We start from the raw sequence: 53,332 nt of genomic DNA on the forward strand, positions 1-53,332 counted from the left end.
CCACCCCCCGGGCCATGCGTTCGACAGGGGGACACAGTCATGCCAGCTCCAGAGGCCGGGAGCCCCGTTGCGGGGCCACGAAAAAGGTAATGGGGATTATGCCGCTGAGCTATCAAGATGTGGTGGGTGCCGACCTCTCGTCTCTGGAGGATGTGGCAGAGGCGTGGCACAGCATGGGGAAGCGCTTCGGTGAGCTGAAGGGCAACTACACGAAGCACGTGCCCAGCGCGCTGGGCAACGGCAATTGGCAGGGGGAGGCGTTCGGTGCGCACCAGAAGGCAGCCCAGGGCACAGCTTTCGAGTTTGCCGCCGCCAAGACAGAAGCCCTTGCTGTGGCTGAGCTCCTTCGGAAGGCACACACCGAGCTGCACCGGCTGAGGAAGGCCGTGAAGGACCTCGTCGGGGATGCTGAGGACCAAGGGTTCAAGATCAGTAGCTCGGGTGTTGCTACCTATGTCGGCTCCGACAAGCACGAGAAGCAGGCCCTCCGCAATGACCCCGACCACGCTGCGGCTCAGGCGAAGGCGGCGCAGACATGGACCGACAAAATCACCAAGGCTGTTGAAGCCGTCGACGAAGCCGATCAGAAGGCAAAGCGGGCGCTGACGCGTGCGGTGAGCGACACCTCACCGGACGGCATTGGCATCGCGGGATTCAATGCGCACGCCGAGGGCGATCTGGACAAGGCTGGCGCGCCGGAAAACACCCCTCATACCAAGACCGACGGATGGACTGCCAAGGGGAATTTCAAAGCCAACGGGCCCGCCGCCGGCGGTTCCCTCCTCGGTCCCGGCTACGGTCGGCAGGGTATGGCCAAGGGGTATGTCGATGCCTTCCACGTGACGGGGCAAGGGTCCGTCAGCAAGGGGGACATGAAGCTCTCTGGGATCGCCGATGCCTACGGTGGCATCAGGGGTACGGCGAGCGGCGGGTTCACCGAGCAAGGCCTTGATGGGACCGCCGAAGGGTCCGCCGGGTTGCGGGCACTGGCTGAGGGACGCGTCGAGTCCGACATCGCCGGTGCCTACGGACGAGGTACCGGCTTCGCCGGGGGAGAGGTGGGAGTGAACGTCAATGTGGGTCCGGACGGCTTCAGTTCAGGAGGGAAGGCGTTCGCTGGGGCTAAAGCCACCGCTGCCGGTGGTGCGGAAGCTGGAGGGATCAGCATTGGTGGCACTGCGGAGGCGTGGGCCGGGCCAGGGCTGGAAGGGAACTTCATCTTCGGAGAGAAGGACGGCGACGGGAAGTTCCACATAGGCGTCACAGGTGGGGCCTCCCCCATCATCGGAGGCAAAGCGGGAGGGGAACTGGTCATCGACCCGGGCAAGGTGGCCGACACTGCGGGTGATGCAGCGGACGCAGTGGGAGAGGCGGCGGGAGCCGTGAAGGACACCGCCGCTGACCTCTTCTAGTACCAGCCCCCCAACTCTTTTGAGAACGGAGACTTCCAGATGGCCGCGACTCTGCCGGTGCCCATCACGTTCAAGCTGCCGGATGGGTGGCGCTCGGCTCACCCGGACAGCGTTGGAGCCCCTGGTGTCTCGTTCGTCGCCGTGGATTCGCAGTCCGATGCCAACTTCACGGCCAATATTTCCATCGCTGGGGAGCTTCGACCGGACGAGGTCTCGCTGTCGGTGATCGCTGACGAATCGGTACACCGCATGCGTGCCGTAGCTGAGTCGGTCGAGGTGGCAGATCGCAGAGAGGTCGGGTCAGCCGATGCGCCCGGTTTGACACAGACGATGCGTTTCTCTGCTGTGGCTGCAGGTACCCGACGCGACCTCGTCCAGTCACAGGTCTATCTGTCTTTGCGGGGCGCCGACGACCCTGACGAGCGGGCAGTTCTCCAGCTGACGCTTACCGCGACCGCTTCTCAGCACGAGTCCGTTGTCCAGGACTTCCAGGACTTCGTGCGTAGTGTGCGCCCGGAGACCGAGGGCACCACCTCGTAGGAGCCGTTGTTCCCGGACGGGCTCCGTTGCTGCACAGCACGGCACTCAATAGGTTGGTCCGATGGGTCTTTTCGACAAGCTGAACGGCACGAAGCATCCCTGCGGGGATGTTCCTCCTCAGCCCGCTGAGGATGTGAAGAGCGTGCTGCTCGGCCTCAACGGGCCGGACGTGCCCTATGTGGTGCGCTATGGCGCCGATGAGGGCGCCCATTTGGTGGCTGAGTGGCGGCTGATGGAGCCGGCCTGGCAGTCGTTCTTCGCCAGCACCCAGATGAGCCGCCGTATCCGGATCCGAATGCGTCTGTATCCAGGGAACCACGAGGTCCGCGCTCTCGAGGAGCAGTGGAAGATCCAGTGGGTCGAAGGCGTGCCGGTCTCGACGGAATACGGGCGTGGGCCTGTGAACCAGAAGTCGGTCCGGTGGACGATCGGACGCAAGGAAGGGGGCAGAGGGCTTGAGGTGACGGAGACGTTCCGCTTCGATAGCGCGGAACTTAAGGAACCTCTCCGAAACACGGTACTCAAGGCTGGCTGGACCTGGCGCGGAGTGTCGCTCGGCAAACTGTGAGGGAAGCTGCGCATCAGGCGGCGGTGAGCTGCGCGCAGCAGATTCCGCAGCGGACGCGGGGCTGCTCCCGGGTGGGTGCTTACCGGGTAAGCACCCACCCGGGAGCAGCCACCCACGCCACTGGGACGGAGATGGGGCGAACTGGGACGGCTCACCGCTCGGTGGTGGTCCCCTGACGGGCCCAGTGCCAGCTGTCGAGCACGTAGCCGTCCAGGACGGTGACGGGCCGCCATGCGCGCTGCGCCCATTCGTCCTCGACAAGGACGGTGGCGCCGCGGCGCTGGGCCACATACAGCTCGGCAGCGAGCAGGCCGTCACGTTCCTGGCTGGGTTCGTCGTGGGGGATCCAGGTCTGGCCGGGGTCGGCCAGCGTCCAGGGGTCGCCTGCGAGGACAGCGGTGCACACCATGTCCACGGCACGGGCCTCGGGGATGCAGTCGGCGGTGACCAGCTGCTGCACGCGTTCCCGGATGTACTGCCCAGCACGGTGGGGGCCGATGATGAGGTCGAGCGGCAGAGCGTTCATGGGGTGGCTCCAGGGGGTCAGGCCGCTGGGGTGTCGCTGCCGGGGTTGGCGCACCGGGGGCAGGTGCCCAGGGTGCGCAGGGGGAGGCAGTAGGGGGAGCGGACGCGGCAGTCGGGGCAGGTCTGGCGGGCGGCCATGGCCCGCTCCAGTGCTGCGGCGCGGGCGGTGTCATCGGCCGGACCGGCAGGGCGGTGGCGATGTCGTAGAGGTAGGCGGCGCGTTGTCCGTTGCGGCACAGGATCTGTGCCACCGGGTCGCGGCCTCCGGGCCGTAGTCCGCGGGCGCGGAGCTGGCGGCGGGTGGCCAGGGCGGGCGGTGCCTGGCGCCATGGGTAGGTGGGCATGCCGCCGTGGTCTTCGCCCGCAGGGTCGTAGTCACGCTCCCGCACGGTCAGGCCCGGCGGGAGTGGCTGCGGCGTGTGTGCACGGCCTGTGCCAGCTCCTGCCGGTTGCGGTCCTGCTCGGCAGGGCTGAGCGACTGGCAGCCGGTGGACTGCGGGCTCTTGCCCCACGCGGAACAGGCCGGGGGTTCGGGGTAGGCGGCCGCCTGGGCCGGGTCGTTGGTGCGGGGCCGGGTGGAGGTCATACTGGTCCTCCCTCTCGTCTCGTACGGGATGGGTGGACCCCGGGGCGGGCGAACTGGACTGGACACCCTTGGGTGCCCGCCCCGGGGGGCGCGTTCCGTCGGCGTGGGGCCGGTTCAGAAGCCGATGTAGGTGGCGGGGACGGCCTGCGGGTCATCGGCGATGGTGGCGTCCCACAGGTAGTCGGGGTCCTCGGCCTCGGCGCGCAGCCACGTGGTCAGCACCGTGAGCTCCTCGACGGGGCACTGGAAGTCGGCCCAGTAGTCACGTGTGTTGGCGCGGCATGCTTCGCGGTGGAAGCGGTTGAGTGCTGCCCAGGCCCGGCGGAGGTCGTGTGTGAGGAGCCACTCGCCGTCCTCGCCGAGGACGAGGGGCACTCCGTAGTAGCTGTCGGCGTACAGGTCCCGGCTGACGGTCGGGTTCGGCATCACGCGGACTCCTTCGTGGCGGCCGGGAGCGGCCCGGCGGTGGGGAACTCGTTCCAGGTGCGGCCGTCCAGGTCGCGGCCGGCGGACTTCTTGCCGACGCGGCGCATCTCCCAGCGGTGGCCCAGGTCATCGATCGGGTGGCCGACGAGAACGTTGCGCGGGTCGATGGGGCTTCCGATGACCATCCAGCCGGTGGGCTGATAGGCGCCCCACTGCTTGAACAGGAACGGCACCTCGGCCGCCGTGCACTCGTCCCGAAGGGAGCGGGCCCAGTCAGGGCTCATGGGCCGGGCGCCGGGGCCGGATTCGCCACCGGCAATCACCCAGTCGATACCGTGGAACTTGCGGCAGCAGCCGCCGGCGTGGACGAAAGAGGTGGTGAGGCCGTGACCGCGCTCGCTGCCCATCGCCCGCACCGCGCGCTTGAGGTCGATCGGCCCGAGAAGCGGCTCACAGGACAGGAAGCGGACGGCGGCCGGGGTGTCCAGCAGCGCGGGCACCCGGAGGTCGGCACGCTTCTGGTCCTCGACGCTCACCCCGAGCCACACGCTCGGCACCGGCCACGGGCTCGGCGAGTTCCAGTGGGCCACACGCTGGCGCACGTCGTTGCGCACGAGCCTGGCAAGCGGAGCAGACTCGTCGGCCGAGAGCCGCTCCATCTCGCCCCAGACGGCGTCCACGAACGATTGGGAGCCCAGCAGGGACCGCATGCGGCCGTGCCGCTTGGTGAGGACCTGATAGGTGTGGTGCGGGGTCAGCGCCATCACCGCCCACACGCGGGCGATGTACTCGTCGGGCACGTCTTGGTGGAACAGGTCCGACATGGAGTTCACGAAGATCCGCCGCGGCTTGCGCCAGCGCAGCGGCGCCGTCAGCGCGCCCGGACGCAGCGTCAGGTCGAAGCCAGTCTCGAAGTGATGGCCGGCGGTGCCGCGCCACCGCTCGGCGAACGTCTCGGCGTAGCAGCGGTCGCAGCCGGGCGACACCTTCGTGCAGCCAGTCACGGGATTCCACGTCGCGTCACACCATTCGATGCTGGACTGCTGCGCCATCACGCCACCCCCGCCTTCGCGTCGGGGTCGACGTCGGGGTGGGTGAACCGCACCGGCTTGCCCAACTCACGGGCGTAGTCGATCTCGGCGCGGGTGGAGTCACCGATGTAGTCGCCGACGACGAGAATTTCGTCCGCGAGGCGGATCTTCGCACGGTGGAGACGGTCGAGCCGGGCCTTGCTCTCCTCCGCCCGGCCCTCTTCGGGCCAGAGCGGGTGTGACTGCTTCATGTCGCAGCCAGGCTTGACGACGATACGGCCAGCGAAGGTAAGGGCCAGGTCCGCTTCGCCCATCTCCGGCATGAAGCGTGTGGAGCCGCAGATGCACACGATCGTCGGGATGCCGAGCCGTTCCTTGGCGTCGGTCAGCTCCTCCTCCGGCGTCGGGGATTCGCGGTAGGTCATGTCGCTGCTGGTGGTGCTGCTCATCAGGGGCCTCCGGGTGCGGGTCGCGGCTGCAGGTCGGGCAGTTGCTGGAGCACCTGGGCGGTCAGCTCTGCGGTGGGCTTCCAAGGGCCGAGATGTCCGCGGGCGGGGATCGGCAGGGCGAGCTGATGGACGTCGGCCAACTCCAGGTGCCAGCGGCCGGGTTCCGACCACGGCCCGCAGGGCGGTGCGCCGTCGGGGTCCTGGTGGCAGCCGGTCAGCCGGGCGACCCCGATCACCGCGCCGGTCGGCAGGTCGCAGCCGCGGATCGTGCGGGCGACCAGTGGCAGGCGCAGGGCGGCCCGGTCGGTCTGCTGACTCGCGTGCAGCAGGACCCAGCCACGCCAGGACCAGGGTTTGGGCCTGTTCTCGACCGTCTTGGCCCCGAGAGCGATGGCGGTGGCCCATGGCTGCCGGATGCTGATCCCGCGAATCCAGTCACCCGCCACAGCGGTGAGGGACATGAACTGCTCCTTGTCCGATGTGAGGCGCCGGGCCGCCGCTGTAGCGGCCCGGCGGGTGCAGATGCCTGTGCTCATCCGGCGGCGGCCAGGATCACGGCCGCCAGGAGGAGAACGAGGGCGGTCAGGAGCACATCGACCGCGGCGGCCAGGCGCCGGTACTTGGCGACCGCGATGACGGACAGGGCCCGGATCTGCCGCACACGGTGGTCCTCGCGCAGCTTGGTGTGCAGCGCGTCTTCGTCCAGCTCGGCCCAGCAGGGGAAGCCCTCACGCACGGTCCGGTGGCGGCCTCCGAGGTTGGGCCGCACGACCAGGAGCAGCAGCACGGCGGCCGCGGCGAGCGCGAGCCCGGCCGCGGCACCGGCGAGTTGGGCCGGGAGTGGGTGGCCGGAGTCGGTGAGGGTGGCGAGTCCGGCGAGGGCTGCTCCGTCGAAGGCCAGTAAGAGGGAGGCTTTGGTGTCGGTGCGGGCCAGTTCGGTGGTGACGTTGGCACACGCCGCGTCCACGGCCTTGTCCTGTGCTGCGGGGTCCTGTGTTGCGGACTCGGTGAGGTTCATGGTCGACGTTCCCTTTCGACGGGGGATGGTTGTTCTGGTCTGCCGCTCCGGGCAGCGGCTCGGGGCGGTGGTGATTCAGTGGCGGGCGGCCTGGTCGGTGTCGTCGGGGCCGCCGTGGAGGGTGCACGCGGTGTCGGGGTGCGGCCGGTCGCTGGTGTGCGCGATCAGCAGGTCAGTGACCGAATGCACGGCCTGCCAGGCGGGCGCGTCGCAGTCGTCGTCGTACGAGCAGCGCACGAGCAGGGCGAAGCCGAACTTGGATTTGGCGGAGTGGGCTGTCGAAGATCTCAGCCAGTGGGCCGCTTGGGTCGCTCTCTGCCCGATCAGCGAAGCCGAGTGCTCGACAGCGAAGGCTGACCGTCAACTCGAGGCCCGGATGGATCAACGCACCCGTGAACGTCTTCCTGCGCTGCCCACGCTGGTGAAGACAGCTGCCCGCCTTCTGAAGGAGGCCAAACTTCGGCTCGATGCGCTCAACGCGGCACCGCTCAGCTCGACCTTCACCGTGCAGGGGCGAGACGTTCACCGTTCCGCGTTCCAGCAAGCGCGCTGACGGGCGCCCGATCCATGCCTGGGACAGCACGGGCCGCCGACGCTCGTTCGCGGGCGAGGAGCGGAGCGCGTTCTGGGCGTGGGCTGCGATCGAGGTCTTGCGGCACACCGGCATCCGCATCGAGGAACTCCTCGAGCTGGGGCACCACAGCATCATCAGCTGCGAGCTGCCCACCACCGGCCAGGTCGTCCCCCTCTTGCAGATCACCCCTTCGAATACGGACCGGGAACGGCTTGTCCTGGTCTTACCGGAACTGGCCGACGTCCTGAGCACCGTTGTCTCCCGGGTCCGCGGCCCTGACGGTCGCGTTCCCCTGGTTCGAAGCTACGACCACTACGAACGCGTCTGGAACCCGCCGATGCCGCTGTTGCTTCAAGATCGCGCCAGTGGCTCTCCCCGTCCGCTGTCTGCAGCGACGGTCCGCCAGGGGACTCGACGTGACCCTGATGGCATCCGGTCTGGTGGACAGCGCGGGCGGCCCTCTCATCTTCCAGCCCCACGACTTCCGTCGAACCTTCATCACGGACTCCATCCTCAACGGCCTGCCGCCCCACATCGCCCAGGTCATCACTGGGCATGATCACATCGGGACCACGATGGGATACGCCGCGATCTATCCGACGGACGCCATCGAGGCGCATCGAGCGTTCATCTCACGGCGCCGGGCCCTGCGTCCTGTCGAGGAGTACCGCACCGTCACCCCGGAGGAATGGGACGACTTCCTCGGCCATTTCGAGCGCCGCAAGCTGGCCCTGGGCGACTGCGGCCGCGTATACGGAACCGCCTTTGCTCATGGGCACGCCTGTGTCCGTTGTCTCGTCCTCATCGTTCATGCGACGGAGCGTCCCCGGCTCGTTGAGATCCGCGACAACCTCCTCGTACGCATCCTGGAGGCCGAACGCGAGGGTTGGTTAGGAGAGATCGAAGGCTTGCAGAGCAGCCTGGGGCCACGCTGACGAGAAGCTCGCCCAACTCGACGTGCAGACCTTCCGGCAGAAGCAGTCCGTTGACCTGGGCATTCCTTCCTTCCGGGAGATCGTTGCTCGCACCACTTTGGTAGCCACCCCGCCGGGGCCTTCGTGACCTGGACGGTTGTCACCTCCGGCGAGGCTTCGTGGACGTCGGTACAGACCTCGGTGCTTGGACGAGCTTCATCCACGTGGATGATCTACGAGCCGAACCACGGACCAAGCTCTACGGGCGGCGGGCCAGCAGAACACCCGCGTCGTTCGCCGCCGCTCTCCGGCCCCATTCGGCTCCTTCCCCGCAGGACTGATCGTCCTGTCACCTGACCTCAGGGCGCCTCCGTAGTTCGGAGAAGCCCAGGGTCACTCAAGGGCTCACCTTGCGGGCACTTTGCGTGCCAACGTAGGGCGGCAACTGGTTCACTTCCCTTGTGATTATTCTCGCGGCTGGAGATTTCTACGAGTCTGGCACTTTTTGGGCTGCAATTGGCGTATTTGTGGCACTTTTGGTTGGTTTGGGGGCTATGTGGGCAACACTCAGGGCGAGCACGCCGCGTCGTCGTCGACTGCTATATGCAATGAGCGACACATCCTTGCTGCAGGAGCAGGCCAACGGGAGGATTGAGGTTCGTCATACCGGAAATCTGCTCACAGATCCGCGATTGATTCAAGTTCGCCTTACAAACGTGAGTCGCCTAGACGTCTCCAGCGCATCATTCGATCGAAATGAACCAATCAAAATAAAGGTTGGGCGCCCGATCCTTGAATTGCTCAGCGTTGAGACGAGGCCCCATGGTGCTGCAGCCCCGCCTGTGACAGTTCAAGGCGATGAACTACACGTAGGCCCGGGGAGGCTCGGGCGGCGAGAGTCCGTCACGTTCTTCGTGCTCGTAGAGGGTGCCCCCAGTTACACGCACTGGCACGCCCTCATTGACGTTGGGTTCGACGAGGAGCCCGAGATTTCTATTTCAACAAGAGAGTTGAAGCATACGATACTGCGCGTTTTCCTGTCGGTAGTGGTCCTGCTTGCACTACTGCTGTCCATCCTGGGCAGGAGTAAATGAACCGCCGATAGTAGCGGATTAGGTCAGGCCTACACGTGTCTGCGGCGCAGTTCGGCAGTTCGGAGAAGGCAGGAGCCGAGGGTCTTGAGCGGGAGGCAATGCACGTAGCATCGGCGGCAGAGGGGGGGCAGGTCTGGCGCGCGGCCATCGCCTTGTCGAGCGCGGCTTCCTTCGCGAGGGTCATCGGGCGCTTCGGCTGCGCCAGGTCGATCCGGTACAGCCACGCGAAGCGCTTGCCGTCCCGGCATTCGATCCGGGCGACGGGTTCCTGGCCGCCGGGGCGCAGTCCCATCTCCCGCAGCTGGCGGCGGGTGGCGAGGTTGTTGCGCCCGGCCTGTTTCCACCGGAAGACCGGCACGGAGCCGTCGCCGAGGTCGTATGGGTCGACGTCGACCAGGTCCTGGTCCTGGTCGGCCATCACCTGTTCCGGCCGCCGGGGAGCCGGTGCTGGGGGAGTGGACCGCAGGGTCCGGGGTGCTGCGGGCGGGGCCGGCCGTTTCGGCGGGGCGGGGCGGTGGATGAGCACGAGCGGTCTCCTGCAGTTGTCGCGTGGACAGCGCCGCGGGCCCCGCCGACGTTGTGCTGGTGTCGGCGGGGCGCGCAGGGGCGGGGCGGAGTTCAGAACGGTGGGAGGACGTGGTGCCGTCGGGCCGCGGCACTGCTCAGGCGGGATCACCCACTCGGTGAGCACTCATGTCGAGGACACGTTGGCGATGCGGTGCACGCCAGTCCGGTTGGTCTGCCCGTGTCACCGGAGCCGCGCCCGGCGGAGCGGGGAGCGGGGCCGGTGACCAGGCAGAGCGACCGCACCAAGGAGCCCGCCCCCGGTCAGGGTGCGGGCTTCGGCTGTCGGAGTGTTCTGGGCTACGTAGAGATCAGAACAGGCGTGAGTAGTGCTGCTTGAGCTTCTTCCCGGTCTTGGTGTCGACGGCTGTGCGGTCCGAGCGGAACTCGACTGTGCGGTGCCGGACTTGATGGCCTCGCAGCGGTCCTCTGGCTGCCAGCTCCATCCGGACCGGGTGGTAGCGGTCCTTGATGGGGACGGTCATCTCCAAGGTGATCGGCATAGGGATTCCCGGCTCGCGGGGCTGGGGTTCTTCCTTTGCTGTCCGATTGCCTGATGCGATTCGGACCAGGCGCGGCTCCTCGTGGGAGTCGACCCACACGGACAGGACCGCGGACTGACCGTCCTTGTCCCACTTCGCTGCTGCCTGGATCTTGACTCCGTCGATTGTCAGGTTCGTGGCCGATACGCCCTTGTAGGCGGCGGCTTTCTCCTTGCGCTCCTGCTGGCGCTGATCATCGGCTGCGCTGCTCCATACGCCAGCAAGGGCGATCCCCAGGACGGTGATCACGGCGATCAGGGGCAACGTCCGCCGCCGCGCTCGCGTCGGCGCCCGCCCGGGTGGCGGCGAGACTCCCCGCGATAGTTCCGGGGTGGGCGATTCCGTCACATGCCAGGCCGCTGACTTGCTGCTTTCCTCGGCCCACCAGTCCCGGTTACCCATGGGATGCCTCCTTTCGCATATGGGTGACGGTAGCGCGCAGCTGCGCTGCCTGGCTGGTACTTCCGGACAGATCCGCCACTCGCGCTCGGGTGAGGATCCAGGCGGCGGCCTGGGGAGAGTAGATGCCGTGGGCGCTGATGTCGCAGCGCTCTCCCATGGCTGCAAGCTGGGCCGCTTCCGTGATGCGTCCCTCCCTCGCGATCCGGAGAACGGTGTCGTGCCGGTGGTCGACGTCGTTCCCGGCGTCGGTCCCGGCGTTGAGGTCGGTGACGTTGGGTGGCATCTCCCAGTCCCAGTCGCTGCTTTCGGGGCGGTCGTCGCTCTCCTGCTCGGGGGCGCTCTCGTCGGGGACCGGCAGGCGGCTCGGCCCGTCGGTCTCCACGGCCTCTACGGGTGCTGGCTTTATCAGCTCCACCAGGGGGCTGTACTCGGTCTCCTCGTGTGCGTGGTCTTCCTGCCCGATGTCCTCGGGCGTCTCTTCCTGCTCGGTTGCCGGTGCCGGTTGCTGTGCCTCCTGGGCCTGGCGGCGTCGGGAGGAGGTGTCGGTCAGCGCGGTCTCCTCCGGGTCGAGGAGGGTCTGGATGACGTCGGTGTAGTCGGGGCCGACCTTCCACACGGCCTCGCCCTGGCCCAGGGTGGGGATGCGGTCGATCGCCCAGGCGGGCAGGCCCAGCAGCGCCCCGACGAGTGCGGCTTCTTCGGGGCCGAGGCGGCCGACGTGGACGACCTCGCACAGCCGGGCCAGGTCGGTGGCGCGTCCCTGTCCGAGGTCGGAGAGGGTGTGCATCACCACGTCCAGCGAGAGCGCCGCCTTGCGGCTGTTCTTCAGCAGTCGCTGGATCAGGTCGGCGGTTGCGGGGGAGAGGAGGATCTGCCATGCCTCTTCCAGGACCAGGTGCCGGTGCACGGCGGTGGACTGGGGCAGCCAGACATGCTCGGCCCAGCAGGCGACTGCGGCCATCAGCGAGGGGATCGCGGGGGAGTTGCGGTCCAGCCGGGAGAAGTCGAAGGAGATGATCGGCAGGTCGGTCTCGGGGAGGCTTGCCTCCTGGCCGTCGAACAGGCCGCGCAGGGAGCCCTCGGTGTAGCGGGAGAGGGCGATGGCCGCGCTCTCGCCCCATTCGGTCAGCTTGGCCGCCGGCCACCGGCCGTCCTCGGGGCTGACCAGGACGTCGACCAGGCCGCCCAGTGCGGTGGCTTTGGGGTGGTTGAGGGCGTGCTGGAGTGCGTGGGCGGCCTGGTGGGTGAGTGCGCCCGGCTCGACGGCGGCGATCAGGGAGCGGACCAGCTGCTCGCGGACCTCTGCCGGGAACAGGGGCGAGCAGGGGTTGAGGGTGAAGGCTCCGGCTTCGATGACCCGGCCGCCCAGGGAGCGGACCAGCGGTGCCCATTCTCCGCTGGTGCTGTCCTCGCCGAAGGAGTCGATGACCACGGCCTGGTGGCCGTGCTGGAGGACCTCTCGGCGGATGCGGGTCTTGGCCGTGGTGCTCTTGCCCGAGCCGAGGCCGCCGAGGGCGAGACTGCTGGTGGCGGGCAGCACCGCGGCCGGGGCCAGGACGGGGGAGAGGTGGAAGGGGCGTCCGTCCAGCAGTGAGCGGCCGATCGGGATGCCGGGGAAGCGGCTGTCGGAGGCGACGAGGGGGGCGGTGATCGCGGCATGGGCGGTGGGCAGACGGATCATCAGAGGATGGTTCCCTTCCTGGTGGAGGCTCCGTGCGGGCTGGTCATCACGTAGGCGCGGTGCTGCTGGCCGGCCAGCCAGTCCAGCCGCAGGCGGTGCCGGTCAGCGGCCAGGGATGCCTCCCAGCGCGCGTCGAGCACTTCCTCGGGGCTCTGCCCCCACACCGTCAGGTAGGCATCGAGGTCCACCAGCGCGCCGCCCTGCACGAGGGAGGCCTGCGCGGTGCTGCTGGCCACCTCGTGGGCTGCCTGCTTGACCTTGTCGGTGGTGAACGCCTCGGATGCGGCTGCCTGCCATTTCGCCGAGCGCCGGGACTGGAGCGCGGGCAGCGGCCGGTAGAGCACGGACAGCGACCGCTGCGCCGCGCCCTGGCCCAGCAGCAGCTTCGGCATGAGGTCGCCCTCGGTCTCCTCGGGCCAGCCGGTGATCCGCGCCGTGGTGGCGTACCGGCCATCCTCCAGCGCCACCCAGCCCGGCCCCCGCCCGGTCACCGCGGGCACCGGGTCGGGGCTGTAGGTGGCCAGCGCGCCCAGGGAGGCGAACTCGCCCTCCATCGTGTCCAGAACGCGCGTGCCACCGCCCAGGGCCTTGGGGACGTGGACGGAGACGGTCTGGGTGTGGGCGGTGTGCTCGCCCGTGGTGGCGTGGTGGGTGACGTGCACCTGGACTCCGGCGCTGCGGGCCTGGCCGCCCGCGAACGTCAGCGCGCGGGAGAAGGCGGCGTGGAACTCAGCGCGGCGGTGGGCGTCCTGCATGGTGCCGTGCTCGGGATACAGGGCCCAGGTGACCGTCGACCCGGGCTGGGTGAACGCCCTGGCCGGTGCGGTGCGCTCGCGCAGCCGCCGGTAGCCGACCGCTGCCCAGCGGGTGAGTGAGCGCGGGCCGGGGGCGAGGTTCAGGAGGGCCGCGGCCGCGCCGACCGCGCCGAAGGCCCACACCGGGGGCGGGGTGATCGCCGCCGACATCAGCACAGCGGCTCCCGCACCGGCGTTCGTCTTCGTCGCCAGGGTCTCGATGGGGCTCAGGCCGCGCTGAAGGCCCGGGACGCGGTAGCCGGGAGTCAGGGAGTACACGGGAAGTCTCCTCAAAGAGTTGGGGTGGGAACCGCCGCGGCCCCGGGCACGCCCGCCACGAAGGACGAGGCGCAGGCCCGGGGCCGGGGGCGGTTCAGGGGCGGCGCGAGCCGTCCGGCGCCGACGGGGCGGCGGAGGCCGGGTCGTTGCCCGACGGTGCCGCGTTCCGCTGGCTATGCCGCGGGTTGGGGGCGGCGGTGCCGCCCGTCGCGGCCCGCATCTGGCGGCGGGCCGTCATAAGCCGGTTGCGGCGGTCGGCGTCCTCGTTGATCTGGGAAATGGCCGACTGCGTCGTCAGCCGACCCGGCCTGGTGCGCTGCTGGAGCCCGTACGCGGCGAAGAGCACGCCCCGGTCCCGGGTCAGGCCGCGGCCCGGGGTGTCCACGGTGTGAGGATGCCGCGGGGCGTTCTCCTGCTCCCTCACACCCGGAGCGCCCGCCCGCACGACCGCGCGGGCCGCGGGGATGCTGGTCCGGCTCTCCACGAAGCCGCGGGCCGCGCCGGCCACCCTCGGCCCGAAGTAGGGCACGCCGTGGAAGATCATGCGCAGCATCAGGGCGTCCGCGGCGACCAGGAGCACGGAGTCCACCACCAGCGACCCCTTCGCCATCTCCACGAACGGGGAGACCAGCAGCAGGGCGAAGGGAGCGAGGAGCAGCCCCAGCAGCCTCTGCGCCCAGGCTTTGACCGCGGAGGTGTCCCCGGCACGGGCCAGGGAGGCCAGCACCAGCGGTGCCATGCACACGAACGCCAGGATCCCCAGCTGCCGCGTCATGAACACCAACGCAGCGAAGCCCAGGGCGACCACGAGCGCGGAGATGAGCACCAGGATCGCCAGCGGGTTACCCGAATCAGCTCCGTGGTCCAGATCGTCACCGATGACCGTGAACAGCGTGGACTCGTTGCTGTCGAACATGGTGGAGAAGGCATTGCTCACGGCCTTGTTCAGCAGCATGACCGCTCCGGGGATGGAGGCCATGCCGGCCACGGCCGCCAGGGACCATCCCGTCGAGGCGCCCATATGCTTGAGCCGGGGTGTGCCCTGCCAGGCGGTCAGGGCACACACGACGATCACGCAGATGAAGATTGCCGCGGTCAGGTGCTGGCCCAGCCACAGGAACTGCTGGTAGAGCCAGCTGTCGGCCTTCTCCGGTGCCCAGGTCTCGCCCGGCGCCACCAGGTCTTTGAGGGTCTTCAGGAGGCTGTCGGCGAGGTCCTTGACGTGGTCGGAGGCGCCGTCGGTGAGACCGTCGCCTCCCACACCGGGCGGGCCGTCCCCGCCCTTGTCCCCGCCGTCCTGGCCGTCCTCGCACCACTCCCTTGTCGGCTCGGGTGCGCTGTCGCACGGGCTCAGGATGCGCACGCCGCTCAGCCCTTCGCTTCGGTCACGGTGCCGAAGAGCGTGTCGCCGTAGAGCGCGAGGATCACGGCGACGAACAGCGTGCCCACGGCCATCGACCCCTTGCGCAGCGCGCCCTTGGGGTCGCCGGACAGCTGCAGCAGCATCCGCACCGCGATCACGGCGACCACCGCGGCAACGCCCTTGGTGACCAGACCGCCGCCGGTCATGCCGATGGTGTCGAAGAAGTCGGTGAAGCCCTTGGACATGTCGACCGGCTTGGCCAGAGAGGTGAACTTGCTCATGATCAGATCTCCTTCGTGGGGTGAGCGGTGGGGCGGGCGACAGCGATCAGGTCGTCCATGAAGAACATCGAGTCGTAGCGGACTTTCGCCCCCGGGCGGGGCGCGTTGATAATCCACCCGTCGCCGACATACATGCCGACGTGATGGATTTCAGCGGTGGTCGGCCCGTAGAAAACCAGGTCCCCCGGCTTCTGCTGGCCCGGCTTCACCGGCTCGGAAGCCGTGTACTGCTGAGCGGCCGTGCGCGGCAGCGTGATACCCGCCTTCGCGTAGGCGTAGAGCGTCAGGCCGGAGCAGTCGAATCCGAAAATCGACTTCCCCGACCGGCCCTTCGGCGAGCAGCAGATCCCGGTACTGGGCCCTGCTGCTGTCCCGCCGCCCCACGAATAGGGCTTGCCGAGCATCTTCCGCGCCGCGTGAAGCGCCACCGCCGCCTGGTCTCCGCTCGCGGCCTTCTTTCCGATGCTGGCCATCGCGGTGATCGACTTCACGTAGTTGCGGGTTTCCTTGTAGGGCGGGATTCCGCCGTGCTCGCGGACAGCCCCGGTTCCCGCGTTGTAGGCGGCGAGCATGTTCTTCTGCTTGTCGCCGGGGACGTCCTCGACGTCTTCCGCTATGTCGCACAGGTAGCGTGCGGCCGCGGGGATCGCATCCTCCGGATCCTGGACGTTTTTTCGTCCGTCGCCGTTTCCGTCGACCCCGTGGCTTTTCCATGTGGCGGGCATGAACTGGGCGATGCCGTCCGCACCCACCGGGCTGCGCGCTTTCGGATTGAATCCCGACTCCTGCGTCAAGAGCGCGGCCAGCAGGTTCGGCGTCACTTCCGGGCAGGTGCCTGCCGCGTTCTCGACCAGTGACTTGTATTGGGACGGGACGGCCAGGCTCAGACCGGCTTTGAGCGGATCGTCGCCGGCGGCCTGCACGAGGGCCGCCACGAGGACGGCCGCGGTGGCTCCGGCCCCGAGAGCGACGGTTGTGGAGGTGCGCAGCACTGATGGCCTCCTTCCTGGGTTGTGGGTTGTCTGTGCTGGTCAGCACCGCCACCCGGCACCGCCCACGCACCGCCTGGCCACCGCCACCCGGGGCGGTGGGACCGCCACCCGGCCGGGCCGGGTGGCGGTGTGTGGGCGGTGCCGGGGCGGTGCCGGTGGCGGTCAAGCATCGGCCAGTGCGGCGGCGGTGAGGTCCTCCAGCCGGTAGCCGCGCACCCCTTTCGCGCCCTTGCCGGACGGCACGCCAAGGAGCTTGTTCACCCGTTTTCCGCGCTCGGTCGGATCCGTGACATCGACCCCGAGCACCGAGGCCAACTCAGAGGCGGGAACGAATTCCGAACCCTGCTCCTGCATGAAGGAGATCGCCTGCACCAGCGGCGTTTCCGGCGGCTTCTCCGCGATGGCCCGCTGCTGCCGCTCGTGCACGTCGTCCACAACTGCCCACATGAACTCGTCCGGGAAATTGAACCCCCGAATGAGAGTGGAAACGCCGTGTGCGAACAGCACACCCTGACCCTTGATCTCCGAATCGAGGAGAACCGGGTTGATCGGGGCCACCGTCTCGAAATAGGTGTCCCCGAGAGCGACCTTCGCCGTCCCTTCCGACGCCACATACATGCACATGCGGTAGAGGAACTGGTCCCGCACCATCACCGGAATCGCGTTCTGAGAGGGCCGCTGGGTGAGCATCACGGTGGAGATCCCCGATTCCAGGCACTTAGCGACCAAGGAGCGGGTCTTCTCCGCGATCCGGCGCGCATTCTCCTTCCCTGCGGTCGTCCCGTCGTCGGAGAAGAAGTCGGCCGCCTCGTCCACGATGAAGAAGACCGGACGGAACACCGGTGCAGGCTGCCTGGTGCGGATGGCTTCCTGGATCTTCTCGTAGCGCCGGTCCGAGCGGCCATTCAGCTCATCGACCATCGACTCGAAAACGGCCGGGTCATCGGACGCCTCATAGCGGGTCGCGACTTTCTGGTACCTGGTCAGGCCGCAGAACTTGCCGTCCAGCAGATACAGGTCGAATTCGCCGTACGCGATGAGCAGACACGTGATCAGCCCGTTGACCAGGGTGGTCTTGCCCATCTGGGTCATGCCGCCGATCAGCAGCGAGGCCCGCTCGAACGTGGGCACACCCGCCAGCCGGCCGACGACATCGTGCCCGAACGGAACCCCCTCGAACGCCAGGATCTCCTCCCGGCTCGGCACGGTGAACGCCCTGGTGAACGGCGGGTCGTCCAGGACCAGCAGATCGACCTCACGCTCGTTGCGGCGGCTGCGCTCCAGCTTGGTGTGCAGCCGCGTGACACCGAAGGTGCCGGCGACGTTCCCGAGGCGCTTGTCCACGTCCTTGGAGGTACGCCCGGCAGGCAGCAGGAAGTTGTAGCGCTTCCCGACGCCGGGCATCGGCGTGATGTCGACCTCGTCGGCCCGGACCACTTCATCCCGGCTCAGCACACCGGCCGCGCGCAGGTCGGAGGTCAGCTGCGGATGCGCCGCAACCGCCTCCTCCGCCCCCGCAGCGGCCTCCTCGACCACCTTCCCGGCTTCCTGCTTCAGGGCTGTGGCGGACTGCGGGCCGCGGGCCCATCCACGGGAGAGGGCCGTGCGGATGTGCCAGGCCAGGTAGCCCAGCGCGACCAGCCCACCAGCGGTGAGCAGCACGGTGGCCGGCCAGGACAGGCCGAGCTTGTCCTTGATCGCGGCCAGGATGCCGAAGACCACGGCCAGGCCGCCGATCGCACCGGCGGCCTCGGCCCACAGGTCCTCACCACCCCCCTGAGCTGCTTTTTTCTTCCTTGCCACACCTCCTCCTTCCGATCACGTAACGCGGCTTGTTGTGCCTTTCCGGGGTGCGCGCCGGGTCTGCTTCCTGGGTCTGCGGGGCCGCTCGCCAGGTCACTCACCGGGTCTGCACTCGACTGCGGTGTGCTTGGTGCTTCCGGCAGTCGCAGCAACGGCCAGCCCGCGGGTGCGGGCTGGCCGTCACTGGTGTGTGCCGGACGCGGAGGTCAGGGCCGGTGCGGCTCCTGCTCCTCGTCCTCGCTCTCCTCCTCCTCGCTCTGGTCGCCGTCCTGGCCCTCGTCACCGACGGCGGCCCTCTCCTCCTCCTTGACCTGCGCCCAGGCCCGGCGCATCCGCTCCGCGCTGCCGACGAACCCCTGTGCACGGCACGCGGGTTCGGCCTTCCGGTAGGAGAGGGGCGGGTCCTCGCTGTGCCGCATGTGCCGCATGACGACCAGCAGCTGCTCGTTGCTCAGCTCGATGCCGGGCCGCGGTGTCGGCACACCCGCCACGCTCGCCAGCTCGGCGAGCCGCTCGGCACGCCGGGCCCGTGTCGCCTCCGTGTCGGCGGCACGCTGCCCCGCGCCGGATGTGCCGCTGGCCTGCGTGTCTCCCGACTCCCTGCCCGCACCGTGGGCCGTGTCGGGTGTGCCGGTGGTCAGCTGCGGCGTGCCGGGAGTCCACGTGCCCAGCTCCGGCAGCCGGATCGCGCCCACGGCCGACGGGAGCGTCTTCTCCGCGAGCGTCTTGTCCGCGGCCTCCGCCGTCTTGTGCAGTTCCTCGGTCGTGGACTTCTGCGTCTCGAGCACCGACTTGCGGTAGTCGGCCTCCGCCCGCGCCACCTTCCCGTCCAGCCGCGCAGCCAGCTGGAGGAGCTCGATCCGGTGCGACGCCTCGGCTTCCATCTCCTCCAGCCGGTCGGCGACCTCCCGCCGCTTGGCCAGCAGCGTCTGCCGGGTACCGGGCGAGATTGGCCGCCCCAGCGACGGCAGGGTGATCCACCAGGCGGTCTTGGTCACCACGATCGCGATGGGCGTCAGCACCACCGCCAGGTCGAAGCCCCCGCCCCCGGACCGGATCAGCTCGGCGGTGGGGATCGCGGCGTTGACCAGGGTGAGCGCCAGACCGGCGACCTGCACCCGGCGGGCGCGCCGCCGGTTGTTGCCCGAGAGGATCTCCGTGAGCTGGAAGACCACCCACAGCGTGTCCAGGGCACCGACCGTGGGCGACGCCCAGGCCCCGAAACGCGGGTTGAGGATCTGGTAGCTGACATACATCGACAGCACCGCCACCCCGAAGGTGACAGCGCCCAGGATGCCCAGGACCAGGCCCCGCGGCGTCATGCCCCGAAGCCCGCGACCCAACTTGCTGCTCATACTGTTCTCTCCCTCCAGGAGGCGTGCCGTCCACGGCCGCCGGTTCATGCCGCCACGCCCAAACGAGTGGTGGTCAGCAGCCGCGCCGGAGAGGCGACCGGTTGCGGAGCCAGGCGGCGGGCCGCCAGATGACGGCGGACCATCACCTGCCGCACCACATGAGCCAGAGCCCCGAACTCCTCCCCGTCGGTGCTCGCCTCCCTGTCGGTGCTCGCCTTGATGAGGCCCGGGGAGGCGCGGACCACCTCCCACACCTGGTCGCTCACCGCCTCGGCCTGCCGGTAGCGGCTGGCACCGAGACGAGCGGCGATGTAGGCGGACAGGCGCCGGCGGTAGCGCAACTCGAGCTCGCCGGTGCGATCCCGGCCGCGGACGTCGCTGGACATTGCTGTTCCTTCCGGTAGTCGGGGTGCAGGGCTGCAACGGGATAACCCGCCCTCCAAACCGCCGCCGCCAGCAGCGCGGCGCGATGCAGCAGGCGGCGGGTATGGACGGTGAGCCCGTGTGCGCGCAGGGCCCGCGCCGCGTGGTGCTGTGCGGTGCGGGCCCTGCGTATGAGGTCATCGGTCACGTGCGGGCTACAGCTCCCAGTCCGGGGCCGGGTCCTCCAGGTCGCGGTTGAGGCTGCGGTCCTCGTCGGTCTCGCCCATCAGGCGTTCTCCGCCGTCTCTCGCAGCCTGTCGGCGGCCTCGTTCGCGCGCTGCAGGTCCTCGGCGGCCTGTCGGCGTGCCTCCTCCAACTCCTCGAACGTGGCCATCAGATCGCCTCCCGACTTGCGAGGCGGGCGCGCATCTCCGCGACGGTGCGCGGGGCGCGCCGCTCGGCGGGGATGCGCTCGTCCTGGGCGCGGACGACGTCCAGGAGGTGCCGGCCGATTCGACGGTTGGCGTCGTCCGGCGGGGTGAAGGGGTGTGCGATGCTGGCGTCGGCCATCTGGATCTCCATTTCAGGTCCAGGTGCGTCGGCTCCCGGGGAGGGCCATCCCCGGGAGCCACTGGCTGACTGCCGTACGGTCCGTACGAGCAGCCACGGCCCCCGCCACCCCGGTCAGTCGGGTGGCGGGGGCCGTGGTTGTTCGTCCAGGGCGGGTCAGCTCGCGCGGTGCTCGGGGTGCAACGTCTTGAGCGGCACCGGCGGCGCGCCCAGCGGCGCGTCACCGTCGGGCAGCTGCGCGCGGCGAGTGTCGGCGTCGCGCACCGCGGAATCGGTCGACGCCCACTTCATCTCGCGAAGCAGCCACAGGGGCCGACCGCCGCCGGGCTCGTCATCCGCTGACGCCTGCTTCTGCGCGGCGATCTGGCTGACGGCCGGGGCGACCGCGGTCTTCGGCTTGCGCCGCACGGTGGTCCGCCGGCGGTGGCCGGTCTCCGCGTGGCCGTCCTCCAGGCGCTCCTGCCACGTCTTGACCGTGACGTCGATCAGGACCAGGCGGTTGCTGCCCAGGCGGCAGCGGGCGGCGGCGTCCTTGCCCGCACGGCCGGTGTCGTGCGGCACGGCCTTCGGCGTCTTGGTCCCGAGGCCGGTGATCGGTACCCACGTTTTGCAGTCGGGGCAGACCAGCGAAGCGCAGGCGGGATGCAAGTCGTATTGGTGGGGCTTGAGAGTGGAGAGGGCCAGCGCCGGGCGGGCGGTGACGGTGCGGGAGCGGGTCCGGCTCCGGCGGGGGCGGGCGGTGCGCTCAAGGGTCGAAGCAGACATCTGAACTCCTACGGAGTGGCGGGGCGGGGGTCGCGATGCTCTCTCCGCCCTCCGGGTCGCACGGCGCAAGGCCGGCGTCCCGCAGGACAGACAGCGCACAGCGCTGCGACGTGCATGCATTCGTCGCGGCCGTCAGGCTCCGGAGGAGTTCGATGGTGCTCTCGCGTCCTCAGCGAGCTGAGGACTACTCCGGCCGCCCCGAAGGGCGGACGACTACTGCGGTCGAGCGAAGACGGGCGATCCGAACCTCGCTAACGAGGTAACTGTGAATCATCATCGTTAACGATGTCAAGTAGCTCGTTAACGATGTAAAATGATCCTCCTCCATCCGGCCAGGCGATCGGAACCTCGATAGCCCGCGGTCGTAGGATCGCTAACGAGGTAAGGAGTCCTGCATGACCAGTGAGGAGAAGGGCGCGAGAGAGCGGCCCAAGTACCGGCGCATCGCGGACGACTTGAAAGCCGCGATCGAATCCGGTGAGTACGGACCCGGTGATCGGCTTCCAGGGGAAAGCGCGCTTGCCGCCCAGTACGACGTCGCAGTCCTCACCGCCCGCCAGGCCCTGAAGATCCTCCGGACTGAGGGCTTGGTAGAGACGAAGAAGGGCGCTGGTGCGCGCGTGGTCTCGTTCCGCGCGATCCGTCGGCATGGCATCCAACGGCTGTCCCGCAGTCAGTGGGGGGCTGGTAAATCCATCTGGTCCGCTGACGAAGAACGCCCGGTCACGATCGATGTCCGCGTCGACACCGTGGCCGCGCCGCAGCATGTCGCCCGAATGCTGGAGGTAGACGAAAACGAGATGGTTTGCGCTCGGTCCCGGCGCTTCGTGCTGGACGACAGGCCAGTCATGCTCGCGACTTCGTACCTGCCTCTCGGCCTGGCCGAAGGTACCGCGATCACGCACGTGGACACCGGTGAAGGCGGCACCTACGCCCGACTCGCTGAGATCGGGCACGCGCCCGCTCACTTCCGCGAAGAGATCCGATGCCGACTGCCCGTGGCTGAAGAGGCCGAAGGGCTGGCGATGCCCCTGGAGCGTCCTGTCGTCAAGCTGTGCCGCACAGCCTTCGACGCCGAACTCCGGGCCGTGGAGGTGAACGAGATGACCATGGACAGCGCGGCGTACGTGCTTGAGTACGCGTTCGATGCCTGAGCACACCAACTCGTTCACTTCGAGGCCCTCCACCGACTGGTCGTCTCGTGGTGCCCATCACACTCGGGCCGGACAGGATGAACCATCACGGGGGCTTGCCCAAGCTCGTACGCACCGCCATTCACGCGTTTTCAACATCCGCGTATACATGCGATTTGCAGCCCGAGCCCTACGCTCGCGGCCATGACGATGACGGAGGGGCAGAGGGTGGGGAAGCAGCGCGCTGGGTGGAGGCCGGACCGGCTGCGGGAGCAGCGCGAGGCCCACGGCCTGACCCTGGAGAGGGCTGGCGAGCGGCTCCGAGAAGTCGCTGAGCGAGCCAAGCTCAAGGGCATTCCCGCTGCAAATCCGCAGACCTTGTGGCAGCACGAGCAGGGGGAGGTCTACCCCGGTCCGCACTACCGGCGCGCCTACTGCCTGCTGTACCGAGCGACCGAACCGGACCTCGGTTTCCGTGCCGCACTGCCGGGGGAGGAGACGTCCTTCAAGCTCACGCCGATGGATGACCGCTTCAACGGCTCGCATGTCTTGGCTGTTGAGCGCGCCATTCACCGCATCGCGCCAGGCTCCGACGAATCCGACCACTTCGATTTGCAGCAGCGGATCATTGACGCGTGGAAGCGCCGTCACACAGGGGGCGACCCTCACCGTCCCGTGCTCATCCTGGTCGGCGGCTTCGCGGGCAGCGGTAAGACCGAGCTCGCCCGCTTCTTCGTTCAGCTCACAGGCTGGCCGCTGCTCGACAAGGACCCGCTCACTCGCCCGCTCGTGGAACGTCTCCTGGTCGCGCTGGGCGGCGACGCGAACGACCGGCACACCAAGCTCTACCGCGAGAAGGTCCGGCCCGTGGAGTACGACTGCCTGATGCAGTCGGCAATGGCCAACATCAAGTGCGGCATCTCCACGGTGTTGACCGCGCCGTTCATTTCCGAGATGACCGACTCGGACTGGATGCAGCGCCTGGCCAACCGCGCGGGCTCGATGGGGGTCGACGTCTTCCCGGTGTGGGTTCGCTGCGACGAAGAGTCGATGCGCGAGTACATCGGATTCCGCTCAGCGGCCCGGGACGCGTGGAAGCTCCAGCGGTGGGACGAGTACATGGCCACGATCGACCTCGACCTGCGCCCGGCGATGCCCCACCTTGTCGTCGACAACCGGCTGGGGACCGCAGTGACGCTCGCGGACCAGGCCCGGCATGCAATGGGGATGATGTACACGTGAGCCCGAAGCAGGGTGTGATCCTGTACGGCCCGCCGGCCTCGGGCAAGGACACCGTCACCACCGCGCTCAGCGAGCTGGGCTCCAGGTACGCGCAGTTCGCGCGGCTCAAGGTCGGGACGGGGAAGTCGGTCGGCTACCGGATGGGCACGACGGAACAGCTGCGCGAGCTGGAGGCTGCGGGCGACGTCGTCTACGCGAATCACCGGTACGGCAACACGTACGCCATCGACGCGCCTGGCCTGGACGCCGCGTTCGCAGCCGGGGTACCGGTGGTGCACCTCGGGCAGGTCGACGGCATCCGAGCGTTGGTCGGCGGCTATCCGGCCGACTGGTCGGTGGTGCTGCTGTGGTGCCCGCGCGAGGTGACCGAGCAGCGGTCTGCGGGGCGCGGCGACAGCGATACCGCGGCGCGGCTGGCGGCGTGGGATGCGACCCGCGAGGACCTGGACGCGCACCCGGGGAGGACCTGGGACCTGACCGTCGACACCACGGAGGCGACCCCGCAGGAAGCGGCGCGGCTCATCGACCATCTGCTGGCGCAACGGGCAGGGGCGGCGACCGGATGAGCGTGGGCTATGGCTGGGCGAGTCGGTCCAGGGCGTCGGTGAGCGTGAGCTCGCGGTCGTCCTTGGCCTCGTTCCAGCGGGCCAGTGTGGACGCGGCCGCACGCAGCATCTCCGGCGGAAGTCCGGCGGCCGCGAGCGCGTCGGCGGCCTCTTCGAGCTCGGGACCCCAGCGCCACGCGCGGGCCGCGGTCTTGGCGACGTACTGCGGCTCGGACAGGTACGAGTCGGTGCGCCGGGAAGCGACCTCAATGAGCTCCTGGTCGACGCCGTGCTCACGCGCCATGCCGACCGCGAGCGCCACCAGCACCCGGCTCGTCTTCTGGAACGCGGCGTACGCCAGCTTCAGCCCGGACGCCTTCCCCACCTCAACGCCCAGCACCGCCGCCCGGACCCCGGTGCCTGAGAACAGGGCCTCGATGCGCGCGGTCGCATCATCCGGGCCGGACAAGTACAAGGTCGGCGACTTGCCGCCTACCGGCGGGGAACCGACGACACCGCCGTCAACGACGATCGCGTCCGGTTCGAGCAGCGCGGCAATCAGATGCGTCCGCACGGGGTTGATGGCATTCGCCTCCACATACACCCCGGCGAAGCGGTACCCGGCGACCTCACGGGCCAGGTCCTCGGCCGCGGCCGGCGGGCAGAGGCTGATGACGATGTCGCTGCGGTCCAGCAGCTCGGCCAGCGTCGCCACGGACGTCAGCCCGAAGCGGGCGGCGCGCTCCACCGAAGCGGTGCTGCGCCCGGTCTCGCACCACAGGACGTCGGCCGCGTTGGTCGCGGCGCAGGCGGCGACGGCGGCGCCCATGCTGCCGGGGTGGAGGATCCCGACGGTTGGCTGGTCCACGGTGCTACTCCGTCTCTGCGAGCAGGATGGTGATGGCGTCGGCGACGTCGTCGACGACGTGGTGCGCGGCGGGGAGTCCGTCGGGCCATGGGCGGCCGCGCAGCCAGATGGTGCGCAGGCCGGCTTGGTGGCCGCCGCTGACGTCTCCGGTCGGGTTGTCGCCGACCATCCAGCCGCCGTCCGCGAGGCTGACGCCGCATCGGGTGGCCCCGAGTTCGAAGAGGCGTCGGTCGGGCTTGCGGATCTCCAGGTCGCCCGAGGCGGCGACGCCGTCGACCAGGTCGGCGAGGCCGGTCCCGGCGAGCTTGGCGCGCTGGATGTCGCCGGCCCCGTTGGTGATGACGCCGATCGTCCATGCGGCCGCCCGCAGGCGGGCCAGGCCCTCGAGGACTTCGGGACGACAGGTGACGGCGGCCGCCATGAGGTCGACGTACGCCTGCCACAGCTCGGCGGCCGGCGCTTCCAGTCCGAAGACTTCCCGCAACCGGACGAAGTCGCTGGTGGTCGCGCGGTCGAACAGCTCGGTGCGCAGCCACTGTTCAGCGTCCGGAGCGAGAGCGTAGGCGCGGCACAGTCCGGTCACGGCGTCGCTGAGGGCCGACTGCCGGTCGATCAGCGTGCCGTCCAGATCGAAAAGCGCGAGGCGGGGCACGGACATGAACCCTACCGGGCATCGCATGGTGTATCTTTCGAGGAGACATCGATCTTGAGAGGGTGTGCCGTGACCGACTCGGACCGCTTGAAGCGGGTCGACGCCCTACTGGACGACGTCCTCCCACCGCCACCTGTGCGCGCGAAGCTGCGCCGCGCGGCTGGCCTCACGCAGCAGGAAGTGGCGGAGGCCGTAGGAGTGAAGCGTCTCGCCGTGGCCCGCTGGGAGCTGGGACAGACCCACCCCCGACGTCCACACCGAGCTGTCTACATGCACCTGCTCAACCGCCTCGCGGAGCGCTTCCCCGAGGCCGCTGATGAGGGCATGCCGACGCCGGCCTCGGAATCAAGGGGGTCGGGGTGACATAGCGCCACCGGCCGCGCGCGCCAGACAAGTGGAGTGGCATCCACTGTGGCCTCGCGCGGCCCGTCTCGCCGACCAGACTCAACGTCTCGGTCGGCCGCCCAGTCTCCGGTTGGCCCCGGCCCTGGGCTTCCAGCTCATCGAGCTGGCTTTCATCCAGTAACTGCAACACCGGTCCGGAAGTCCCTGGCAGGGGACTTCGACCAGTCCGTTCCATCAGCCCTGGCAGGGGCCTTTGGAACACCCGTCCGAGTCACCAAGAGAGAGAACAGGAGGTCGCCTCTGGCTCTTCGTCCGGTCGCCCGCTCCTCCCGGAGGGGGCTACCACCCACATCCGCATCGCACATCGCACACAGAAGTTGGTGTCCCCGTCATAGTGCACGACCTGGTGTCTCCTTGTCAGCTCGACAGTGCCCGATTCACACCGGTTCAGGGCACTCGTACTTCCCGCGTGACGGGATTCGCACGCCGTGTTTGCCCTGTTCACGGCATTAGTCGCGAAGTTCCGTCCTGTTCCGAGGGGCGCGTGCAGGGTCTCGCCGTTCCTCGGGGACTGTCCGCGAATCTGTCCACAGGCGACCTGATCCACGGTCGCCGATTCGAGGTGGTCCGGTGAGCGGGGCGTCGGCCGTGGTGACGGTGCCGGCTCCGCGTTCGTCGGCTGAGGGAATGCCGGTGCGTCGGCAGCGGGTGAAGGTGCCGCTGCGCCTGGTGACGTCGCCGTTCTACGCCGATGTCGCGTTGTCGGTGTATGTGAAGGTGGCGGCGCTCGCTGCGCGGCCGGAGGGCTGTGAGGCGAAGGCGGAGACGGTCGCTTCGTATCTGGGGTTGTCGAAGGGAACGGTGGAACGCGGTCTGGCGCTGCTGGCGCGGCCGGGGCCTGACGGTGTGGTGGAGATGGTCTCGGAGCGCCGGACGCGGCCGGGCGGGCGGGGGCTGTCGGCGGTTCGGCGGACGCGGCCGGTGGGCCGGGGGGAGTCGTTCGTGTGGCTGCCGGTGGCGGCCGCGGAGGATCTCACGCCGCGGCAGTTGCGTGCCTTCGCGGTGATCGTGTTCGCGCAGAAGCGGGGCATCGCGCTGACGGAGGGAGAGCTGGCGGGGCATCTGCGGCACTACTCGGGGCGGAGGGCCGGGCAGTGTCTGACGGTGTCGGCGGCGGGTGAGGTCGTGGACGGGGTGGAGGCGGCGGGGTGGGTTACGGTGCGGCGACGCGCGGGTGCGCGGGGCCGGCACCAGTTCCTCGCTCACGACCTCATCCCCGCCCCCACCCCCGGGGCCACCGATGTGACGGACGCGGCTGCACCGGCCGGTCCGGTCGGTCCGGTCGGTCCGGCGGCTTCCTCGGCGTGCTCGCCGGAGAGCGCAGCGGGGGGTTCTGTGCCGTTGGGGAGTTCTGTGGTTGGTGAGGGATCGGGTTCGCCGGTTGGTGAGGGATCCCTCGCGTATAAGGAATCACCTAGGACTGACTCACCTGATGACGAGCGCGCGCCTTCCTCACCCGCCGTAGGCGAGGTAACGGTAGTAGGAGCGGTGGAGAACCCCGCTGACGCGAAGGCGCGTACGAGCGCGGCGGGTGGTCTCGCGCTTCGCGCGGAGGGGAAGACCCACTCCCCCTCGACGCCGAACAGCAAAAAGCGCAGCAACAGCGGAGCGTCGGCGCGGCCCGCGTACGGCGGGCCGCAGATGTCGATGACCGCGCAGATCTACGCGGTCCTGGAGCCGGTGCACTGGCTGCTGGCACGGGTGGGCAACCCCTTCGTGGAACGAAAGATCGCCCGGGAGGTCGGCCGCCAGCTGCGGGCCGGAATGGACGCGGAGCGGCTGCGCCATCGGCTGACCGCCCGGTTCGCCGCGGCCTCCCCCTCGCAGATCCGGGATGCGGGCCGCTGGCTGCTGGGAGTGGCGCTACCGCGCTGGGGCTGCGGGCACTGGGACTGCGAGTCCGGGGTGCTCTGGTCGAGCGGCCAGCGCTGCGCCGTGTGCCAGGACATCGTCGCCGACCGTCGTCGGGCCCGGCGCCTGGAGCAGGGCCTGTGCCCGGAGCACGGCACCAAGCCCGGCACCTCCGGAGCCTGTCCGGACTGCGAGTTGCAGGCGGCCGACGAGGACGCGGCGGCCGCGCTGTCGGGCCCGCGTGAGCTGGAGGGCCCGCCGCGTGGCTCCTGCGGCGAGTGCGGGTGCCGGATCTTCCTGACCGGCCGGGCGCTTGAGGACGGCCTGTGCAAGGCGTGCCGCCAGGAAGCCGGGACCTCGGCGGCCGTCGGCGCCGCCCAGGAGCCGCAGCACGGGAGGTGTGCGGGCCTGGACGGGGTGCCGTGCGGCCGCCCGATGCTGCCCAGCCGCCTGGTCTGCGTCCGGCACCGTGCCGCGGAACTGACCGCGGCACCATGCCGGATGTAGACGTTGTGTCAATCCCGCCGACCCGGGGATCAGTGACACGACGAAACCCCGCGAGGTGCTTCGTGGGGTCCATCCCCGCGGGTGCGAGGAGCACTCAGCGTATCTGGTCAAGGCTTCGCTTGAACCAGGACCATCCCGCTCGCGCGGGAAGCACCGACCCGCAGCCCCGCCACTCCGTCCGTGAGGAGGGACCATCCCCGCTCGCGCGGGGAGCACTGACGGATGAGGTTGCTGTTGTAGAGCCCGACGGGACCATTCCCGCTCGCGCGGGAAGCACCGGCCCGGACGGTCCACGATCCCACCGAACAGGGGACCATCCCCGCTCGCGCGGGGAGCACACTGACCTGCACAACTGGGCAGTTCGCGACGGCGGACCATCCCCGCTCGCGCGGGGAGCACGGCTCAGTGTCGAGCCGGGCACCTTCGTGGTCGGGACCATCCCCGCTCGCGCGAGGAGCACCATCAAGAGTCCCGGCCGGTGCGGTCGGGGCAGGGACCATCCCCGCTCGCGCGGGGAGCACCTGGTCGATGCGCATGTGGTGATCTTCCTCGTGGGACCATCCCCGCTCGCGCGGGGAGCACCCACGTCGCAGTTGTCGGCGGGGAGGTCGCTGGGGACCATCCCCGCTCGCGCGGGGAGCACCGGCTGCACGTCCTGCCGACGAACATCGACATGGGACCATCCCCGCTCGCGCGGGGAGCACTACCTGTTCAAGAACCAGGACGGGAAGGCCCGGGGACCATCCCCGCTCGCGCGGGGAGCACTACCTGTTCAAGAACCAGGACGGGAAGGCCCGGGGACCATCCCCGCTCGCGCGGGGAGCACACGAGGTCGCCCCACTCGCCGGTGACCATCTTGGGACCATCCCCGCTCGCGCGGGGAGCACTGGACGCAGCTTCAGTCGGACCTGCCGACGGCGGGACCATCCCCGCTCGCGCGGGGAGCACGCCTCACGAACCGCCTTCTCCGCCTCGGACTCGGGACCATCCCCGCTCGCGCGGGGAGCACAGCACCCCCGCCGCGCCGACTCTCGTCGAGCCGGGACCATCCCCGCTCGCGCGGGGAGCACCTGCAGACAGCAGCCGCTCTCGCGCTGCTCGGGGGACCATCCCCGCTCGCGCGGGGAGCACCGGTGGGTTCCGGGGCTGCCCGGCTCCCCTCGCCGGACCATCCCCGCTCGCGCGGGGAGCACCCCTGATCCGGCCGCCTGACGGGAACGTCCCCGGGACCATCCCCGCTCGCGCGGGGAGCACTCTTCCTGACCTGCGGTTCTATCCGGCGCCGGTCACGTTTTCCGCCACTTTCACAGAGTCCGGCGAATGCCGCATACGAGTCCTTCCGCTTAGATCGGGCGTATGCAGGGGCTGTGGGCTCTCATCGTATAGAGAAGCTCTGCCGACGTGCCCTTGTGCACGAAACCGCGAGCACTGCGGGGAGTAGCCGGCTCCCAGCCGCCGGGCAGGCCGTAGCTCGGGGACCGTCCCCCGTATGCACGGTGAGTGCGTCGTCCTGGGGGACGGCGGCGCGATTGAGCGGGGGAAGGCCATCTCTGCGTGTGCGAGGGCGGCGGGTGTTGCCGTGTGGTGGGGGGAGGTTTCCTTGTTTGGCTCTCGTACTGCACGTTTTAGGTGTATTCATCTGGTGTGACAGGTGTGGGGGGTGCTCGTGCTGGTCTGCGGAGCAGGCTCGGCGGGCCGGTGCTGACGGTGTGGGCGAAGTACGACCGTGATTTTGAGGGCTGGCTGCCGTTGTGGCGGCATATGGAGGACAGCGCGGCCGTGGCCGGGTTGTTGTGGGACTGGTGGCTGCCGGTGAGTGTGCGGCGTCTAATTGCCTCTGGGCTGCCCGGGGGTGAGGCCGATGCCCGGTCTCTGGTGGTGTGGCTCGCCGGGGTGCATGACATCGGGAAGGCGACGCCTGCGTTCGCCTGCCAGGTGGAGCAGTTGGCTGGGCGGATGCGGGAGCAGGGGCTGGAGATGCGTTCCCGGGAGGCGATGGGTGGGGATCGCAGGCTTGCGCCGCACGGGCTGGCGGGGCAGGTGCTGCTGGGGGAGTGGTTGGAGGAGCGGTTCGGGTGGCCGGTTCGGCAGTGTGGGCAGTTCACGGTTGCGGTGGGTGGGCATCATGGGGTGCCGCCGGAGCATGGGCAGGTCCGGGCGCTGGAGGATCGCGGGGATTTGTTGCGTGCTCCGGGTGCCGAGCGGGTGTGGCGGCGGGTGCAGGAGGAGTTGCTTGAGGCGTGTGCTGCTGAGTTCGGGGTGCTGGGGCGGCTGGAGGGCTGGCGGGGTGTGCGGCTGCCGCAGCCGGTGCAGGTGCTGCTGGGCGCGGTGGTCATCGTTTCTGACTGGATCGCGAGTAATCCGGAGTTGTTTCCCTACTTTCCTCAGGGGGCGGGCCGCAGCCATGAGGAGCGGGTGGCTGCCGCGTGGCGGGGGCTGAGTCTTCCTCGGCCGTGGAGCCCGCCCGAGCCGGCCGAGAGTGCGCAGGAGCTGCTGGCGTCTCGGTTCGGTCTGCCGGCGGGGGCGCGGGTGCGGCCGGTGCAGGAGGCCGCGGTGGAGCTGGCCCGGTCGTTGGAGGAGCCCGGGTTGATGGTCATCGAGGCGCCGATGGGGGAGGGGAAGACGGAGGCGGCGCTGGCTGCGGCGGAGATTGTGGCGGGGCGGTCGGGTGGGGGCGGGGTGCTTTTTGCGTTGCCGACGATGGCCACGGGCAATGCGATGTTCCCGCGGCTGCTTGAGTGGCTCAGGCGCCTGCCGGGGGAGGGCGGGGCGTGCTTGTCCGTGCAGTTGGTGCATGCGAAGGCGGCGCTGAATGAGGATTTGGATGATCTGGTGGAGTGGGGTGCGCGCATCGCGGCGGTCGAGTCCGATGCGGAAGAGGGGGCGGCGTGGCGGCCGTCGCGGGCGGTGTGGTCGTGCGAGGCCCGGCTTGTGGCGCATACCTGGCTGCGGGGCCGTAAGAAGGCGATGCTGTCGTCGTTCGTTGCCGGCACGATCGATCAGCTGCTGTTTGCGGGCTTGAAGAGCCGGCACCTGGCGTTGCGTCATCTGGCGGTGGCCGGGAAGGTCGTGGTGATCGATGAGGCGCACGCCTACGACACGTATATGAGTGTCTATCTCGACCGGGTGCTGTCGTGGCTGGGGGCTTATCGGGTGCCGGTGGTGGTGTTGTCGGCGACGTTGCCGGCGGGCCGGCGGCGGGAGCTGGCTGAGGCGTATGCGGGAAGCGGCGCCATTGAGGGCGGGGGCGGTTTCGATGCGGTGGGGGAGTGCGGTGAGTATCCGCTGCTGACTGCGGTGGCTCCGGGTGGCGTGCCTGTGATGCGGCGTCCCGCGGTGTCGGGCCGGGGTGCGGAGGTGGCGGTGGAGTGTCTCGAGGATGATCTGGATGCTCTGGCTGACCGGGTGGGGGCGGAGCTGGCGGATGGTGGCTGTGCTCTGGTGGTCCGTAACACCGTGGGGCGGGTCCTGGAGGCTGCCGGGGTGCTGCGGGCGAGGTTCGGTGCCGGGAGTGTCACGGTGGCGCATTCGTGTTTCCTCGACCTGGACCGGGCGGCCAATGACGCGTGGCTGCTGGAGAGGTTCGGGCCGCCGGGGAAGGCTGCGGGCCGGCCGGTGGGTCCGCATGTGGTGGTCGCCAGCCAGGTGGCTGAGCAGTCTTTGGATGTGGACTTTGATCTGCTGGTCACGGACCTGTGTCCTGTCGATCTCCTGTTGCAGCGCATAGGGCGTCTGCACCGTCATCCGCGGCCCGATGCGGGGCAGGGGCAGCGGCCGGAGCGGCTGCGGAGGGCTCGCTGCCTGATCACGGGTGCTGACTGGTCCGGGGAGGTGCCCCGCCCGGTGCGGGGTTCGGTTGCGGTGTACGGGGCGTGGGGGCTGTTGCGTTCGGCTGCTGTGTTGTGGCCGTGGCTGGTGGGCGAGCGGGCTGCGGTGCGGGTGCCTGAGGACATCAGCCCGCTGGTGCAGGCGGCCTATGGTCAGGGTCCGGTGGGGCCGGAGAGCTGGGCGCAGGATCTGGCCGAGGCGCGGGCGCGGTTTGAGGAGGTGCGTGCGCAGCAGGCCGAGGGTGCGGCGGCGTTCCGTCTCGGACCTGTTGGTCGTGCGGGCCGGCCGTTGTTCGGGTGGGTGGCGGCGGGTGTGGGAGAGGCGGACGATACGCGGGCCGGACGGGCGCAGGTGCGTGACAGCCGCGAGAGTCTCGAGGTGGTCGTGGTTCAGCGGCGGGCCGACGGGACGCTGGCGACGGTGCCGTGGCTGGGGCGGGACCGGCGGGGCCGGCAGCTGGCCGGTCTGGTTTTGCCGACGGATCAGGTTCCCTCGGCGCTGGCCGCGCGGACGGTGGCGAGTTGCGGTCTGCGGCTGCCGAGCCAGTTCTCCTTTGCCGAGGTCCTGGACCGGGCTGTCGAGGAGCTGGAGGAGCTGTACATACCGGCCTGGCAGCACAGCCGTTGGCTGGCCGGGCAGCTGGTTCTCGCGCTCGATGAGGATTGTCAGACCTCTCTGGCAGGGTTTTCGCTCCGATACAGCCCAACAGATGGCCTTGAGGTGACACGTGCCTGAATTACGCGACACGCCCGACGGCGGGGGTGCCGTCTCGTTCGATCTGACCGCCTGTGCGTGGATTCCGGTGCTGTGCGGCGACGGCATGCAGCAGGAGTTGTCGCTGAGCGAGGTGTTCGCCCGGGCCGGCCGGCTGCGGCGGATCGTGGGGGATGTGCCCACCCAGGAGTTCGCTTTGCTGCGGCTGCTGCTGGCCCTCGCCCATGACGCGGTGGACGGGCCACGCGACATCGACCACTGGGCTGAGCTGTGGGCCGATCCGGACTGTTTCGCCGTGGTGGGGCCCTATCTGGCCGAGCACCGGGACCGGTTCGATCTGCTCGATGCGCGGGCGCCGTTCCTGCAGACCGCCGGGCTGCGCACGGCCAAGGATGAGGTGTTCTCCCTCAACCGGATCGTGGCGGACGTGCCCAACGGGGAGCCGTTTTTCACCGCGCGGATGCCCACGGTGGAGCGGCTGGGTTTCGCTGAGGCCGCCCGGTGGGTTGTGCACGCGCACGCGTACGACACCTCCGGCATCAAAAGCGGTGTGGAGGGTGATGGGCGTGCCAAGGACGGCAAGGTGTATCCGCTGGGTGTCGGCTGGGCCGGGAACCTGGGCGGTGTCCTCGCCGAGGGAGCCACACTGCGCGAGACGCTGCTGTTGAACCTCGTCGCGGGGGACACCAGCGGTCTGCACACCGGTGACGGCGACCGTCCGGCCTGGCGGCGTGAGCCGTGCGGCCCCGGCGGCGGTGAGCGTACACCGACGGGCGTGCGGGACCTGTACACGTGGCAGACGCGGCGGGTGCGGCTCCACTTCGATGACCGTGGCGTGCACGGTGTGGTGCTCGGCTACGGCGATCCGCTCACCCCGCGCAACAAGCACCGGTATGAGCCGATGAGCGGCTGGCGGCGCAGCGAGGCGCAGGAGAAGAAGCACGGCCAGGCGCTGGTCTACATGCCGCGCGAGCACCGTGCGGAGCGTGCCGCCTGGCGGGGGGTCGCTGCGCTGATCGCCGACCGGGCCGAGGCCCCGCAGGGCAAGGACGCCCCGGCGGCCCTGCGGCCCGGGGTGCTGGAGTGGGTCGCGCGTCTGGTGACCGAGGGCGAGCTGGAGCGGGGATTGTTCATCCGGGCCCGCACCATCGGCGCCCAGTACGGCCCGAAGCAGTCGGTCATCGACGACATCATCGACGACCACGTGGACATGGCTGTGGTCCTGCTCCATCAGCAGGACCGTGTGTGTGCCCAGCAGGCCATCGATGCTGTCGCGGACGCGGACGCGGCGGTGGGTGCGCTGGGGAGTCTTGCCGCCAACCTGGCCCGGGCCGCCGGCACGAACCCGGATGCGGCCCGCAGCGCGGCCTGGGAGCGTGGCTATGGGCTGCTCGAGGACCCCTACCGCCGGTGGCTCGCCCGCCTGGGCACCGCGGATGACCCGTATGCGGAACGCGCCGCGTGGCAGCGGCAGGTCCACCGCGAGATCAGCCGCTGCGGTGACGTGCTGATGTCCCGGGCGGGGGACGCGGCCTGGCAGGGCCGCATCATCACGGTCAAGAACGGCACCGAGTGGCTCAACTCCGCCCTCGCCGGCAAGTGGTTCCACTCCGCCCTGCACAAATCCCTGGGCGTGCCCGCCCTTCCCCAGACGCCGGACGACGGGACGGCACCGTCGGCCCACACCACCGCAGAGGCGCACACATGACCACCCTGACCTCCCCGCCCACCGTCCGGTCCCAGGTTGCCCAGCTGGCCGGCCGCCGCATCAGCACCTGGCAGCGCGACTACCTGGCCGACACTCCCGCAGCAGTCGCCGCGCTCGCCCGGCTGCGCCGCGGCGCCGGACGCGAGGCCGGACAGCTCCCCGACCTGTGGGACCTGGTCGACACCGCGCCCCTGCACGATGTGCCGGAAGGTGCCCGGCCGCTGAGCGAGAGGCAACTGGTCTGCGCGGAGGACGCCCTGCACACCGCCATGACCCTGTGGGCCCTGCACCAGCAATCCCGCCCCGCGGGCATCCACCAGCCCGGCAACCGCAGCCACCAGCGGGGCCTGGGCGCCGCCGTGCACCGCATGATGCAGCAGAGCGAGGTCAACGAGCCTCTCCGCAAGCGTCTGGTCCGCGCGGGCACCGCCCCCGACCTGACCGCCCTTGCTCAGCGGCTGCGGGACATCGTCGTCCTGCTGCGCCGCGAGGACATCGCCCAGGACTACGCGCTGCTGGCCGGGCAGCTCTACACCTGGCAGCAGGAGGGGGGAGCCGACACCGTTCGCAGGGAATGGGGCCGCTCCTTCCACGCCTGGCACGAGCCCGCCCCCGACGAGGACACCACCGCCGGCACTGCGCCGGACACCGGCGCCGCCGGCACCTCCAGTTCTTCGACCCACGACAAGGACGCCTCGTGACCCGTCTCTTCCTCGACATCCACGCCCTGCAGACCGTCCCGCCCAGCAACCTGAACCGCGACGACACCGGCGCGCCCAAGACCGCCGTCTACGGGGGAGTGCCGCGGGCCCGTGTCTCCAGCCAGGCGTGGAAGCGGGCCACCCGCACCTGCTTCGCCGACGAACATCTGCTGGACCCCGCCGAGCTGGGTGTGCGCACCAAGAAGGTCGCTGAGGCCCTCGCCGAGCGGATCCGCGCCTCGGATCCCTCCATCGGTGAAGCGGACGCGTTGCTGCTGGCGGCCGAGGTCATCCAGACCGCCACCGGCTCCGTCATCGAGGTGCCCAAGCGCAGCAAGAAGACCGCAGACGCCGAGGAGACCGACCAGGCGCCGAGGTCGAAATATTTGATGTTCCTCAGCTCCCGGCAGCTGGACGGCCTGGCCCAGGTCGCCATCGAAGGCGCCGCCGACATCAAGAGCCACCTCAAGGACAAGAACACCAAAGCCCGCGCCAAACACATCGCCGACACCCGGCACTCGGTGGACATCGCTCTGTTCGGACGCATGGTCGCCGACTCCAGCGACATCAATGTCGACGCCGCGGTGCAGGTGGCCCACGCGTTGAGCGTCCACCGTGCGGAGACCGAGTCGGACTACTACACCGCCGTCGACGACCGGAACACCGACGCGGAGCCCGGCGCCGGCATGATCGGCACCGTCGACTTCAACTCGGCGACGCTCTACCGCTACGCCGCCCTGGGCGTCCACCAGCTCGCCGAGAACCTCGGCCAGGGGCTGCGTGAGGACGAACCGCGCACCGCCCCGGTGCGCCGCGCGGTCGAGGCGTTCCTCCACGGCTTCATCGCCTCCCTGCCCACCGGGAAGATCAACACCTTCGGACACCACACCCTGCCCGACGCAGTGATCGTCAAGCTGCGCACCACCCGGCCCGTGAGCTTCGTCGCCGCGTTCGAGGAACCGGTGCGAGGCGACCAGGGCGGCCACGTACGGGAGGCCGCCGAGCGCCTGGCCGGATACGTCCCCGACATCGAACGCGCCTACGCCGGGCAGGAGGCCACACCGGCCTGGGTGCTGCGCGTCGGACCGAACACCCACAAGCTCGCCGCGCTCGGCACCGAGTCGGAAAACCTCAGCGAACTCGTCGCAGCTGTGGGACAGGCTGTCGCGGAACGCCTGGAGAAGCCCGCATGAGCGTGCTCACTCTGCGGCTCGCCGGCCCCCTGCAGTCGTGGGGGGCCTCCGCCCGCTTCGCCCGCCGCACCACCGAGTCCGCACCGACCAAGAGCGGCGTGGTGGGCATGCTGGCCGCCGCGGCCGGTATCCAACGCGGCGATGACCAGGGCCTCACCCCGCTGGTCGCGCTGCGGTTCGCCGTACGCATCGACCAGCCCGGCACCCGCGTGCGGGACTTCCACACCGCCCACCACCAGACCACCGGCAAAGCCATGCCGCTCTCGGAGCGCTTCTACCTCGCCGACGCGGTCTTCGTCGCCGCCCTCGAAGGAGACCGCACACTGCTGACCACGCTGGACGCCGCCGTGCGGGCCCCGGTGTTCGCGCCGTTCCTCGGACGCCGCTCCTGCCCACCCGCTCTCCCCCTCGAGCTTGGCCTCCACCACGAAGCCGACCTCGACGAGGCCCTGCAGACGGAGCCGTGGCAGGCCTCGGCGTGGTACCGCCGACGCTTCCGCGACCAGGAGCACATGTCCCTGACCGTGCTGCGCGAGGCACACGCCGACGAGCAGCAGGCCGACATGCTGCGGGACCAGCCGCTCAGCTTCGCCGCTGAGCACCGCCGCCACGCCCTGCGCACTGTGGTCAGCGACTCGGTAGAGATCCCCAACCCGGACGCGCGCCGGATCCCGCCCGGGCATGACCCCTTCGATGCTCTGGAAGAGGAGAGCGCCTGATGTTCCTCACCCGCTTCCGCGTGAACTCCGCGCGCCCCGGAGCCCGCCGCATCCTGTCCTCCCCCCAGGCCATGCACGCAGCGGTGATGTCATCCTTCCCCGGCCTGCTCCCCTCCGACACCCCCGCTCCCGGGGCCCCGCGGGTGCTGTGGCGCCTCGACTGCGACGCGCGCGCCGAGGTGCTGCTGTACATCGTCAGCCCCGACCGTCCTGACCTGACCCACCTCGTCGAGCAGGCCGGCTGGCCCGCCGCGGCAGACCCGGCCTCTCCCGGCTGGCAGACCAAGCCCTACAGCCTGCTGCTCGACCGCCTCACCCAAGGCGACCGGTGGGCGTTCCGGCTGACGGCGAACCCGGTCCATCACATCCGCCGCAAGCAGGACGAGCCGAAAAAGCGCACCGCCCACCTGACCCCCGTACACCAGATGGGCTGGCTCCTTGACCGTCAGGAACACGGCGGCTTCCGCATCCTCGAGAAACCCGAAGCCAGCCGGCTGCTGCCCAGCGGAACAACCGACACAGGCCACCGGCACCACGGCGACCGGTACGAACTGAGCGTCCGCGACAAACGAGCCCTGTCCTTCAACAAGGACCGCAGTTCCACGCCCCGGGGGCGTAAGCCGCCCGTCACCCTGGTCACCGTCACCTTCGACGGCCACCTCGAAGTAACCGACCCGGAGGCTCTGCGCCGCACCCTCACCGTGGGTCTGGGCAAAGGGAAAGCCTACGGCTGCGGCCTCCTCACCCTGGCACCGCTCTCTGCCACCCAGGTCAGCCGGTGACAACAATCTCCCAGCGCACCGCGCTTTCTCCTCGCCACCTGACCCGCGTCGGCGAACGGCTGTCCTTCGTCTACCTTGAGCGCTGCCTGGTGCACCGCGACGCCAACGCCATCACTGCACAGGACGCCGACGGCACCACCCACATCCCCTCAGCGACGATCGGCACCCTCCTTCTGGGCCCTGGCACTCGCGTCACCCACCAGGCCATGAGTGTCCTGGCCGACAGCGGGGCCGCAGTCTGCTGGGTAGGTGAGCAAGGCGTCCGCTACTACGCCAGCGGCCGGGCCCTGACCCGCTCAGCCGCACTTGCCGAGGCACAAGCCCTTCAGTGGGCGAACACCCGCAGCCGGCTCGCTGTCGCCAGAGCCATGTACCAGCTGCGGTTCCCCGACGAAGACCCCTCCGGCCTCACCCGGAAGGAACTCCTGGGCCGCGAGGGACGCCGCGTCAAAGACTGCTACCGCACTCAGTCGTCCCGCACCGGCGTCCCCTGGCATGGCCGGCACTACACCCCCGGTGACTTCTCCAGCGGCGACGCCGTCAACCAGGCCATCACCGCAGCAGCCCAATGCATGTACGGCATCGCCCACGCTGTCGTCACCTCCCTCGGCTGCAGCCCAGCGCTCGGCTTCGTCCACTCCGGACACGAGCTCTCCTTCGTCCTCGATATCGCCGACCTCTACAAAACGGAACTGGGTATTCCTCTGGCGTTCGACATCGCTGCGGAGGATGAGGAGGACATCGGCCCCCGCCTCCGCCGGGCCCTACGCGACCGCATCCACGAAACCTCTCTGCTGGACCGCTGCGTCACCGACATCAAACGTCTTGTGCTGCCGCGCACGGACAACTGGCACACCGCCGACGGTGACGATGACACCGTGACTGTTCAAAGCGATGACGGCCTTCACCTCAGCGCCGGGCGCAACCACAGCCCCGAGCCTGGCAGCGCTGGCGGGGGGATGACCTGGTGACCGTCATCGTGCTGACCAACTGCCCTCCAGGTCTACGGGGCTTCCTCACCCGCTGGCTGCTCGAGATCTCCGCCGGCGTCTTCATCGGAAACCCATCCGCGAGGATTCGTGGTCTGCTGTGGGAAGAGGTCCAGCGATACGCGGGAGACGGCCGTGCCCTCCTCGCCCACACCACGAACAACGAGCAAGGCTTCTCGTTTCACACTCACGACCACAGTTGGCGCCCCGTCGACCACGAGGGGCTGACCTTGCTTCGCCGTCCCGGCGTCCAGGAGTCAGCAGGAGCGGGCGGCATGAAGAAGGGCTGGAGCAAGGTGTCCAAGCGGCGGCGTTTCGGGAAGGGCTGAAGTCGGCCTACGTAATTTCGTGCTCAGATGGTCACTTATGAACGCTTCGTCGGAATCCGTGAAAGTGGTTCAGAACGGTGCCTGCTGACGACAAAGCTGCAGGTCGCGAAGAGTGCTCCCCGCGCCCGCGGGGATGGTTCCCCGTGCACGGCCCAGAACGTCATCGAGGCATGCGTGCTCCCCGCGCCCGCGGGGATGGTCCCGACCGAGCCGCGCAAGGGGAAGGGTGTCTTCGGTGCTCCCCGCGCCCGCGGGGATGGTCCCTCGCGCGGAGCACTGAGGACGCGATCACGACTGGTGCTCCCCGCGCCCGCGGGGATGGTCCCGACAGAATCGCCGACATGATCCGCTTGGGAATGTGCTCCCCGCGCCCGCGGGGATGGTCCGGAGATCGCCCGCGCCGGCGACGACCTCAACATGTGCTCCCCGCGCCCGCGGGGATGGTCCCAGATGCGCGGCCGCGGCTATGGCGGGTTCGGCGTGCTCCCCGCGCCCGCGGGGATGGTCCCAGGCCGGTGAACCGCTGCCGCAGGTCGCTCAGGTGCTCCCGCGCCCGCGGGGATGGTCCCAGGACGGGCATCAGCCCGTGCCACACGAGCCCGTGCTCCCCGCGCCCGCGGGGATTGTCCCGCCGACGCGGCCCGCGAGCGGGCCGAGCTGATGTGCTCCCCGCGCCCGCGGGGATGATCTCCACCGGAGACCTGCCCGGCGCCGACCTGGCCCGCATCGCTCTGCGCCACGCCCGCGAAGCCGCCAAAGCCCGCGGCCAGAGCGGGATCCGGAAGGCGAAGCGGCCTGCCCGGACCGCGGCCGCGCGACGGGGCGGGCCCAGTGGTGGGTGCCGGCGACCTCCGCGTCCTGCCAGTACCTCTCGGACTGGGTGGCCACCAAAACCCGGTGGCAGCTTGCCGTCGACCAGGCGGAGAGGAACGCCCTCGATGAGCGGGCGACGGCCTGCCCGGACACGAGAGTGAAGACCAACGTCGCTCCGTAGCCGCCCCGTGAGGCCGGGGCCCGCTGTCGCAGTCCCCGGCCTCACGTTCCACTGCCGGGTGCCCACTCCCACGCACCGCCGCCGCGCCAGTCGATGAGGCCGGCGTCGTCCAGTCGCACCGTGGCCGGGTCGAGCCCGACCTCTTCGAGGAAGCTGAGCACGTCGAAGACGTTGTAAGCGGTGCCGAGGATCTGCCCGCGGGCCACGACGCGACGTCCCCCCTCGCTGTCGGGGCCATGGACCACCACCGCAGCAGCCATGCTTCCAGGGTGCGAGACCGGGAGACGACCCGCATCTCGAAGTATCGGCCCTTCGGCGCAGCTGGTTCGACGTCGAGCGAGGGGGAGCCGGCGGCTTGCCGGAAGGAGGAGCCGGCTCGTGGCGGACACGCCCGGACTCGGGACCGTTCGCTGGGTGGTAGAGCGCACGAATGCCTGGATCCACGGGTTTCGCCGCCTGCGGATCCGCTGGGATATCCGCGACGACATCCACGAGGCGTTCCTCAAACTCGCCTGCTGCGTGATCACCTACAGACGCGTCCAAGCATTCTGTTAGCTCGCTAAGGGGTGAGGTCGCCGTGTTCTTCTTGGAGCAGGTGGTGGAGGAGGGAGAGGCCGGCTGCTGCCGCGCGCTGCTGGTAGGGGCGTAGTCCGGGGGCGCCGGGTGGTGCGGGGAGGGTGGCGTTGCGCTGCCAGTGTCCGGTGAGGGCGGCCAGGAAGGCGAGGCCGGGTGCCGGGTCGGGGGCGAGGGCGTGATGGGACGTCAGCGTGCGGGCGGTGTCGCGGGGGTGGTGTCCGGCCAGGACGAGTTGGGGAGCGAGGGAGACCGCGTCGACGGCGGCGGGGCCGTGGGTGGCGTGGGCCCAGTCGACGAACACGACGCCGCGCCGGTGGGTGGCGACCATGTTGTCGGCCCGCAGGTCGCCGTGGACGATCCGGTCCCCGCCGCGGGCCAGAGCGGGCCAGGCGGCCTCCAGCTCGCGCAGACGCGGCAGCAGCAGGATCGCTTCCTGGGGCAGGGACACACGGTCGAGGACGGTCCAGCCGTGCAGGCGCGCGGTGGGTGAGTCGCCGGTGGCGGGCAGGGCGGTGAGGTAGCCGCTGGATGCGGGGCTGGAGGCCAGCTTGTCCAGCAGAGCCCACACCTCACCGGCATCGCGGCCGGGGCGCAGGTCGGGGTGTGCGCCCTCCAGGTGCTCGAAGAGCACGGCGAGCCAGCCCGCCGCTTGCGTGGTGCCCAGTAGGGCGGGGGCGGGGGCGTGCGGGGGCAGATGCTGCAACGCCGTGGCTTCGTGCAGGTTGGCCGTGGTGAGGGAGTCGCCCTCGGGAGCGGCCTTGACGAAGGCGCGGCGCCCGTCGGTGAGGGTGAGGGCTGCGGCGAGCTGGTGGCCGAAGCCGCCGGGTGGGGTGACCGCATCGGTCACCGGCGCGCCGAGTTCGTTCTCGATTGCGGTCCGCAGCTCGGCGGGCGTGGTGGTCCAGGAGAGGCGGCCGGAGGAGGGCAGGGAGCACATGAAGAAGGGGCGCTTTCCAGAAGAAGGTGGTGGGCCGGGCGGGAAGGTCACGCCGAGCCGGCAGGCAGTTGGTGCTGCGCTCAGGACGCCGATTCGGCGCAGAGTGCTCGCCTGGTCTGCACGAGGTCCTCCGGGAAGCGGGAGCGGCACCCGGGGTCGGGTGCCGCTCCACTGTAGCGGGCGGGATGGTGCCGGGCGGTTTTATTCCGGCGGGGTGAGCGTGGCCAGGGAGTCGGGGTCGGGTAGCACCTGCTGGGCTCCGGCTTCCTGGAGTGCGGCCGTGGTGCTCCAGCCCCAGGCGGCGGCCGCCGCCTGGACGCCCGCGGTGCGGGCGGCGGTCATGTCGCGGGGGCTGTCGCCCACCATGATCGCCCGGGTGGGGGCGATGCCGAGTCGGGCGAGCGCGGTGTGCAGCCCGTCTGGCCGCGGTTTCGCGGGTGCGTCCTGGCGGGTGACGGCTGTCTCGATGAGGGGGTCGAGCGCGGGCGGGATCATCAGGCGGGCCGGCAGCCGGTCTTGCGCCGTGACGATGCCCAGACGGGCGCCGGCCTCGCGCAGCCGGGCCAGCGCTGCGGGGATGCCGGGGAACAGTGCGGCCGGTGATGTTCCTGCCCATGCTCCTTCCCACCATCGTGCGACCGCCTCTTCAGGGTCCCGCACTCCGAGCTCGGCCAAGACGGTGGTGCGGGGCCGGTGCAGGGCGTCGTCGGGCAGCGCGTCGGCCTGGAGGCGGCGGCCGGTTGCGCAGGAGGCGACGGCGGCCAGGGTGGTGCGGGTAGCGGCGGCGCTGTCGATCAGGCAGCCGTCCAGGTCCAGCAGCACGGCCCACGGGAGGGCCCTGCTCATGACGTCCCCGCATCCGTGATCAGGCAGTGCAACGTCACCCGGTGCTGGCCGAGCAGGGCGGCGGCGCCGCACTGGCGGTCCACGACGGCCAGGGCGTCGTGGACGCGGGCTCCGGCCAGCCGCAGCCGCCGCACGGGAACCAGGAGGCTGGTGCCGGTGCGGGCGGTGTCATCGAGGACGACTGTGCGCAGACCTGCCGGGCCCGCCGCGGGGCCGCCTTCGATCTGCCGTCTGCTGCCATGGCCCTTGGGTACGGGCCGTAGGTAGAAGGCGGGCAGTCCGGTGTGCAGGGACAGCGCGGTTACCAGCGGCACGGCCGCGAGCGCGGGCCCGGCCAGGGCCTGCGTGCCCGGGGGCAGCAGAGCGGCGAGTGCGGCGGCGGTGCGGGCCAGCAGCGCGGGCTCGGCGCTGAGCCGGTAGGGGTCGAAGTACCGCTCCAGGCGGCGGCCGTCGGGCAGACGGTAGGGCTCCTCGCGGTAGGCGGCGGCTGCGATGGCTGCCGCCAGTGGGGCGCTCACCGGACCGTCCCCCAGTGCGCGAGGTCCCGCTCCAGCGCGGCGGCGTCGGGCAGTTCCCGAAGGAACCCCAGCGGCCGGGTGGGGGTCTCCACCAGCCAGCGGTCCGCGCGCAGCACTCGGGCCAGACCGCAGGCCCGCTGTCCCAGGAGACGGACCGGCAGGGTGCGGATGGAGGTCGCGTAGTAGAGGGCGGCGGTGATCTCGTGGAGGGTGCCGACACCGCCTCCCAGGGCCACGATCAGTTCGGCGTCATCGAGGTAGGCGTGCAGCCGCTCACCCATGGTGGAGGCGTACCGGGTGTCGGTGACGTGGCGGTTGAAGGGGCCCCAGTCACCGCGGTCGGCCAGGGTCAGGGCGGTGACCCGGGCGCCGTGGGCGGCGGCTCCCCGGGCGGCTGCTTCCATCACGCCGTTGTAGCCGCCGTGCAGAATCCGGTATCCCGCCCGGGCGAGTACCGCACCTGCCTCCTCGGCGAGTTCGAGTTCGCCGGGCTGCGGAGCGACGCCCGCGAACAGGGCCACGGCCGGGCTCATCGGGTGGCCTCCGGCCCGCTCCAGGCCCGGTATGCCTCCAGCGCGGGCTCCAGCGACTCGACGGCGGCCGGACAGATGCGGGCGGCCGCCGCCAGGACGCGCTCCAGCGAACCGTCGGCGCGGGTGCGTGTCGGCGTCCCCGGACCGTTCAGCGCCGCGTCCAGCTCGGCCAGGCACTCCCGCCCCACGGCCGTGCGGCCGATCTCATCAGGCAGGTGATACCAGCCGTGGTGCCGCGAGTGCGGCACCAGCGCGCACCGCACCAGGTCGCGGTAGGTGGCGTGCAGGTCCTGCTCGAGGCCGTAGGCGATGTAGCGCTCTCCACGAGCGAGCCGCTTGGTCAGCATGTGGTGCACCACGACGGCCTGGACCAGCAGTTCTGTGCAGGTGCGCGGTGCGTCTTGGCGGCGGGCTGCCTCGACGGCCGCCTGGGTCCGCGTCCGGCGCGCGGCCTGCCGCACGTCGGACGCCTGCCACAGCAGGCGGGCACCGGAGCGCTGCATCAGCTGCCCGGCGGCCGACTCCGGGCACAGGTACAGATCGAGCTGGAGCAGGTGGCCGGACTGCGGCAGGAGGTAGACATAGCCCAGGCCGCCAAGGTCGGGGGCGACGATGCTGTCCCGCCAGCCCGGAAGCAGCGCGCCGTGCGTCATGGCCAGCACGGCGTCCAGGTGGTCGGCCATCGCGGTCAGGTCGGTGTCGCGGACCGCGACGACGAGGTCGACGTCGGAGAGCCGGTCGGCGGTGCCGGCTGCCAGCGAGCCGCGCACCAGCAGCCGGGTGACGGCCCGGCTCGCACTGAACTGGGCGACCAATTCCTCCAGCACGGTCAGCTGCACCGGCCGGTGGGCCCGGGCGATCTCCTCCAGCGTCCGCGCGGGCGCGGGCCGGGAAACTGTGGTGGTCACGAGGTTGTCCCTTCGGTTCAACGGGCCAGGAGGTGGGTCTTGTTGTCGCGCCAGCGCTGCGCGCCTGCCGCGTCGCCGCGGCGCTCGTGCAGCTCGGCGATCAGGTCGTAGGCCCCGCCCTCGGGCAGCGCCCAGTCGTAGAAGCACCGCAGCAGCACCTGCTCGGCCGCCGCCGCGAATCCCAAGTCGGCCATCTGCTCGGCGCGCGCCAGCACCCGGCCGCGTTCCTCCTGGCTCATCGCAGGCAGGGTGCGCACGTCCTCTTCGCGCAGGCACGGAGCGGAAGCCAGGTCCTGATAGGCGTCGTCGGCGTAGACGTCCGCGATCAGGTGCAGGCGGTCAGGGCCGGTGACGTTGCGCACGCCGTGCGCGTAGGTCGGTGTCAGCCGCCACAGCGCCCCGCACGCCATGTGCACCTGTGCCCCCTGGGTGACCAGCACGGAGGACGTGTTGGTCGACAGCGGCACATGCAGGCGGTGCCGGGGCACGGCCTGCAGTTCCGCGTAATCGCGGTGCTCCCACAGATAGGAGTGACCGCTGAGCCGGGCCAGCCGCACGTACATCAGATCCAGGCCCAGCCCCCGCAGCCAGTCGGCGGTGACCGGCATCTGCGCCAGCAGGCTCGTCGCCCGGGGACGTCCGTCACCGATGACAACATCCCTTGGGTCCCCGGACTCGGAGTGGTTCATCAGCGAGGCCGTCCACCAGCCCCCGGACTGGAACTCGTTGTAGGCCAGCACGCCGCGGGTGCCCGCCCCGAGAGCCTCCGCCCGCATCCGCTCCACCAGCTCACCGTCCAGCTCGGCCAGCCGCGCCACCTGCTGCGTCAGTTCCACCGGCCGCGGCGGATCCTGCGTGACAACCACGAAGCCCTCCTTCACGCGGCCCGGGCGGGCCGCCTCGCCTCCCAGCACACCCCGCCCACCGCCACCGCGGATGCCACAGGGCGTTGCCTGCCGCTGCCGCCGGTTGCCTCGCGTTGCCTTGCTGGAAGCCGCACTGGTGCCGGCCAACGCGCGCGCGAGAGACTGCACATGCCAGGCACAACAGGAAAAAGAGGGGAAGAAGTGGTGGAGACCGATCCGTATGCGCATCCGCTGGCGCTGCTGTTAGCCCGGCACGGCGGCACGAACGCCTCCTACCTGCGGGCGGTTGCCGACACCTACCGCGCGCTCGGCTTCGGCACCTTGGCCTGTCGCAAAGAGAAGGTCTCCCGCTGGCTCGCGGGCACCATCCCCGCTTACGAAACGCAGGTGGCGATGGCCGCTCTCGAGGGCATCACTTCCCATGACGTGGTCCGGCACGGCTGGCCCGGCTGGCTGCTGCTCGCCCAGCCCGAGGACCGCCCCGTCCTGCACGCCCCGTGGACACCGGAGTCCGCGCTCACCGCCCTGAACAGTGGAGGTCCCATGGACCGGCGCACCTTCCTGATCACCACACCCGCCACCATCGGCGACGTCCTCGCCCACGCCGCCCACGCCGCCCCCGCCACCTCGCCCCCCACCGGCCGCCACATCGGCAGCGAGGTTCCCCAACGGTTCGAGCGCCGCCTGGCCGACCTGCGCCTCATGGACGACCAGATGGGATCCGCCGAGGTCTACACTGCCGCCGTCGCGGAACTCGGCCTGATCACCCGCACCCTCGCCCACTCCTCCTACAGCGAGGCAACCGCCCGCCACCTGTTCAGCTCAGCCGCCGAGGCCGCCCGGGTGGCCGGATGGACCGCCTACGACAGCGGCCACCACGCTGCCGCCGAGCGGCACTACGCCGCCGCACTCCGCGCCGCCACCAGCGCCCAGGACCAAGCCGCCACCGCCAACATCTGCGCCTTCTGGGCCATCCAGCACTACTCGACCGGCGACCCCCGCGGCGCCGTCCAGCTGCTGGAGGACGCACTCGCGCACGCTCCGGCAATCGGCTCCCCCCGAATGACGGCCATGCTCCACGCCCGGCTGAGCCGCGCCCACGCCCGTGCCGGCGACGCCCGTGCCTCCGACCGTGCGGCAGGAGCAGCCCTCGACTCCTACGCCCACGCCGGTCCCCTGAACGACGACATCCCGGCTGTCTACTGGTTCAACCTCGGCGAGGCCCATCAGCTCCTGGGCTCCTCCGCACTCAACCTCGGTCGCGCCCGCCAGGCCCTGGCCCACTTCCAGCACGCCACCGTCGCCACCAGCCCCACCGGCAAGAGTCCGACGGCCGAGCGCTACGACGGCGAAGCCTTCCCCCGCGGCAACGCCATCTACCTCGCCCGCCACGCCGAAGCCCATCTAGCCCTCGACGACGTCGACGCCGCCCTCGAGGCTGCCCACGCCGCTGTGACCTGCATGGGTGGCGTCACCTCCGCCCGCGGGAGCGCTGGTCTCACCGACCTGCGCGCCCAGCTCGCCCGCCGCAAGAACGCCGCGGGCGTCCGCGACTTCCTCGAGCTGACCACCTGATCCCCAGCCAAGCCCTGATCCGGGAGCGCACGGGGGAGTGGTCTGGATGCGGCAGACGAGGCGAGCGGTGCGGTAACCACACGCGGGCCCCGCCGGGATGCGACACCCTCCGCGGTGCTTCCCCCACAGCCGATCTCGGAAGAGCAGTCGTGCGGGGGAGAGGCCCAGGCGTACCCTGGCGGCGGAGGGAAGGAGGCCCGACCATGGACGCCACGCTCAAAACCGTCATCGGCGGCCGGCTGGTAGAGCTGCCCGGAACCATCGCCGCGGTTCGGGCGACCATGGAGAAGGACCAGGCCGCGGCCTTCGACCGGGAGATCGAGCACGTCCCTGCCCCTCTGCTGCCGGCAGAACTGGCCCGCTGGGCCCTGCACGGCACCGGAGCCGACGAAGAGGACGAAGTGCTCTTCGACCGCCTCGCCCGCGGCGAGGACGTCGGCGCCGTCAGCCCGGGCCCCGACTCGGAGGTGGCGTGAGCCGCTACGCCCTCCAGTACGCCCCACCCGCCGACGAAGCCCGCCGCTCCATGCCGCCCGCCCTGCGGGCCTCCTTCGACGTGGGGATGCGTGACCTCTCGGCCGCCCCGTACGGGCTGGGATCAGCACCGGTCAAGGACGACCCGGACCGCCGCGAGGCAACCATCAGCGACGTTGTCGTGCGCTACTACGTCAGTACCGCCGTCCTGACCGTCACGGTCGTGCGCGTCATCTACTTCTGACCTGACCCACCCGCTGGACCCCCGAACGGACGGGAACCACCACGGTTCGAAGCAGCCTGCCCGGACCGCGGTCGCGCGACGGGACGGGACGGGCGGGAGCCGACCGGGTTCGCCGCCGTGCCAGCTGGACCTGCGCCCGGACTCGCCCGCCTACGCCACCCAGCTCCGGCTGCTCAGCACCCGGGTCATCGCCGCAGCGAACGAGCGGCCGGCACCCAGGCGGTCCGCACCATCCGCGTCATGACCGTCGGCGCGACCAGCCCGGCACCTCGCGAAGCAGCCGCCGCACCGATACCCGCCCTCGCCCCGAGGCGCCGGTGAAGCCCCGGGAGGATGCCTCGCCCGGCTTCCACCAGGCACTCGCCGTCCACCAGACCGCCACACCCCCGAGCTGCGTCGACCCGTCGATCGCCGAGGCGGTGGAGCGGCAGGCCGCCGCGATGCGGGTGCTCAGCCTCCAGGCGTTCCCCGAGCCGAAGCAGGTAGCCGACGAGGCGACGCCGATCGAGCCAGCCCTCACCGAGCGGCGCCGCCAGGCCGACGCCTCCCACGCCGCGGCCCTGTGCCGGGCCCGGGCCGAGCGCGCGGCGGGGGAGACCGGAGCGGCGGCCCCGGTCCCGGCCTCGCCGCCGCTGGGTAGGACCGCGTGAGGAGGGGAGAACCCGAGGTGTCAGGGGCGGGCGAGGACGTCGTCGACGCGGGATGCGTCGGCGACCCGCGTTGCGCTATGAAGCCGAATCCTCGTCAGCGCGGAAGGATGCCAGTGCTGGGGTTCGGTGAGGCTCAAGAGAACTCACGGGACCACGTCCAGGTGGAGTCGGCCCCGGGCCGGCTCCACCTGGACGCGAACTGCTTCTCATTCAGCTGTGGAAGCGATGCTGGTCCCTGCGACCGCAACGCCGGAGTGCCTCCTCCCACGTGTACCGCCGCCGCTGTACCGACCACACACTGACAGGTGAATCCTTCGCGATCGCCGTGCTGTCCGCGGCCCGGCGAACCGTTCGGCTGCGTAGAGACGCACTCCTTGCTGCAGTTCCGGGCGTTGAGCGGCCAGCCGCCTCACTGCGAATACTGCATTCCATAGCATACCGAAATGGTGACAGGTCGTCAGTCTATGGTTGACCATCTCAGTCTCAGCAGTTCTCAGTACAACGCCCTGAGGGCCAGTACGTCTCCCTTGCCGAGGGTCCTTTGGGATGCGTCGCACTGGCTCGAGGCGGTGAACATTGTCAAGTTTTCGTGGCCGTTTCCTACGTGTCCCACCCCGAATACATGGCCACTTTCATGAGTGGCAACTCCGCGCAGGTCATACTGAGGGGGAACGCAGGTGCTGGCGTCGTTCGAGAAATCGCTGTCACCTATGTTGAACCGCACGTCGTTCTCCACGGCGAGGCCTCTCGGCTGGCCGGGAGCGTCGGTGTAGACGGTATGGCCTCTGTGATCGACCCTGAAAGACACGCTGACCTCATCAAACTCCAGCAGCATGTCCACGAGCTGTTCGATGAGCTGAATGCCTATCCCGGCGACGATGCCGAGGGAGTGCGGGAGCGGGTGCGACAGGTCGTCACCGAGAAGGAAGCTGCGCTCCACGCCTCCGGTCTGGTCGAGGAGCACGGTTACTTCCTCGCCAGCCAGGACCTGAAGAGGACCGCCCGCGCAGCGCTCGCGCCGGGCACCTCCGCCACTGCGGCGTGATCGGCTCGGCCCTCGATGGATGACTGCTGCTGGTGGAGGGCCGCCGAGCCGGGCCCGCGCTTGGAGGGCCGGGCCCGGAGCTTGGGCTGGGCGGGTCACACGGTGGTGGGGCTGGGCTCCTCGTCCGGGCCTGGGGGCTGTTCGCTGGAGTCCGGCTCGGCGTTGGTGTCCGTCGGCTCGTCGGTGGTTTCGGCGGTCTGGGTGTTCGGGGCGGGGCGGGTGCGGTCGTCGAGGGTGATGGTGACCGGCTCGCCGCTGGAGGTGAGGCCGGTCAGGCTCTTCTCGATCCGCTCGTACACAGTGGCTGCGAGTTCCTGGTCGCCGTCGCCCTCACTGGCGGTGTGCTGGATGGAGTGAAGGCTGATCAGGAGGGCGATCAGGGAGCGGCCGGAGAGCGCGGCGCGGATCCGCTCGTCTCCCTCGTCGACGACCTGTGGCGGCACCCGGAAGTGCGGATGCTGTCCGGCGCGGGCGGTGAGGAACTCCCAGATGTCGCGATGGCACAGCAGGCCGGTTGAGGAGACGCGGGCCGCAGTCCTGAGTAGGGCGCTGTGCTCCGCGCCCACCTCCGCAGCCGCAATCCCGGCGGCGGTGGTGTCGGGGCGGGGCAGCAGCTCCTCCACCACAGTGCGCAGCCCGGAGACCTGCTTCCGCACAGAGGTCAGCTCGGCCCGGGCCTCCTCCAGGACGGTGCTGAATTCCTGCCTGATCTCCCCGGCAGCTTCCTGCAGCTGCTCGGGAACATCCTGCTGCCGGTCGGCCGGGCTATCGCCGGTGCGGGGCGGGGCGAGCATGGGGGCGAGTTCCTCGGTGAGGACCTCGCGGACAGCTTGACGGACCACCTCAGCCGACAGCGCCGGCCCGGACCCGGCGTCCTTGGCGGCGGAGCGCTGCGCCGGGATCGCGCCGGTGAGGTCGGGCTTCTCCTGGGATTCGGCAGGCTCGGCGACGGCGACTGCAGCAGTGAGGCTGGTGTCGCCGCGCCCGACCCCGGATTCCTCGTGGGAATGCGGGGTCGGGGAGAGCGGACCGGTGAGCGGGGGAGGTTCGGGGGTGAGGTCCGCGAGTGCGCTGCGGACCGCGCGCAGCTCGGTGCGCAGCTGGGCTACGACGTCCTGGACGGCGGTGTTGAGCGCCTCCCCGTTGGAGTTCAGCTTGTTGTAGACCTCGCGGAAGTTTGCGCGCATCCGGCTGAGCTCGTCGACGAGTTCCTTGGCCGTCTTGCTGTGAGCGGCCTGGTTGGCCGCCTCGAGCTTCTCGACGCTCTTGTCGAGTTCATCGCGGAAGCTCTTGTCCGTGTGCATGACGGCGGTGTGCAGCATCGTCAGCGTGTTGGTCAGGTCCGGGTTCGAGCGACCAGGCATCTTCCCCCATCTCGTTGCTTTTGGTAGTCGAGCGAGTTCGCTGCGTATGTTGCCTTGGGTGCGGCGTTTCGCGCGGACAGATTGACCAACTGGCCGAAAATGGAGGGGCGTTGAGAGGTGCACTCCGGACAGATGGCATGCCTGGGTTAAGGGGCCGGCCCGCCCTGGAAGAGGGCGCCGTTATACCTCGGATATCCGTGGCCGCAACCGTGGCCCAGGAACGAAGGGAGACGTCGGCGCCCCCGCAGCTTCGCGTCAACACACCGCGCGGCGCGCCTACCGCCTTCGAGTGGTGAGGCGTCGATTTGCAGCAGTCCGGTGCGGAGGCGCGCGACGCTCTCGGCGTGACTGACACCCCCATCTTCGGCACCGCGAGAGCTTCGACGAAGAGCCCGGGGCAGGGGCCTCGGGTTCGCTTCCCGCTCGCCCGGTGGCTGCTTGGCCCGCGCACCACCTGGCGGGCTCGGCGCCTGGCCGCCACGTGCGGGATGGGCATGGACGCCCGGACCGCCTGGGTACTGGCCCGGCTGCAACGGCACCCGGAGGAGCGCAGCTACGCGATACACCACCTCGGGCAGCGGGGATGATTCAGCGCTGGACGCGGGCGCGGAGGGCCAGGACCGCCAGGGCGAGCAGCATGGGTTCGGTGAAGCGCGAGGCCCGGAACACCGCCGGTCCGAGGACCCCTCGCCCCGGCCGCGCCCATCACCTGACGGGAACCCACTTGCTACTGCACGGTCGGGTGGTTTACCACGATGAGGCGGAGACGCAGCCAGACGCCCGGCTACAACGGCAGGGTGATCACTTTGGTTCGCGGTCTGACGGCCGCTGCTCTGGTTGTGCCCCTGCTGGCTGCCGCTGTTCCCGCGGGGGCCGACCCGGCGCCCGCCCGGCGGGCTGTCGACCTGCCGGTGGCGCAGGCCATCGAGGCCTTGCCGCTCGAGAAGGAGAGCCGTGCCGGCTACAAGCGCAGCAAGTTCAAGCACTGGATCGACGCCGACCATGACGGCTGCAACACCCGCAAGGAAGTCCTCATCGAGGAAGCCACCGAAGAACCGGCCATCGGGAAACGCTGCAAGCTGACAGGGGGCAGGTGGCATTCGTACTACGACGACAAGGACACCACCACCGCGCGCGGCCTCGACATCGACCACATGGTGCCGCTCGCCGAGGCCTGGGACTCCGGCGCCTCCCAGTGGGACGCCGACCGCCGCGAGCGGTACGCCAACGACCTCGACGCGCCCCGGTCCCTGGTGGCCGTGACCGCGCGGGAGAACCGGCAGAAGGCCGACAAGGACCCCTCTGACTGGTGGGTGCCGGCCGCCTCCGCGTCCTGCCAGTACCTCTCGGACTGGGTGGCCACCAAAACCCGGTGGCAGCTGGCCATCGACCAGGCGGAGAAGAACGCCCTCGACCAGCGGGCGACCGTGTGCCCGGACACGAGGGTGAAGACCCACATCGCACCGTAGCCGCCCCGTGAGGCCGGGGCCCGCTGTCGCAGTCCCCGGCCTCACGTTCCACTGCCGGGTGCCCACTCCCACGCACCGCCGCCGCGCCAGTCGATGAGGTCCGCGTCATCCAGTCGCACCGTGGCGGGGTTGAGCCCGACCTCTTCGAGGAAGCTGAGCACGTCGAAGACGTTATAAGCGGTGCCGAGGATCCGCCCGCGGGCCACGACGCGACGTCCCCCCTCGCTGTCCGGGCCATGGACCACCACCGCAGCAGCCATGCCTCCAGGGTGCGAGACCGGGAGACGACCCGCACCTCGATGCTCGACCCTCCAGCACGGCCGGTCCACGCCGAGCGCCATCTCCGGCGCCGGCTGGTTGTCGGGCACGTGAGCCACGTCGGAGTTCAGCGACATGCCTGACGGCTGTCCGAGAGGTGTTCAGGCACGTTGGCGATATCTGGGATTCGCTGTCTGGTCCCGAGGCGCAGGCGCTTCAGTCCAAGTCATCCCAAGTCCACGAGGGAGCGGCACTCCCGTCAGGCTCACGACCGAGTCGAAATTGCTCCCCTCGGCCGAACGCGATGAACAGAACGAAGTGTCCTGCGGCAGGAAGCCGCTCTGCCAGAGCGGCTTCCTGCTCGTGCGCGCCTGCTTGCCGCAGCGCCTTCAGCAGCCGGGTGACGGCGAACTGGGCGCTGAGGGATGCGTGCTCGGCGGGTTCGCGTGTCAGCAGAACGGCGACCTGTGCATCCGCGCCGGCCTTCCGCAGGGCCTCCAGCAGTTGGGCGACGGCGAACGGGTCATCGAGAGGTGTGTGCGCGGCAGCCCGCTTGGCCACGGCTCTGACCTGTGCATCCGCGCCGACTTTCCGCAGGGCTCCAAGCAGTCGGGCGACGGCGAACGGGTCATCGAGAGGTGTGTGCGCGGCAGCCCGCTTGGCCACGGCTCTGACCTGTGCATCCGCGCCGGCCTTCCGCAGGGCCTCCAGCAGTCGGGCGACGTCAAGCGGGTCGTGGAGGGGGGTGTGCGCGGTAACCCGCTCGACCAGGGCACTGGCCTGCTCACTCGCGCCGACCTCCCGGAGAGCCTCCAGCAGTCGGGCGACGGCGGACGGGTTGCCGAGGGGTGTGTGCGCGGCAGCTTGCGTGGCCACGGCTCTGACCTGTGCATCCGCGCCGGCCTTCCGCAAGGCCTCCAGCAGTCGGGCGACGGCGAACGGGTCATCGAAAGGTGTGTGCGCGGCAACCCGCTCGACCAAGGCTCTGGCCTGCTGACTCGCGCCGACCTTCCACAGG

The 53,332-nt window shown here is 70.1% G+C and carries 57 protein-coding genes, 2 pseudogenes and 1 CRISPR repeat array; of the genes and pseudogenes, 27 read left to right on the forward strand and 32 right to left on the reverse strand.

Features of this window, described 5'->3' with window-relative positions; all coding sequences use genetic code 11:
• The first annotated feature begins 98 nt into the window (after positions 1–98).
• The 3 genes from ACFYMO_RS30610 to ACFYMO_RS30620 all read left to right on the forward strand — a co-directional run bounded on the left by ACFYMO_RS30610 (position 99) and on the right by ACFYMO_RS30620 (position 2,520).
• Positions 99–1,412, forward strand: a complete 1,314-nt coding sequence (locus ACFYMO_RS30610) for a hypothetical protein (protein WP_388550487.1) — start codon at positions 99–101, stop codon at positions 1,410–1,412.
• Positions 1,413–1,451: 39 nt separating this feature from the next.
• Complete coding sequence (locus ACFYMO_RS30615; RefSeq protein WP_388550490.1) at positions 1,452–1,952, forward strand: hypothetical protein; 501 nt, start codon at positions 1,452–1,454, stop codon at positions 1,950–1,952.
• 61 nt (positions 1,953–2,013) lie between these two features.
• Positions 2,014–2,520, forward strand: coding sequence for a hypothetical protein (locus ACFYMO_RS30620; RefSeq protein ID WP_388550493.1), 507 nt, complete (start codon positions 2,014–2,016; stop codon positions 2,518–2,520).
• 151 nt (positions 2,521–2,671) lie between these two features.
• Here the strand turns inward: ACFYMO_RS30620 and ACFYMO_RS30625 are convergent, their stop codons facing one another.
• The 9 genes and pseudogenes from ACFYMO_RS30625 to ACFYMO_RS30665 all read right to left on the reverse strand — a co-directional run bounded on the left by ACFYMO_RS30625 (position 2,672) and on the right by ACFYMO_RS30665 (position 6,792).
• Complete coding sequence (locus tag ACFYMO_RS30625; protein ID WP_388550496.1) at positions 2,672–3,046, reverse strand: hypothetical protein; 375 nt, start codon at positions 3,044–3,046, stop codon at positions 2,672–2,674.
• A 17-nt stretch (positions 3,047–3,063) separates the two neighbouring features.
• A pseudogene (locus ACFYMO_RS30630) lies at positions 3,064–3,389 on the reverse strand (RRQRL motif-containing zinc-binding protein).
• A 47-nt stretch (positions 3,390–3,436) separates the two neighbouring features.
• Entirely contained in the window at positions 3,437–3,631 is a 195-nt protein-coding gene (locus tag ACFYMO_RS30635) for a hypothetical protein (protein ID WP_388550499.1), read from the reverse strand.
• 114 nt (positions 3,632–3,745) lie between these two features.
• Positions 3,746–4,057: a hypothetical protein gene (locus ACFYMO_RS30640; protein WP_388550502.1), complete on the reverse strand. Its 312-nt coding sequence runs from the start codon at positions 4,055–4,057 to the stop codon at positions 3,746–3,748.
• Positions 4,057–5,109 (reverse strand): DUF5131 family protein, encoded by a 1,053-nt coding sequence (locus ACFYMO_RS30645; protein ID WP_388550504.1) that lies wholly within the window; start codon positions 5,107–5,109, stop codon positions 4,057–4,059. The genes ACFYMO_RS30640 and ACFYMO_RS30645 overlap by 1 nt, the downstream gene beginning before the upstream one ends.
• Positions 5,109–5,513 (reverse strand): hypothetical protein, encoded by a 405-nt coding sequence (locus ACFYMO_RS30650; protein ID WP_388550675.1) that lies wholly within the window; start codon positions 5,511–5,513, stop codon positions 5,109–5,111. Before ACFYMO_RS30650 ends, ACFYMO_RS30645 begins: the two co-directional genes overlap by 1 nt.
• A 23-nt stretch (positions 5,514–5,536) precedes the next feature.
• Positions 5,537–5,998: a hypothetical protein gene (locus tag ACFYMO_RS30655; RefSeq protein WP_388550507.1), complete on the reverse strand. Its 462-nt coding sequence runs from the start codon at positions 5,996–5,998 to the stop codon at positions 5,537–5,539.
• Positions 5,999–6,069: 71 nt separating this feature from the next.
• On the reverse strand, positions 6,070–6,555 hold the full coding sequence (locus tag ACFYMO_RS30660; RefSeq protein ID WP_388550510.1) for a Pycsar system effector family protein: 486 nt from the start codon (positions 6,553–6,555) through the stop codon (positions 6,070–6,072).
• 75 nt (positions 6,556–6,630) lie between these two features.
• Entirely contained in the window at positions 6,631–6,792 is a 162-nt protein-coding gene (locus ACFYMO_RS30665; RefSeq protein ID WP_388550513.1) for a hypothetical protein, read from the reverse strand.
• 19 nt (positions 6,793–6,811) lie between these two features.
• Here ACFYMO_RS30665 and ACFYMO_RS30670 point away from each other — a divergent pair, with 19 nt between their 5' ends.
• A complete protein-coding gene (locus ACFYMO_RS30670) occupies positions 6,812–7,108 on the forward strand; it encodes a hypothetical protein (RefSeq protein ID WP_388550516.1) in 297 nt (98 codons plus the stop codon).
• Between the two features lie 446 nt (positions 7,109–7,554).
• Complete coding sequence (locus ACFYMO_RS30675; RefSeq protein WP_388550678.1) at positions 7,555–8,064, forward strand: tyrosine-type recombinase/integrase; 510 nt, start codon at positions 7,555–7,557, stop codon at positions 8,062–8,064.
• A gap of 972 nt (positions 8,065–9,036) precedes the next feature.
• On the opposite strand, the gene ACFYMO_RS30680 is transcribed toward ACFYMO_RS30675, so the two are convergent.
• The 12 genes from ACFYMO_RS30680 to ACFYMO_RS30735 form a co-directional block, all read right to left on the reverse strand.
• Positions 9,037–9,555: an RRQRL motif-containing zinc-binding protein gene (locus tag ACFYMO_RS30680; protein WP_388550519.1), complete on the reverse strand. Its 519-nt coding sequence runs from the start codon at positions 9,553–9,555 to the stop codon at positions 9,037–9,039.
• Positions 9,556–10,012: 457 nt separating this feature from the next.
• On the reverse strand, positions 10,013–10,645 hold the full coding sequence (locus ACFYMO_RS30685) for a hypothetical protein (RefSeq protein WP_388550522.1): 633 nt from the start codon (positions 10,643–10,645) through the stop codon (positions 10,013–10,015).
• The gene (locus tag ACFYMO_RS30690; RefSeq protein ID WP_388550524.1) at positions 10,638–12,326 is read right to left on the reverse strand and encodes a hypothetical protein; all 1,689 of its coding nucleotides are present in this window, start codon (positions 12,324–12,326) and stop codon (positions 10,638–10,640) included. Before ACFYMO_RS30690 ends, ACFYMO_RS30685 begins: the two co-directional genes overlap by 8 nt.
• Complete coding sequence (locus tag ACFYMO_RS30695) at positions 12,326–13,399, reverse strand: hypothetical protein (RefSeq protein ID WP_388550526.1); 1,074 nt, start codon at positions 13,397–13,399, stop codon at positions 12,326–12,328. The genes ACFYMO_RS30690 and ACFYMO_RS30695 overlap by 1 nt, the downstream gene beginning before the upstream one ends.
• Positions 13,400–13,493: 94 nt before the next feature.
• A complete protein-coding gene (locus ACFYMO_RS30700) occupies positions 13,494–14,762 on the reverse strand; it encodes a hypothetical protein (RefSeq protein ID WP_388550528.1) in 1,269 nt (422 codons plus the stop codon).
• Between the two features lie 5 nt (positions 14,763–14,767).
• Complete coding sequence (locus tag ACFYMO_RS30705) at positions 14,768–15,043, reverse strand: hypothetical protein (protein WP_027761629.1); 276 nt, start codon at positions 15,041–15,043, stop codon at positions 14,768–14,770.
• A 2-nt stretch (positions 15,044–15,045) separates the two neighbouring features.
• Positions 15,046–16,035 (reverse strand): NlpC/P60 family protein, encoded by a 990-nt coding sequence (locus tag ACFYMO_RS30710; RefSeq protein WP_388550531.1) that lies wholly within the window; start codon positions 16,033–16,035, stop codon positions 15,046–15,048.
• Positions 16,036–16,197: 162 nt separating this feature from the next.
• Positions 16,198–17,757, reverse strand: coding sequence for an FtsK/SpoIIIE domain-containing protein (locus ACFYMO_RS30715; RefSeq protein ID WP_388550533.1), 1,560 nt, complete (start codon positions 17,755–17,757; stop codon positions 16,198–16,200).
• Between the two features lie 287 nt (positions 17,758–18,044).
• On the reverse strand, positions 18,045–19,193 hold the full coding sequence (locus ACFYMO_RS30720) for a hypothetical protein (protein ID WP_388550536.1): 1,149 nt from the start codon (positions 19,191–19,193) through the stop codon (positions 18,045–18,047).
• 44 nt (positions 19,194–19,237) lie between these two features.
• Complete coding sequence (locus ACFYMO_RS30725; RefSeq protein ID WP_388550538.1) at positions 19,238–19,579, reverse strand: hypothetical protein; 342 nt, start codon at positions 19,577–19,579, stop codon at positions 19,238–19,240.
• Between the two features lie 370 nt (positions 19,580–19,949).
• The gene (locus ACFYMO_RS30730) at positions 19,950–20,126 is read right to left on the reverse strand and encodes a hypothetical protein (RefSeq protein ID WP_388550541.1); all 177 of its coding nucleotides are present in this window, start codon (positions 20,124–20,126) and stop codon (positions 19,950–19,952) included.
• 156 nt (positions 20,127–20,282) lie between these two features.
• Positions 20,283–20,891, reverse strand: a complete 609-nt coding sequence (locus tag ACFYMO_RS30735; protein WP_388550544.1) for a hypothetical protein — start codon at positions 20,889–20,891, stop codon at positions 20,283–20,285.
• Between the two features lie 395 nt (positions 20,892–21,286).
• Here ACFYMO_RS30735 and ACFYMO_RS30740 point away from each other — a divergent pair, with 395 nt between their 5' ends.
• The 3 genes from ACFYMO_RS30740 (at position 21,287) to ACFYMO_RS30750 (ending at position 23,832) form a co-directional block, all read left to right on the forward strand.
• On the forward strand, positions 21,287–22,045 hold the full coding sequence (locus ACFYMO_RS30740; protein ID WP_388550547.1) for a GntR family transcriptional regulator: 759 nt from the start codon (positions 21,287–21,289) through the stop codon (positions 22,043–22,045).
• A 183-nt stretch (positions 22,046–22,228) separates the two neighbouring features.
• A complete protein-coding gene (locus tag ACFYMO_RS30745) occupies positions 22,229–23,266 on the forward strand; it encodes an AAA family ATPase (RefSeq protein ID WP_388550549.1) in 1,038 nt (345 codons plus the stop codon).
• The gene (locus tag ACFYMO_RS30750) at positions 23,263–23,832 is read left to right on the forward strand and encodes a guanylate kinase (RefSeq protein ID WP_388550552.1); all 570 of its coding nucleotides are present in this window, start codon (positions 23,263–23,265) and stop codon (positions 23,830–23,832) included. Before ACFYMO_RS30745 ends, ACFYMO_RS30750 begins: the two co-directional genes overlap by 4 nt.
• A gap of 7 nt (positions 23,833–23,839) precedes the next feature.
• Here the strand turns inward: ACFYMO_RS30750 and ACFYMO_RS30755 are convergent, their stop codons facing one another.
• Positions 23,840–24,679, reverse strand: a complete 840-nt coding sequence (locus ACFYMO_RS30755) for a DUF1932 domain-containing protein (protein WP_388550555.1) — start codon at positions 24,677–24,679, stop codon at positions 23,840–23,842.
• A gap of 4 nt (positions 24,680–24,683) precedes the next feature.
• A complete protein-coding gene (locus ACFYMO_RS30760; protein ID WP_388550558.1) occupies positions 24,684–25,337 on the reverse strand; it encodes an HAD family hydrolase in 654 nt (217 codons plus the stop codon).
• A gap of 129 nt (positions 25,338–25,466) precedes the next feature.
• Between ACFYMO_RS30760 and ACFYMO_RS30765 the strand changes: the two genes are divergently transcribed.
• The 10 genes from ACFYMO_RS30765 to cas2e all read left to right on the forward strand — a co-directional run bounded on the left by ACFYMO_RS30765 (position 25,467) and on the right by cas2e (position 39,057).
• Entirely contained in the window at positions 25,467–25,694 is a 228-nt protein-coding gene (locus ACFYMO_RS30765; RefSeq protein ID WP_388550680.1) for a helix-turn-helix transcriptional regulator, read from the forward strand.
• A gap of 1,530 nt (positions 25,695–27,224) precedes the next feature.
• Positions 27,225–28,094 (forward strand): hypothetical protein, encoded by an 870-nt coding sequence (locus tag ACFYMO_RS30770; RefSeq protein ID WP_388550561.1) that lies wholly within the window; start codon positions 27,225–27,227, stop codon positions 28,092–28,094.
• Positions 28,095–28,219: 125 nt separating this feature from the next.
• A CRISPR array of direct repeats spans positions 28,220–29,348; the repeat unit is 29 nt; unit sequence GGGACCATCCCCGCTCGCGCGGGGAGCAC.
• 507 nt (positions 29,349–29,855) lie between these two features.
• A complete protein-coding gene (gene cas3, locus ACFYMO_RS30775) occupies positions 29,856–32,657 on the forward strand; it encodes a CRISPR-associated helicase Cas3' (protein WP_388550683.1) in 2,802 nt (933 codons plus the stop codon).
• Positions 32,650–34,344 carry a type I-E CRISPR-associated protein Cse1/CasA gene (gene casA / locus ACFYMO_RS30780; RefSeq protein ID WP_388550564.1) on the forward strand — a complete coding sequence of 565 codons (1,695 nt, stop codon included), beginning with the start codon at positions 32,650–32,652 and terminating at the stop codon, positions 34,342–34,344. Before cas3 ends, casA begins: the two co-directional genes overlap by 8 nt.
• Positions 34,341–35,045, forward strand: a complete 705-nt coding sequence (casB, locus tag ACFYMO_RS30785) for a type I-E CRISPR-associated protein Cse2/CasB (protein ID WP_388550566.1) — start codon at positions 34,341–34,343, stop codon at positions 35,043–35,045. Before casA ends, casB begins: the two co-directional genes overlap by 4 nt.
• Complete coding sequence (cas7e, locus tag ACFYMO_RS30790; protein WP_388550569.1) at positions 35,042–36,238, forward strand: type I-E CRISPR-associated protein Cas7/Cse4/CasC; 1,197 nt, start codon at positions 35,042–35,044, stop codon at positions 36,236–36,238. Before casB ends, cas7e begins: the two co-directional genes overlap by 4 nt.
• Positions 36,235–36,957 (forward strand): type I-E CRISPR-associated protein Cas5/CasD, encoded by a 723-nt coding sequence (gene cas5e / locus ACFYMO_RS30795; protein WP_388550572.1) that lies wholly within the window; start codon positions 36,235–36,237, stop codon positions 36,955–36,957. Before cas7e ends, cas5e begins: the two co-directional genes overlap by 4 nt.
• Positions 36,957–37,739, forward strand: coding sequence for a type I-E CRISPR-associated protein Cas6/Cse3/CasE (cas6e, locus tag ACFYMO_RS30800; RefSeq protein WP_388550575.1), 783 nt, complete (start codon positions 36,957–36,959; stop codon positions 37,737–37,739). Before cas5e ends, cas6e begins: the two co-directional genes overlap by 1 nt.
• Entirely contained in the window at positions 37,736–38,710 is a 975-nt protein-coding gene (gene cas1e, locus ACFYMO_RS30805) for a type I-E CRISPR-associated endonuclease Cas1e (protein WP_388550578.1), read from the forward strand. Before cas6e ends, cas1e begins: the two co-directional genes overlap by 4 nt.
• Positions 38,707–39,057 (forward strand): type I-E CRISPR-associated endoribonuclease Cas2e, encoded by a 351-nt coding sequence (gene cas2e, locus ACFYMO_RS30810; protein WP_388550581.1) that lies wholly within the window; start codon positions 38,707–38,709, stop codon positions 39,055–39,057. The genes cas1e and cas2e overlap by 4 nt, the downstream gene beginning before the upstream one ends.
• 1,035 nt (positions 39,058–40,092) lie before the next feature.
• Here the strand turns inward: cas2e and ACFYMO_RS30815 are convergent.
• Positions 40,093–40,311: a hypothetical protein gene (locus ACFYMO_RS30815; RefSeq protein ID WP_388550584.1), complete on the reverse strand. Its 219-nt coding sequence runs from the start codon at positions 40,309–40,311 to the stop codon at positions 40,093–40,095.
• 73 nt (positions 40,312–40,384) lie between these two features.
• On the opposite strand from ACFYMO_RS30815, the pseudogene ACFYMO_RS30820 reads away from it, so the two are divergent.
• Positions 40,385–40,606: pseudogene (locus tag ACFYMO_RS30820) on the forward strand (transposase); the annotation flags it as partial.
• 4 nt (positions 40,607–40,610) lie between these two features.
• Here ACFYMO_RS30820 and ACFYMO_RS30825 read toward each other — a convergent pair.
• From ACFYMO_RS30825 to ACFYMO_RS30850, 6 genes are all read right to left on the reverse strand, one after another.
• Entirely contained in the window at positions 40,611–41,564 is a 954-nt protein-coding gene (locus ACFYMO_RS30825) for an aminoglycoside phosphotransferase family protein (protein ID WP_388550587.1), read from the reverse strand.
• 201 nt (positions 41,565–41,765) lie between these two features.
• Complete coding sequence (locus tag ACFYMO_RS30830) at positions 41,766–42,410, reverse strand: HAD family hydrolase (RefSeq protein WP_388550589.1); 645 nt, start codon at positions 42,408–42,410, stop codon at positions 41,766–41,768.
• The gene (locus ACFYMO_RS30835; protein ID WP_388550592.1) at positions 42,407–42,928 is read right to left on the reverse strand and encodes an orotate phosphoribosyltransferase; all 522 of its coding nucleotides are present in this window, start codon (positions 42,926–42,928) and stop codon (positions 42,407–42,409) included. The genes ACFYMO_RS30830 and ACFYMO_RS30835 overlap by 4 nt, the downstream gene beginning before the upstream one ends.
• Positions 42,925–43,461, reverse strand: coding sequence for an LOG family protein (locus ACFYMO_RS30840; RefSeq protein WP_388550595.1), 537 nt, complete (start codon positions 43,459–43,461; stop codon positions 42,925–42,927). Before ACFYMO_RS30840 ends, ACFYMO_RS30835 begins: the two co-directional genes overlap by 4 nt.
• Entirely contained in the window at positions 43,458–44,369 is a 912-nt protein-coding gene (locus ACFYMO_RS30845; protein WP_388550598.1) for a hypothetical protein, read from the reverse strand. The genes ACFYMO_RS30840 and ACFYMO_RS30845 overlap by 4 nt, the downstream gene beginning before the upstream one ends.
• Before the next feature lie 17 nt (positions 44,370–44,386).
• The gene (locus tag ACFYMO_RS30850; protein ID WP_388550600.1) at positions 44,387–45,235 is read right to left on the reverse strand and encodes an aspartyl/asparaginyl beta-hydroxylase domain-containing protein; all 849 of its coding nucleotides are present in this window, start codon (positions 45,233–45,235) and stop codon (positions 44,387–44,389) included.
• 168 nt (positions 45,236–45,403) lie between these two features.
• On the opposite strand from ACFYMO_RS30850, the gene ACFYMO_RS30855 reads away from it, so the two are divergent.
• The 5 genes from ACFYMO_RS30855 (at position 45,404) to ACFYMO_RS30875 (ending at position 49,223) form a co-directional block, all read left to right on the forward strand.
• Positions 45,404–46,810: a transcriptional regulator gene (locus ACFYMO_RS30855; RefSeq protein WP_388550603.1), complete on the forward strand. Its 1,407-nt coding sequence runs from the start codon at positions 45,404–45,406 to the stop codon at positions 46,808–46,810.
• A 203-nt stretch (positions 46,811–47,013) separates the two neighbouring features.
• A complete protein-coding gene (locus ACFYMO_RS30860) occupies positions 47,014–47,286 on the forward strand; it encodes a hypothetical protein (RefSeq protein WP_388550606.1) in 273 nt (90 codons plus the stop codon).
• Positions 47,283–47,528, forward strand: coding sequence for a hypothetical protein (locus ACFYMO_RS30865; RefSeq protein WP_388550608.1), 246 nt, complete (start codon positions 47,283–47,285; stop codon positions 47,526–47,528). The genes ACFYMO_RS30860 and ACFYMO_RS30865 overlap by 4 nt, the downstream gene beginning before the upstream one ends.
• A 317-nt stretch (positions 47,529–47,845) precedes the next feature.
• Positions 47,846–48,178, forward strand: a complete 333-nt coding sequence (locus ACFYMO_RS30870) for a hypothetical protein (protein WP_388550610.1) — start codon at positions 47,846–47,848, stop codon at positions 48,176–48,178.
• A gap of 622 nt (positions 48,179–48,800) precedes the next feature.
• Complete coding sequence (locus ACFYMO_RS30875) at positions 48,801–49,223, forward strand: hypothetical protein (RefSeq protein WP_388550612.1); 423 nt, start codon at positions 48,801–48,803, stop codon at positions 49,221–49,223.
• Positions 49,224–49,318: 95 nt separating this feature from the next.
• Here ACFYMO_RS30875 and ACFYMO_RS30880 read toward each other — a convergent pair whose 3' ends face one another.
• A complete protein-coding gene (locus ACFYMO_RS30880) occupies positions 49,319–50,587 on the reverse strand; it encodes a hypothetical protein (protein WP_388550614.1) in 1,269 nt (422 codons plus the stop codon).
• A gap of 344 nt (positions 50,588–50,931) precedes the next feature.
• Here ACFYMO_RS30880 and ACFYMO_RS30885 point away from each other — a divergent pair, with 344 nt between their 5' ends.
• On the forward strand, positions 50,932–51,174 hold the full coding sequence (locus ACFYMO_RS30885) for a hypothetical protein (RefSeq protein ID WP_388550616.1): 243 nt from the start codon (positions 50,932–50,934) through the stop codon (positions 51,172–51,174).
• A gap of 168 nt (positions 51,175–51,342) precedes the next feature.
• A complete protein-coding gene (locus ACFYMO_RS30890; RefSeq protein ID WP_388550619.1) occupies positions 51,343–52,056 on the forward strand; it encodes an HNH endonuclease family protein in 714 nt (237 codons plus the stop codon).
• Between the two features lie 41 nt (positions 52,057–52,097).
• Here ACFYMO_RS30890 and ACFYMO_RS30895 read toward each other — a convergent pair whose 3' ends face one another.
• On the reverse strand, positions 52,098–52,316 hold the full coding sequence (locus ACFYMO_RS30895; protein ID WP_388550622.1) for a hypothetical protein: 219 nt from the start codon (positions 52,314–52,316) through the stop codon (positions 52,098–52,100).
• Between the two features lie 280 nt (positions 52,317–52,596).
• Between ACFYMO_RS30895 and ACFYMO_RS30900 the strand changes: the two genes are divergently transcribed.
• On the forward strand, positions 52,597–53,332 hold a 736-nt coding region (locus ACFYMO_RS30900), incomplete at its 3' end, for a hypothetical protein (protein ID WP_388550625.1).

Source organism: Streptomyces sp. NPDC007025, from assembly GCF_042869455.1.
Classification (GTDB): Bacteria; Actinomycetota; Actinomycetes; order Streptomycetales; family Streptomycetaceae; genus Streptomyces.

Excerpts from the sequence above, each read along its gene's own strand:
- ACFYMO_RS30610 (WP_388550487.1), top strand. The coding sequence starts at position 99 with ATGCCGCTGAGCTATCAAGATGTGGTGGGTGCCGACCTCTCGTCTCTG.
- ACFYMO_RS30685 (WP_388550522.1), bottom strand. The coding sequence starts at position 10,645 with ATGGGTAACCGGGACTGGTGGGCCGAGGAAAGCAGCAAGTCAGCGGCC.
- ACFYMO_RS30705 (WP_027761629.1), bottom strand. The coding sequence starts at position 15,043 with ATGAGCAAGTTCACCTCTCTGGCCAAGCCGGTCGACATGTCCAAGGGC.
- ACFYMO_RS30760 (WP_388550558.1), bottom strand. The coding sequence starts at position 25,337 with ATGTCCGTGCCCCGCCTCGCGCTTTTCGATCTGGACGGCACGCTGATC.
- ACFYMO_RS30745 (WP_388550549.1), top strand. The coding sequence starts at position 22,229 with ATGACGATGACGGAGGGGCAGAGGGTGGGGAAGCAGCGCGCTGGGTGG.
- ACFYMO_RS30680 (WP_388550519.1), bottom strand. The coding sequence starts at position 9,555 with ATGGCCGACCAGGACCAGGACCTGGTCGACGTCGACCCATACGACCTC.
- ACFYMO_RS30635 (WP_388550499.1), bottom strand. The coding sequence starts at position 3,631 with ATGACCTCCACCCGGCCCCGCACCAACGACCCGGCCCAGGCGGCCGCC.
- ACFYMO_RS30895 (WP_388550622.1), bottom strand. The coding sequence starts at position 52,316 with ATGGCTGCTGCGGTGGTGGTCCATGGCCCGGACAGCGAGGGGGGACGT.
- ACFYMO_RS30815 (WP_388550584.1), bottom strand. The coding sequence starts at position 40,311 with ATGGCTGCTGCGGTGGTGGTCCATGGCCCCGACAGCGAGGGGGGACGT.
- ACFYMO_RS30640 (WP_388550502.1), bottom strand. The coding sequence starts at position 4,057 with ATGCCGAACCCGACCGTCAGCCGGGACCTGTACGCCGACAGCTACTAC.
- ACFYMO_RS30855 (WP_388550603.1), top strand. The coding sequence starts at position 45,404 with ATGCCAGGCACAACAGGAAAAAGAGGGGAAGAAGTGGTGGAGACCGAT.
- ACFYMO_RS30730 (WP_388550541.1), bottom strand. The coding sequence starts at position 20,126 with ATGGCCGACGCCAGCATCGCACACCCCTTCACCCCGCCGGACGACGCC.
- ACFYMO_RS30660 (WP_388550510.1), bottom strand. The coding sequence starts at position 6,555 with ATGAACCTCACCGAGTCCGCAACACAGGACCCCGCAGCACAGGACAAG.
- ACFYMO_RS30860 (WP_388550606.1), top strand. The coding sequence starts at position 47,014 with ATGGACGCCACGCTCAAAACCGTCATCGGCGGCCGGCTGGTAGAGCTG.
- ACFYMO_RS30725 (WP_388550538.1), bottom strand. The coding sequence starts at position 19,579 with ATGTCCAGCGACGTCCGCGGCCGGGATCGCACCGGCGAGCTCGAGTTG.
- ACFYMO_RS30690 (WP_388550524.1), bottom strand. The coding sequence starts at position 12,326 with ATGATCCGTCTGCCCACCGCCCATGCCGCGATCACCGCCCCCCTCGTC.
- ACFYMO_RS30615 (WP_388550490.1), top strand. The coding sequence starts at position 1,452 with ATGGCCGCGACTCTGCCGGTGCCCATCACGTTCAAGCTGCCGGATGGG.
- ACFYMO_RS30625 (WP_388550496.1), bottom strand. The coding sequence starts at position 3,046 with ATGAACGCTCTGCCGCTCGACCTCATCATCGGCCCCCACCGTGCTGGG.
- ACFYMO_RS30650 (WP_388550675.1), bottom strand. The coding sequence starts at position 5,513 with ATGACCTACCGCGAATCCCCGACGCCGGAGGAGGAGCTGACCGACGCC.
- cas6e (WP_388550575.1), top strand. The coding sequence starts at position 36,957 with ATGTTCCTCACCCGCTTCCGCGTGAACTCCGCGCGCCCCGGAGCCCGC.
- ACFYMO_RS30825 (WP_388550587.1), bottom strand. The coding sequence starts at position 41,564 with ATGTGCTCCCTGCCCTCCTCCGGCCGCCTCTCCTGGACCACCACGCCC.
- cas5e (WP_388550572.1), top strand. The coding sequence starts at position 36,235 with ATGAGCGTGCTCACTCTGCGGCTCGCCGGCCCCCTGCAGTCGTGGGGG.
- ACFYMO_RS30675 (WP_388550678.1), top strand. The coding sequence starts at position 7,555 with ATGGCATCCGGTCTGGTGGACAGCGCGGGCGGCCCTCTCATCTTCCAG.
- cas3 (WP_388550683.1), top strand. The coding sequence starts at position 29,856 with ATGGAGGACAGCGCGGCCGTGGCCGGGTTGTTGTGGGACTGGTGGCTG.
- ACFYMO_RS30840 (WP_388550595.1), bottom strand. The coding sequence starts at position 43,461 with ATGAGCCCGGCCGTGGCCCTGTTCGCGGGCGTCGCTCCGCAGCCCGGC.
- ACFYMO_RS30655 (WP_388550507.1), bottom strand. The coding sequence starts at position 5,998 with ATGTCCCTCACCGCTGTGGCGGGTGACTGGATTCGCGGGATCAGCATC.
- casB (WP_388550566.1), top strand. The coding sequence starts at position 34,341 with ATGACCACCCTGACCTCCCCGCCCACCGTCCGGTCCCAGGTTGCCCAG.
- ACFYMO_RS30830 (WP_388550589.1), bottom strand. The coding sequence starts at position 42,410 with ATGAGCAGGGCCCTCCCGTGGGCCGTGCTGCTGGACCTGGACGGCTGC.
- ACFYMO_RS30880 (WP_388550614.1), bottom strand. The coding sequence starts at position 50,587 with ATGCCTGGTCGCTCGAACCCGGACCTGACCAACACGCTGACGATGCTG.
- ACFYMO_RS30740 (WP_388550547.1), top strand. The coding sequence starts at position 21,287 with ATGACCAGTGAGGAGAAGGGCGCGAGAGAGCGGCCCAAGTACCGGCGC.
- ACFYMO_RS30645 (WP_388550504.1), bottom strand. The coding sequence starts at position 5,109 with ATGGCGCAGCAGTCCAGCATCGAATGGTGTGACGCGACGTGGAATCCC.
- ACFYMO_RS30890 (WP_388550619.1), top strand. The coding sequence starts at position 51,343 with ATGAGGCGGAGACGCAGCCAGACGCCCGGCTACAACGGCAGGGTGATC.
- ACFYMO_RS30735 (WP_388550544.1), bottom strand. The coding sequence starts at position 20,891 with ATGTCTGCTTCGACCCTTGAGCGCACCGCCCGCCCCCGCCGGAGCCGG.
- ACFYMO_RS30875 (WP_388550612.1), top strand. The coding sequence starts at position 48,801 with ATGGCCACTTTCATGAGTGGCAACTCCGCGCAGGTCATACTGAGGGGG.
- ACFYMO_RS30620 (WP_388550493.1), top strand. The coding sequence starts at position 2,014 with ATGGGTCTTTTCGACAAGCTGAACGGCACGAAGCATCCCTGCGGGGAT.
- ACFYMO_RS30720 (WP_388550536.1), bottom strand. The coding sequence starts at position 19,193 with ATGAGCAGCAAGTTGGGTCGCGGGCTTCGGGGCATGACGCCGCGGGGC.